This is a genomic window from Saccharothrix obliqua, assembly GCF_019375475.1.
GTDB classification, from domain to species: domain Bacteria; phylum Actinomycetota; class Actinomycetes; order Mycobacteriales; family Pseudonocardiaceae; genus Actinosynnema; species Actinosynnema obliqua.
On record NZ_JAHXGQ010000014.1, the window covers coordinates 1 to 57,671 of the forward strand.

Below are 57,671 nucleotides of genomic sequence, written 5' to 3' on the forward strand. Positions count from 1 at the left end.
CGGCCACCCGGACGCGACGTCCGGTGGTGTCCTCCTGTGCGACCACGGATCCTCCTCCTCGGGGCAGCACCCAGCCCTGCGCCAGGCACACCGTGTGCGGTCGGTTCGCTCGGATCTCCGAGTCCTGGCGAGCGGTTGTCCAGAACGGGCGCGCCGCCGCGTCGCCATCCCACGTGCGGGTTCCGAGCCGAAAACCCGGCCGATGACGGAAATTAGTTCGCCCCGGTGCGCCGCGGCAAACGTTCGACCGCGCGGCGGACCCTTGCGGCGCAAGGGGTTTCCGTGCCGGCGGCGAACGCGCCGCCGAACAGCGCCCGGGTGCGGCCCGGACGCTGGACGCGGGGAAATCCATGGCGGTACGGCTTAGTCGTCGCATCGAACCGCCGAGGAGGAGCTGATGGGCACGACCCTGGACCAAGTGCTGGCGGACGCGGGCCGCGACGCGGCCGTCATCGTCGCCGGCGACCGCCTGAGCGCCTCCGGGCTGCGGACCGCCGGAGCGCGGTTGGCGGAGGAACTCGCGAACCGCTTCGCACAGCCGCGCTTCCTGGTCAGCTCCACCGCCGACGCCGCGTTGATCACGACCATCGCGGTGGCCGCCGGCCACCTGGGCGCCGCCGTGCTGTACCTCGACCCGACCGCGGACCCGGGTGACGGGGGCGTGCTGCTCGGCGACCGTCCGATCGGGAACGGCGTCCGGCTGGGCGCGGGAGTTCGCGACTGCCACGCGCTGGACCGCGGCCCGGCCGCCGGCGTGGAGTCGCTGCCCGCGGATTCGGTGCTGTTCCGGACTTCCGGCTCCACCGGCGCACCGCGTGCCGTGGTGAAGCCGTTCTCCCGGGTGCTCAACGACAGCCGCCGCATCGCCGACGCCCTGCACGGCCGGGGACCGGAGCCCGTGGTCTCCTCCGTGCCGGTCTTCCACTCCTACGGCTTCACCCACGCCCTGCTCGCGGGTTTCCTGGCGGGGGTGGCGACCACCTACCGCGCGCCCACCACGCTGCCCGCCGCGTTGGCCGCGACCGTCGCCGACACCGGTGCGCGCACCCTCGTCGGACTCCCGGTGCAGTACCAGCTGATCGCGACCACGCCACCGCACCGGTTCGCCGGGCTCGCCCGCGCGGTGTCGGCGGGCGCCCCGCTGCCGGCGGACGCGGTGCGGCGCATCCACGCCGACCACGCGTTCACGCTGCTCAACGCGTTCGGCGCCTCGGAAGCCGGAACCATCACCATCACCGACACCGCGGACCTGGCCGCGGCCAACGGGATCGGCGAGCCGCTGCCCGGCGTGCGGGCGGAGATCGACACGTCGGGTGAGCTGCTGACCTGGACCGACGCCCTGGCCACCGGCTACCTCGACGGGGGAGTGCTCCGGCCGCTGCCGCTGCGCGACGGCTGGTACCGCACCGGCGACCTGGCCGAGCGCGGCCCGGACGGGCTGCGGATCACCGGCCGCGTCACGGACGTGATCAACATCGCCGGGCGGAAGACCACCAGGGGCCGGCTGGAGTCGGTGCTCGGCGGGCACCCCGACGTGCTGGAGGTCCAGGTCGTGATCGCCCTGGACGAGACGCGGGGTCAGGTCCCGGTGGCACGCGTGGTGTCCAGGCACGGCGGCCCGGTGCCCGACCTGCTGAGCTGGAGCCGCGAGCGGTTGGCCGATTTCGAGGTGCCGCGCCGGGTGGAGCTGTGCGCCGAGCTGCCGCGCTCCGCCACCGGGAAGCTGCTCTACCGCGACGAGCGGTGACCGTGTTCGACCGCGGAGGTCCACGGTCGAACGCGGCCCCGGCACGCCGGGAGCCGCCCTCAACCGAACGATGTGGAGGGGAACGAGTGCAGGCGTCAGACCACTCCGGACAGTTCTTCGACCTTCACGCCATGAAGGAGCGCTACTACGCCGATCCGCACGCCGTCCTGCGTGAACTGCGCGAAGCCGGCCCGGTGCACCGGGTCCGCACGCCGAGCGGCGACCCGGCGTGGCTGGTCGTCGGCCTGGACGAGATCCGCGCGGTGCTCACCGAACCGACCATGAGCAGCGACCTCGGCCACTGGGCGGGACTGCCCGAGGAGGAGCGGGGCGGCAGCTCGATCCTGGGGATGCTCACCTGCGACGAGCCGCGGCACCGCGAACTCCGGAACCTGGCCGCGGGCGCGTTCGCGCCGTCCCGGGTGGCCCGGTTCCTGCCCCGCGTCGAGGCCGTCGCGGCCGAGCTGCTGGACGCGGTCGGGCACGCGCCGGAGGCCGAGCTGGTCGAGCAGTTCGCCTACCCGCTGGCGATCACGGTGATCACCGAGCTGCTGGGCGTGCCGCACCTCGACCGGGCCGCGTTCCGGGCGTGGACGAACGCGACGGTGACCGATGGCGACGGCGAAGGTGTCATCGCGGCGTCCAGGGAGCACGTCCGCCAGGTGGTCCGGGAGAAGCTGGACCGCCCCGGCGACGACCTGCTCACCGAGATGATCAACGCCGAGGTCGACGGCGCACCGGCGATGAGCTTCGAGGAGCTGGTGTCGATGACCTACCTGCTGCTCATCGCCGGGCACGAGAGCACCACCAACCTGATCGCGAACACCACGCTCACCGTGCTCGAAGACCCGGGGCTGCGGGCCCGCGTCCTGGCGGGGGAGGTGCCGGTCGAGCAGCTGGTCGAGGAGTCGTTGCGCTTCGACCCGCCGTTGATGCTCTCCACCGGCCGCTTCACCACCGAGCCGCTGACCGTCGGCGGGGTCGGCATCCCCGGCGGCGGGGAACCGGTGCTGCTGGCCTACGCCGCCGCCGAGCGGGACCCGGCGGAGTTCGCCGAACCGGACCGCTTCTGCCCGGCCCGCCGCATCCGCCGCAGCCTCGCCTTCGGCGGCGGCAAGCACTACTGCATCGGGCCGGCGCTGGCGCGGGCGGAGGCGACCACGGCCCTGCGCGCGTTGTTCGACCGGTTCCCCGGGCTGACCCTGCTGGAACCCGCGTCCCGGTGGCGCAGCACCGTGACCCGCGGCGTCCGCCGGCTGCGGGTCGGCCTGGGCGCGGCGCCCGCCCGATCGTCCTGAAGCCGGGTCCCATCGGCGACCCGAGAGCCCACGCGTCCCTCCACCCGACCGAAGGAGCAGCACGTGATCACCATGGCCTACAGCCCGTTCGCACCGGTGGCACCACCGGAGCACGTGCTCGGTGTGGTCCGGCACGCGCCCGCCACCGGGGAACCGGCCTCGGTGGACCCGTGGCCCGCGGTGACGTTGCACACCGCGGCCAACCCCGACCAGTCCTTCCACGAGATCTGGACCAGCACCCGGCCCGTCCGCACCGGGCGGTACAAGAACCTCGTCTACGGCCACGACGGCGAGACGTTGTTCTGCGCCGCCGACCTCCCCGACGCCGACCGGTTCCGGGACGACGTCCGCGAGACCTACCTGGCCCTGGTGGAACTGGCGCGGGACCTCGGCTACCACCTGTTCCGCGTGTGGAACCACGTCGCGGGCATCAACGCGGACAACGCCGACGGCCTGGAGCGGTACCGGGACTTCTGCCAGGGCCGCGCCGAAGCGCTGGAGGACGCCACGAAGGACTGGATCACCGACCTGCCCGCGGCGAGCGGCGTCGGCGCGCTCGGCGGCGGGGTGGTGGTGTACTGCCTCGCCTCGCGGACCCGGCGACCGGTGCACTTCGAGAACCCCCGGCAGGTACCGGCCTACCGCTACCCCCGGCAGTACGGCCCGCGGTCGCCGAGCTTCGCCCGCGCCAGCCTGGTGCCCGGCACCACCGGTCCGGCGGACGGCCTGCTCTACGTCTCCGGCACCGCCAGCGTCGTCGGGCACGAGACGGCGTTCCCGGGCGACCTGAAGCGCCAGTGCCGCACCACGGTGGAGAACCTGGACCACCTCCTGAAGCACGTGGGGGAGCAGACGAACACCTCGATCGGGCTGGGTGACTTCCGCTTCGCGAAGGTCTACGTCCGGCACGACGCCGACGCGCCGTTCGTGGCCGAGGAGTTCCGCCGGACTTTCGGCGACAACACCGCGCTCCAGGTGCTCAGCGTCGACATCTGCCGCAGCGACCTCCTGGTGGAGGTGGAGGGGGTCGTGGAGATGGCGTGATGACCGGAAACCGCGACCGGTGCGCGGTGCGTGACGAAAATGGGCAGAAAGCCATCTGAGAAAACCGGAATGCGCACCCACTGAAACACTCGGCAACCTCGGCAGTCCCGCATTTCCCAGGAGTCGCACACGTGTCGCCCGGTGTCCCCCGTTTGGTGGATTGTGGCCGTGTTTATGCTGGTCGGACACGGTATCGGGGACTACTGGGAGGGGTTACCGTGAAGATCAAATCACGCTGGGTGAAAATCACCGGGGCAATGCTCGCGCTCGCGATGAGCACAATTCTCCTCACGCCCGCGTCAGCGAGCGCGCAGGTGCCGGAAGCGCAGATCTCGACGGGGGTGCAGGTGTCGGCCACCGCGCAGGCCGTGTGCAGCGGGGCGGGTTCCTGCTGGTTCACCTGGGGGCGCATCAAGGCCGGCGACTGCACCATGGACCGCGCGAAGTGGACCCTCAACCGCGACGGCAGCGCGTCGTTCGAAGCGGTGATCACCAGCAGCGACAGCAACGACGCCTGGCTGATGTGGGTCGACGCCCTGGACAGCTCCAGGTTCGTGCTGGGCGCCATTCACCACAACGGCGATCCCAAGTTCGTCAAGGGGACCGTCAAGAACCAATGGCACTGGTGGTTCGCGCGCGGGAGCTTCAACGCGGACTTCTTCGACCGGATCGACAGCATGCGGTTGAAGAGCCACTGCTAGCACCACCCGCGGCTGGTGGGTCGGCACCCCGACCCACCAGCCGGTGGTCAACCCCGGCTCTCGTGGGCCCGCAACCACTGCTTGACGGAGAGGCCCCAGCTGTAGCCGCCCAGGCCGCCGTCGACGCGGTGCACCCGGTGGCACGGCACGAAAAGCCCGACCCGGTTGACCGCCGCCGCCCGCCCGGCCGCACGTGGCGCGGTGGGCAGGAGGTCGCGGTACGTCGCCGTCTTCCCGGCCGGCAGCTCGCGCAGGCGTTGCCAGACCTGTTGCGTCAGCGGTGTTCCCGGCTGGCGCACGGCGACGGTGTCCAAAGCGGACAGTTCCCCGGCGAAGTACGCCCGTGCGGCGGTCAGCGCCGCGGTCGGCCCGTTCCTCGGCGCGGTGCGGAACCCGGGGACGCGCAACGAGGCGAACAGCTCCTCGGCGGTCCTGGCGAACCCGCACGCGGCCACCGCGCCGTCGGCGTGGGTGACGATCACCAGCGGACCGACCGGCGTGTCGAGCACTTCGCTGCCCAGCGGTGTCACCACACCGGGGCCAGCGGCGCGGGTGCGGCCAGGGCCGGGAAGTGCGGCACGACCTCCTCCGCGAGCTGGGCCACGGCTTCCGCCGCGGGGCGCAGGCCGTGCTGGACGCCGAGCGCCGCGTGGTTGATGCCCGCCTCCTGCCAGCGGTGCAGCATGTCGAGCAGGCCGTTCGTGCCGGTGCGCACCACGAACCCACCACGCAGCGGGGTGGGCGGGTGGTGCGGGTCCTCCACGAGTTCGATCCACTCGTTGGTGGCCACCGGCTTGAACCCGCCGCCGGGGATGAGCGCGCGCCAGGCCGCCGCCCGCTGCCCCAGGGCGTTGCTGCCCGTGGGGCCCGGGTAGACGAGCCAGCCGTCGGCGTGCTCGGCGATCCACTCCGGCGCCTGCTGGGAGCTGCCCGTGACCAGGAGCGGGATGCGTTGGGTGACCGGCTTGGGCAGCAGGTCCACGCCCTGCATGCGGCCCAGCGGGGACGTGATGGTCGGCTTCACCGATTCCAGCAGCTCCCGGAACACCCGCACGGTTTCGCGGTAGCGCTCGCCCCTGGACGCGAAGTCCACGCCGTAGGCGGGGAACTCGGCGGCGCGGTCGCCCGACGCGGCGCCCAGCACCAGCCGGCCGCCGGAGAGGTGGTCGAGGGAGGCGGCCTGCTTGGCCAGGTCGATCGGGTGGCGCAGCGGGAAGATCGCGCTGCCGGCGGCGAGCGCGGCGTGACGGGTGTGCGCGGCGAGCCAGGCCAGGTACGTCCACGGGTCGTAGACCTGCCCGATGTCGCCGAAGGACGGGTCGAACAGCGGGATGTCCCGCACCCAGATGGCCGCGAACCCGGACCGGTCGGCCAGCTGCACCACTTCGCCTTGGCCCGCCATGTCGGCCATGTCCCCGGTGTACTGCCACAACGGGAGGAACAGCCCGACCGTCAGGCGGCCGGGGGCGAACATAGCGCGGAACCCGGGGTGTTCGGTGAACGCGTGTGCTTCGGGCACGCCAACCTCCACTTGAGTAATCGTTCAAACACAGCCTAGCCCGCTCTGGAGTGAACGCTCAACCAGGCCCGTGGTCCAGTACGCTGTGGGGGTGCAGGCGCAGACGAGCGGAGCCCCGGTCGGGGAGGCGGGCGACAGCCGGACGCGGATCGTGCGTGCCACCGCGATGCTGTTGCAGCGCCAGGGCTACGAGGGCACGTCGATCAAGCGGATCAGCGCGGAGGCCAAGGTCACGCAGGGCTCCGTCTACCACTTCTTCCCCGGCGGCAAGGAACAGCTCGCCGTCGAGGCCCTGCGTTACGGGGCGGAGGAGTTCACCGAGCTGCTGCGTGCCGGGCTGGACAGCGCCGAGGACCCGGCCGAGGCGGTGGCCGCCTGCGCCCTGCGGCTCGCGGACACCCTGCGCGTGTCCGGCTGGACCGACGGCTGCCCGGTGGCGGCCACCGCGCTGGAGACCATCGGGGCGTCACCCGACCTCCAACGCGCTTCCGACGAGGCGTTGCGCCAGTGGCAGGACCTGCTGGCGGCCAAGCTCATCACGGGCGGCATCCCGGCCGACGCGGCCCGCGGGCTGGCGTCCACGATCCTCAGCACCCTGGAGGGTGCGGAACTCGTCTGCCGCGTCTCGGCCGGCGACCAGGCACTGCGCACGGCGGGTCGGCACCTGGCGATGCTGGTTCGCCTGCACCTCGGCTGATTCCGGGACCACTTGACCCGCCGGCCTGGTGGATCCGCTTTTCGACTACCTGTGATCGGGGGCATCGGCACTCCTCGGCCTCGGCATTCCGGCAGTTCGTGGAGGGGCGCTACGCGCGACCGCACCTACCGGGAGACAGCGCCGAGCGGCGGTCGGCATTCGTTGTCCGACAAGCGATCCGCAGGCGCTCTGCTCGCTGTGGCTCGGGCCGTGCGCCGATCATGTCATGAGCAAAGCCGTGTTTGACTGGTTACGTTCCGTTGTCCTAGGCTCGCCGTCATCGGGTCGGCAGCACGACGCACCTGACACCTGCTGAGCCCGGCACGTGGGCCTGATTCGGGGATGTCAATGGGAACTCCGCGGTCCGCGTCGAGGCAGGACCACGTCGCACGGCCGGCCGCCGGTGAACCCTCGCGGGTGTCGTTGGTCGTCGTCGGCGTGGCGATCGTGCTGATCGCCACCAACCTCCGGCCCGCCATCACGGCACTGTCGCCGTTGTTGCCGCAGGCGCAGGTCGAAACCGGGTTCTCGGCCGGGGTCATCGGGCTGCTCACCACGGTTCCCATGGTGGTCTTCGCGATCATGTCCGGGTGGGTGCCGGGCATCGGGCACCGGATCGGGCTGGAGGTGGCGATCGCCGCCTCGATGGTGTTGCTGGTGGTCGGTTTCCTGCTCCGCCTGGCACCGTCCGGGTTCGCCCTCTTCGGCGGCACGGTCGTGGTGAGCGTGGCGATCAGCGTCGGCAACGTCCTGCTGCCCACGCTGGTCAAGCGGGACCACCCGGGGCGGGTCGGGTTGATGACCGGGCTCTACACCATGGGCCTCAACATCGGGCCTGCGCTCGCGGCCGGGCTGACCATCCCGCTCCAGGGGCTGACCGGCGTCGGCTGGCGGGGTGCGCTCGCGTGGTGGGCGGTCCTGGCGGGGATCGGCCTGCTCTGCTGGGTTCCCGTGCTGCGCCACCGGACGCGTTCGGCCGGGACGGCGGCATGCCGCTCGATGCACGCCATGCTGCGCGAGCCGCTGGCCTGGGCCGTCACGGTCTACTTCGCCCTGCTCTTCCTGGTCTTCTACACGGTTTCCGCCTGGCTGCCGACAATCCTGGTCGACGCCGGGCTGGGCGTCGCCACCGCGGGGACCATGCTGTCGGCGATCAGCGTCGTCGCGATCCCGTTCGCCCTGCTGTCCCCGATCCTCGCCGGGCGGACCCGGAGCCAGGTCTGGTTGTCGACGCTGGGCACCGGCCTGCTGCTGGCAGGGTTCCTCGGGGTCCTGCTGGCGCCGCTGGATGGCACGTTGCTGTGGATGGTGTTGCTCGGCATCGGCCAGGGCGTCACCACGGGGGTCTGCTTCGTGCTCATCGTCCTGCGTTCGCCGGACGCGGAACGGGCCGCGCAGCTCGCAGCGATGACCCAGACCGTCGGGTACGTGCTCGCCGCGGGTGGGCCGTGGTCGGTGGGTGCGCTGCACGACCTGCTCGACTCCTGGACGGGGCCGTTGGTGTTGTTGATCGCGCTGGTGTTCGTGCAGTTGTCGACCGGCCTGATCGCGGGTCGGGACCGCCAGGTCGGTTCCACGACCGGCCGAGCGATTCGCTAGTCCCGCACCCGGCGACGGGGTGGGCGGCGACGTGCAGCCGGGTGCGGGACACGGCCGCGCACTCCCGCAACCGCTCCCGCCGGTCGGCGAGCAGGAAGTAGACCAGGGTCATCCCGCACTCCGCCCCGATGCGCTCGGCGAAGCTGCCGCCGGGGGTGAAGTGGTGCATGTGCCACCGGTAGCCGTCGTGCTCGACCAGTCGGGGCGTGGTGCCGACGTCCCTGCCCACGTCGTTGAGCAGGGTGACCGCAGCCCGGTCCGATTTCGCGCGCAGGACCGCGACCAGCCTGCCGCGCATCACCCGCACGGCGAGCAGGCCCTCCTCGCCCAACGGGCCGACCCGCTGTGGTTCCGTCGCACCCGGTCGTGCGGAGCCCGAAATGCCCAGCACCTCGACGTGGTGCGGAGCCCGAAGTGTTCACAAAGGACGGTGCCGAACGCGTTTTCGGCTCGGCAGGGGGAATTCCGGTGGATTCACCCGGCAGGCGTACTCCGCGTGGCGGGCGCGGCCAACCGGGTGTAGTGGGCTCCCGGAACAGACGTGACTAAGTAGTATCGGATTCCTGTGTTGACTGTCATATCTGCGAGGAGCCATTACATGCCCGCACGCAGACGACCCGCCACACTGATCGCGTTGAGCACCCTCGCGCTGCTCGTCGGCGCGGTGCCCGCGCACGCCGGACAAGTGCAGGCAGAGCAGGCGCTGCCCGCGCCCACCTGTAGCGAGAAGCCCCGGGAACTACCCGTCCACGAGTTCACCGACCACCGGGAACTGGGCGTCGAACTCGACCGCGTCGCACGGACCAGTGCCGGCCGGGTGCGGGTGGACCTGCTAGGTCGGAGCAACCGCGGCCGGGAGATCTGGGGTGCCCGGGTCGGCACCGGCCGCAAGGTGGTGCTGCTGACCAGCGAGATCCACGGCAACGAGAAGACCGGCACGGACGCGTTGCTGTCCCTGCTCGACTGGGTCGGGACCAGCGACAGCGCCAAGGCCAGGCGTTGGCGCAGCGAGCTGACCATCGTCGCCGTCCCGAAGATGAACCCCGACGCCGCCGAACTGGACCGGCGCGCCAACGACATGACCTGGGACGAGGTCACCGCGCGCTTCCCGCACCTGCGTGGCAGCGGGCCGTCGTGGAACTACTACACCGGTTCGGTGCAGGGTGACGACTACTCCGCCCGGCCGGGGTTCGACATCAACCGCGACTACCACCCGAACCTCGACTACGTGCCGCGCAAGGAGGACTTCCCCGGCACGTCCACGCGACCCGGCTGGTACATCTCGCCCGAGACGCGCATCATCCGCGACGTCTACCGCGGGCTCACCGCCGAGTTCGGCAAGGTGGACACCTACATCGACCTGCACCACCAGGGCGCCTGCTACGTGATGCCCGACGACCACGACCGGTTCGTCACGCTCTCCATCTCCGGCAAGTTCGTCGACAACCCGGCCACCACGCCGGGCCTGGAGGAGTACGCGGGCAAGTACGACCTGGACTACTCGAAGCGGCTGAACGTCGCCGTCCACAACGCCCTCCAGGCCGCCGCCGCGAACCGGCCGGTGTTCGGGAACGTCACCCTCTACCCGCAGGACACCAACCTGCCGGGCACCGGGCTCGGTTCCTTCGCGCTCAACGGCAGCGGCACCGTCCTGTTCGAGGTCCGCGGGCAGACGCAGACCCTCGGCCAGCAGCACCGCGCCACCCTGACCCGCGCCGTCTACATCGGACTGGACGGTGTGCTGTCCAGCATCGCCAGCGGTCAGGTGCACCAGCTCTCACCGGCCGACTACGACCGCATCCCGCCACGCGGGCCGAACATCGGCGAACCCGGCGAGGACGGTGGGCACACCGCCGACGACGTGCGGGAGTTCGGCTGACCGAGGACCGGGCCACCGCGGCTCGCGTCCGGACGCCGACCACGCCGAGGTCGCGCGATCGGCACGTGCGGGCGGGACGGTGTCGTCGCCGTCCCGCCTCAGCCGTGTTCCGCGCCGAGCAGCAGGTCGGGGAGCCGGGTGAGGGCCCGCGAGAACGGCCCGCCGTCGCCGAACAGCCTGCCGTACACCAGGCCGCCCTCGGCTTGGGCGAACGCGTCCTCCGCCAGGGCACGGGCCTCCGCCTCGGTGCGCCCGGCGCGGCGGGCGACCTCGGCCATGGCGGAGATCCACACGTCGGCCACCGCGGCGGCGCGGCGGCGGACGCGTTCCGGCGCCCCGCTCAACGGCAGGGTGTCCAGCACGCACGACAGCAGGCCGCCGCCGTAGAACGCGCTGATCAACTCCGCGGACCGGGTGACACCGGCACGCGCGTCGGTGTCGGTGCGCATCGGCGTCAGCAGCTCGTCGAACAGCCGGTGCACGCGTTCCAGGACCGCTTCGGCCATCTGCGCCTTGCCCTCGGGGAAGCGGTGGTAGAGGCTCGCGCGCTTCAAGCCCGCGGACTCCGCGAGGGCGTTCAGCGACGCGCCCTCGTAGCCGGCGGTGCGGAACACCTCGGCGAGACGGTCGTAAAGCTCGTCGTCGTGGACGGACGGTGGACGGGCCATTGATCACGTTTACCGAACGAACGGTCGGCGCGCAAGCCCCCGGGCCCCACCGCCGGTGTCGTCTTCGTCGCATTGCTTTACCGATCGTTCGGTAATAGCTTCGCCGGTGTTGCTCCACAGCGACGACCAAACGGACGACCTCCGGAAGGAACCGACATGCCGTACATCACGGTGGGACAAGAGAACAGCGCGGAGATCAAGCTCCACTACACCGACCGCGGCACCGGGCGACCCGTGGTGCTGATCCACGGCTACCCGCTGTCCGGCGCGTCCTGGGAGAAGCAGGAGCAGGCGCTGCTGACCGCCGGCCACCGCGTGATCACCTACGACCGGCGCGGCTTCGGCAAGTCCGACCAGCCCGACACCGGCTACGACTACGACACCTTCGCCGACGACCTGGACAAGGTGCTCACCACGCTCGACCTGACCGACGTGACGCTGGTCGGCTTCTCGATGGGCACCGGCGAGGTGGGCCGCTACCTGGCCCGGCACGGCGCCGCGCGCGTGGCCAAGGCGGCGTTCCTGGCTTCCCTGGAGCCCTTCCTGCTCAAGACGGACGACAACCCCACCGGTGTCGACGCCGCCGTGTTCGAGGGCATCCAGGCCGCGGCCAAGGCCGACCGCTACGCCTGGTTCGACCAGTTCTACCGCGACTTCTACAACCTGGACGAGAACCTCGGCACCCGGATCAGCGAGGCCGCCGTGCGGACCAGCTACGCGGTGGCCGCCGGCGCGGGCGCGAAGGCGTCCTGGGCCGTGGTGCCCACCTGGCTGACGGACTTCCGGGCGGACATCCCGAAGGTCGCCGAGACCGGCGTGCCGACGCTGATCGTGCACGGCACCGCCGACCGGATCCTGCCCGTCGACGCCAGCGGGCGGGAGTTCGCCAAGCGGTTGCCGAGCGCGGAGTACGTGGAGATCGAGGGCGCGCCGCACGGGCTCCTGTGGACCCACGCGGACGAGGTGTCCGAACTGCTGGTGCGCTTCCTGGCCAAGTAGCCCGGGTCGCGTGTGACGGCGATGGCTCCGCACGGAGGTGCGGAGCCATCGCCGGGCAGGGGTCCTAGCAGGACTTGCGCAGGACCGTCCCCGAGGTGCCCGGGAGGTCGACCGAGGTCACGTTCGCGCCCTTCTCGTCCATGTGCGGGCCACCGAGGTCCACCTTCACCGCGGCCGAGTTCGTCGGGTTCGCGTTCACCACGACCGTGCCGCAGGTGAAGTCGCGCCGGAACACGTTGTTCGCCACCGAGTAGTAGGGCTTGGCCGCCTGGCCGAGTCGCCACTCGTAGATCGGGCTCTCCGGGGTCGGGTCGCCGTAGGCGTCGGCACGTGGCATCGGCGTGATCGCGGCCTTGTCGCCGATCGCCATGTAGTAGCTCGCCATCGCGTACCGCTGCGGCTGCTCCTTGCCGGCGGTGAAGTGCGGCTGCACCATCACGATCTTCCCGCGCGCCTCGCTGGAGGTGATCTCCGCGACCTGCTTGCTCCAGCCCTGGGGGTACTCGGTCACCAGGTCGGTGTCGCTGAACACCAGCCACCACTCGTCGAAGCCACCGTCGACGTGGTCGATGTAGGTGTCCCACGCGTTGTTGTGCAGGCGGGCGTTGGACAGGTTGGCCACCGTCTTCAGCTTCGCCTCGGCGAACCGGCCCTTCAGGTTGGACAGCATCGAGACGTACGCGGCCTGGAACGCTTCATTGGTCGGGTACTTCTTCGGGCACACGCCGCTGTGGTAGGCGTCGCACGGGAACAGCGCGTTGTCCATGAGCACGCCGTCGAAGCCGGTGCCCTTGGCGTCCTTGATCACGTTGGCGGCCCAAGCGTCCTGGTAGGCGGTGTTGCCGACGTCCATCTGCCAGTGCCCCGAGTACCCGCTGTACTCGAACCTCTTGCCGTCCGGCCCGGTCAGGAACCAGTCGGGGTGCTCGCGCTCGGTCGCGCAGAACCCGACGCCGGTCGGCAGGTGCTGGTCGTCCGCACCGTTCTTGCAGGCGTAGGAGCGGGTGGAGGACAGGTCCTTGTACACGAAGACGGACAGCCGCGGGTTGCTCGCCTTCAGCTTCTTGAGGAGGTCGCCCTCCCAGGCGTTCAGCACGACGTACTGCCGCCGCTTGGCCTCCGCCGCGGCCACCTCGTCGGAGACCGGCGTGCTGTTGAGGTGCAGCCAGAACGACTGGGCCTCGCCGACCCCGATCTCGCCTGCCACGACGTCCGCCTCCGGCGGGTCCGCCACCGCGGAGGGACCGACCACGAGGGCGGTCGCCACCGCGGTCACGCCGACCGCTCCGCGAATACGTGCAAGCCTGTCGCGAGGGTGCGCGGCACCGTTCCTGAAATTAAACATGACTTACCTCGCCGTACTCTTGACGTCCGTTTACCGAGTACCGCCAACGAACGTGAAAAAGCTTCTGGCTAGCGGCGACGGAGCAGGTCGGACGCGGTACGTCGGCGAGCACATGCAGCGTGCGCGCCGTCCCGGCACCTGTCGACCCTGTCTCCGGATCGCTCTGCGGTAATCATCGGAATAGCCGGACGGGGCGCTTGGGAAACCCTTCGGGGGAAACATCGGGCGGCTTCGCCGCTTGTGGTGGAAATTGTTTATCGATCACCGCCCGGTTACCTCGGCCGGGTGACAAGTCCCCATCACCCGTCCGACCAGGCGTTACGCCCGGACCGGCATGATCGCGGTGACCCCGCCGCCCCGAGCGGGCGATCGCCGCGGGTACAGGCGGCGCGGCCGGGGCCCGTCACGCGATCCGCCCCGCCGCACAGGGCGACGGGGCGGATTCGCCGACACGGTCCGAGGTCAGTTCCCGCGACCGAACTGGCCGGGTGCGCGACCGGCCCCGGCCGGGCCGCGGTACGCCTGCGCGATCTCCAGCCAGTGCTCGGCGTGGTCGCCGGTGGCGGTCAGGGACAGGTCGGCGTGGTGGCGGCGGCGGGTGACCAGGAGGCAGAAGTCGTTGGCGGGTCCGGTGATCCGCTCCGGGCTGTCCTCCGGGCCGAACGCCCACACCGCGCCGGACGGTCCGGTCACCTCGAAGCGGAACTCCACGGCCGGCGGCGTGAGGCCGCGGGCCTGGTAGCCGAAGTCCCAGGTGCGCACCCCGAACTCGACCAGGCGGCGGAGGCGGTCGGTCGGCTCGCGCCGCACGCCGAGCGCGTCGGCGACGTCCTGCCCGTGCCCGAACATCTCCATGAGGCCCGCGGCGGCCAGCACGACCGGCGGGATCGGCCGCACCAGCCACGGCACCGGCTGGTCGGGCACCGCACCCGCGAGCGCCTTCCCGGCCGCCGCGCGCTCCTCCCGCCACCGGGCCAGCAGCACGTGCGGCGGCTCGGCCAGGTACTCCGCGAGCGCGGCGTCCACGTTGGCGGCGAAGTTGTCGCTCAACCGGCTCAGCAGCGCCCGGAAGCCGTCCGGGTCGGTGACCGCGGTGGTGGCCATCCGGAACGTGGCGGCGAGGTGGGCGATCTGGTGGGCGACGGTCCAGCCCGGTGCCGGCGTGGGCGTCCGCCACCCCGCCTCGTCCAGCCCGGCGACGAGGGCGTCGAGTTCGTCGCCCGCCTCGGCGAAGTCGGACACCGCGTTCCGCAGATCATCCATTGTCGTGCCCTTCTCCCGAGAACAGCGTTGGTGGGACGGAGATCCCGGTGGCGTCGACCGGGTGGTGGGAAGGATCCCACCGGGCCCCGCTCACGATCTTCCTGGTTCGTGCTCGGCGGTCGGCCCCGCGGCGAGCACCGCGCCCGCGCGGCGGGCGGCGGTGAAACCCGCCCACGCGACCAGCTCGACCAGGCTCCGGTCGGCGGGGTGGTGTCGGCGGAACGCGGTGACCACCGCGTCGTCGACCTGGTACGAGGCGAGCGCGGTCACCAGCGCCAGCCGTGCCGCCGGTCGGTCGGCGGGCGCGAGGTCGGCGACCTCGTCCTCCACCCAGGCGCGGCTCGGACCGGGTGGTGGCTCACCGGTCCAGGTGGACAGTCTGGCTGCGACGTGCTCGCGAACCCCTTGCGGCACCGAGCGTTCGCCGCCGCGCTCGACGGCGGCGGCGACACGTGCGAGCGCGTCGGCGACGTGCGGTGTGCTCGCGGCCCACGCCAGGTCGACCGGGAGGGGCGCGGCGGGCAGCAGCGCGCCAGCCGTGCCGACGTCCCGCGGTCGTCGCGCGGTCCGGCGCACGACCCGGCCCAGCACGCGCAGCCCCCAGCCGCGTGCCCGGTCGGACATCCACGGTGGCAGGGGGGAGTCGTCCAGGAACACGTTGGCCACGCGGTTGAGGTAGTGGAACGCCACGGCCACGCCGGTGAACTCCGCCGCCCACGCCGCCGGGAAGGGCGCGGGGCCACCCCGTGCCCAGACCGCCAACCGGTCGTCCGGCCCCTCGCCGAGGGCGTGCGCCGCCGCCTCGTGCACCTCGACGCAGTACGGGCAGGCGTTGACGGTCGACACCGCCGCCGCCGCGTTCTCCTTGGCGGCGCGGTCGGCCGACCCGACGACCAACGTCTCACGCAGCAACGCCCAGCACGCGGCCAGCGCTTCGGGCGCGGGGGAGTGCAACGCCACCGGCGGCGCGATCATGCCGAAATCGCGGCCGACCTGCCGGTAGACCTCGCGCACCACACCGCGTGCCGCACCGGGTCGCACCGGCGTGACGTGCCTGACCCCGCGCAGGGGAAGGCCGGCCAGCGGTCCGTTCATCACCGTCTCCTCGTGGCGTCTACGCGTCGAACGGCCGCATCACGGCCACCTGTGCCGTCGCCGCGATCACGGCGCAGGACAGCAGCGCGGCGACCGCGCCGACCACGACCCGCGCCGCGCGGGAACGGGGCCGCCAGGCCGCGGCCCACGACAGGCCGGGAAAAGCGAGCACCAGCGCGGTGTGCAGCAACGCACCGAGCGCCTGCTCCTCCCAGGACCCCAGCCAGGCGCGGGCGAACACCACCGCGGCGACGCCCGCGGACGCCGCGATCGCCCACGGCGCGACACCGCTGAGCCGGGTGTGCCGCGGGTTGCGCGACAGGATCGGCAGCAGCGGCGCGCTCGCCGCGGCCAGGGCGAGCACCGCGACCTGCGGCGGCATGTCCAGCACGTCGGTCAGCATGAGCTGGAGCACCACCAGCACCGCGGCGGCCCAGGCCACCGCCGCCGAGGTCGTCCGGCCCGGGGTGGGCACGAACGTCCGCAGCAACGCGAAGCCGGTGACTACGGGCATCGCGCTGAGCATCGCCAGTCGCGGCACCAACGGCCCGATGACGATCGGCGAGGTGATCACGTGGTCGTGCCCCTGGGCCACGGCCGGCGTCGCCGTGACGAGCACCAGTGCTCCGGCGATCAGGGCGCCGCCCGCGGCCCGAGTGCTCAGTGCCGTGCGCACGAGCACATGTCCGACGAATGCCGACGTCGGTGGAGGACCATCGCGACGACCATCGGGGCGAACACGATCGCGTTGTAGAACAGGTGCAACTCGACCCGGGGGAAGACGAGTTGCGCGATGCTCGTCGGCTGGACCGCGCCCAGCAGGTACGCGCCGGTCAGCGCCTGGAGCAGCAGCAGCAGGTGCTCGAAGTGGTGCCAGACCTGGATCCACAGGGCGGTGTCCCACCAGCGGCGGGCGCTACCCGAGAAACCGTGCCGCAGCACCACGAACCCGACCAGCATCACGACGGCGTAGCCGTAGTGCAGCCACTCCGAGGTGACCAGCCACGGGAACACCAGGCCCAGCACGCCACCGGCGGCGGGCCGCGGCCAGTCGAGCGCGTAGATCTGGATGGCCTGGGTGATGTGCTCGGCCCAGTGCCCGAGCACGATCACCAGGTAACCGAACAGGGCCAACCGGTGCCAGCGCAGGTTGAGCGCGGCGATCGGCGGGCTCAGGCGGAACGGTGGTTCCACGACGTGGCTCATGGCGCACTCCTGACCATCGGACCGGTGGTGCCGCTGCCCGGCAGCGGAGCGCCGTACGTGACCTGCACCCCCCTGGCGCGTGCCGCCTCGACGATGCCGGGCACGGCGCGCTCGGCCAGGGCCGCGATGGTCATGGCCGGGTTGACGGTGAGCGCGCCGGGCACCGCGGAGCCGTCGGTGACGAAGATGCCGGGGTGGCCGCGCAACTCGTGGCGGTCGTCCAGCGCCGAGGTCGCCGGGTCGTCGCCCATGCGGCAGGAGGACAGCGGGTGCACCGTGTACGCGCCCACCACGTCATTGGTCCACGGCGTCACCGTGGCCAGCCCGTCGCGTTCCAGGATGTCCTTGACCTCGGCGTCCGCGAGCGCCCAGGCGCGCTTGGTGTTCGCCGTCGGCTGGTAGCTCAGCGTGCCGCGCCCGAGCATCTGCTGCGAGATGCGGTAGGCGTTGCCGGTCGGCGGCGGCGGGCCGAACACGCCCTCGTTGTCGTCCTCGACCATCTCGAAGACGGTCAGCCACGACTGCCAGCGGCGGAGCATCTCCTTCTTCGCCACGCCGAACCACGACGGGCTGCCCGCGGGGCCGGCGGCCTGGGCGAGGATGGTGCCCAGACCGGGCGGGAAGTACAGCTGCTCCAGGGAGAAGCGCTCGTACTCGGGCAGCGCGGCGTCCAGGCGGTCCCAGCTGGCCACCACCGGACCCTTGCCGATCTGGTTCGCCAGGTAGGCGCGCCCGTCGCCGCGGTCGAGGCCGAGCACCTCGCGCACGCGGTCCTCGTTGACGACGGCGGTGTTGAGCCGTTCGCCGTTGCCGGAGAAGTACCGGCCGACCGCGTGCGGCAGCGCGCCCAGACCCTCCTCGGACCGCTGGAGGATCACCGGTGTCGCGCCCGCGCCCGCCGCCAGCACGACGATCTTGGCCGTGATGGTCCCGGAACCGGTGTGGACCCGGTAGTCGACGCCGTCGACGTGGTCGTAGTGCACGCGGTAGCCGCCGTCGTCGGTCCGCTCGATCCGCTGCACCTCGTGCAGGGGCCGGACCTCCGCGCCGTGCGCCACCGCGCCGGGCAGGTAGTTGAGCAGCAGCGACTGCTTGGCGTCGAACCGGCAGCCCGCCATCATCCAGTTGCAGTTCGTGCACAGCGAGTTGTCGACGCCGCTCGGCACGGGGTTCGCGGTCCGCCCCGCGTGGTGGCAGGCCGCCGCCCACAGGCCACCCGCGTAGGTCACGTCGGACCAGTCCTGCTTGCGCACCGGGATCGCCTCGGCCACGCGGTCGTACCAGGGGTCGAGCGAGTCGCGGGACAACGCGGCCGGCCACATGCGACGGCCGATCGAACCGTGGCGCTCGAAGACGAACCGGGGCGCTCGGGGGAGGGCCGCGAAGTAGACGACGCTGCCGCCGCCGACGCAGTTGCCGCTGAGCACGCTCATGCCGTCGCCGGCGACGAAGTCGAAGACCCGCGTGTAGGAGGAACCGAGCAGGAAGTCGTGCTCGAAGTCCTTGCCCTCCAGCCACGGCCCGCGCTCCAGGACCACGACGCGCGCGCCGCCCGCCGCCAGGTGGTAGGCGGTGATCGCGCCGCCGAACCCGCTGCCGACCACGAGGACGTCGGTGCTCTCCTCGGCGCTCATGCGGGGCTGCCCGAGGGCGTCGTGGCCGGGTGGAGGTCGGCCAGCTGTCGGCCGTAGGAGAACTCGCCGAACCGCCACAGGCCGTCGGCCTGCGGTGGCGCGAAGCCCATTGTCGCCAGCCCCGGGTGGCCCGCGGCGAGGGCGTCCGCGGTGCGCATGTGGGGCGCGGTGTCGAACGCCATGGTGCAGAACAGGGCCAGCAGCACCCAGCCGTCCTTCTCCGGGTGGCCGGGCGCGGTCAACCGCGCGACCAGCGCCGTCCGGTGTTCGAACGGCAGCGCCACGAACGCGGGCAACCCGGTTTCCAGGTCCACGCCGTGCTCGGCCGCGTAAGCCTCCGCGTGGGCGTTCAGCCCGGCCGCGTAGTGGTCGAGGCCGGCGGCGAGGCCGGGTGCGGGCTGCTCCAGCAGCTCCACCGCGCCCGCCGCGACGGCGCCGCCACCGGTGGCCGCGCCCGCGATCGCCCGGTCGTCGGGTGTGCGCTTCTCACCCGGGACGATCGTGTCGGCGAAGGACTCCAGGGTCGCGGTCCGGCTCCGCCGGTCGTCCGAGTCACCTGATCGCACGCGCCTTCCTTTCCACGCCGAGTGCCGACAGGTCCGCCCGGAAAACAGTCGGCGACCGGCCGATGAATGAGGGCCTGACGCCGGAGCGGCGATTCGGCCGAAGAGTCCCCGGGCAGGCTCCGATTCGATTGACCGCGCGACGCCCGTCGGTTGTTTTTTGATCACCTTCACCGTACGCTGCGGCCTCTTTTTCCACGTCTCCAAACTTGCTCTGGAGTCTGGAATTCGGCTGATCGAGTGTACCGGCGCGGCCGTCCGCACGCATTCTCACGGAGAGTGAGCATATTCCTGACAGGCTCGTTGCTTGTGCGTCAAAAATGCGACTGCTATGCTGGCAAATGCTGTTGTCCGTCGGGGGCCTGGGGTGGGTGAATATATTGACCGGTGCGTACAGATAATGTGGCCGGCAGGTGGGTGGACCAATTCTTCGATCAGTGCCCCCGAGGCGGGGGCGGGCATGAGCCGTCTGGTTCAGCGGGAGGGCTGATGGAGGGCGACGTCGAGCACGCGGTCCGGAAAGTCGTCGAGACGATGCGGGAGAGGCCCGGCGAGCAGTTCACGATCGACGACATGGCTCGCACGGCGATGTTCAGCAAGTTCCACTTCACCAGGATGTTCCAGCGCGTCACCGGGGTGTCCCCCAGCAGGTTCCTGGCGGCGGTGCGGTTGCAGGAGGCCAAGCGGCTGCTGGTCTCGACGTCGTTGAGCGTCACCGAGATCAGCCTCCGGGTGGGGTACAACAGCGTCGGCACCTTCAGCTACCGCTTCCGCACCAGCGTCGGCCTCTCGCCGTCGCTGTACCGGGAACTGGGTGAGTGCACGCAGCAGATGTGCCTGGACAGCAAGCCGCTGCTGACGCCGTCCGCCGCGCCCGCGACGACCCTGCGCGGCCGGATCGGCCGACCGCGGGAGGGTGACGTCGGCCTGGTCTTCGTGGGGCTGTTCCCCGGCAGGCTGCCGCACGGCCGGCCGGTCCGCTGCACCGTCCTGCCCGGCCCCGGCTCGTACGTGCTGAACGACGTGGTGCCCGGCACCTGGTACCTGCTCACGCACTCGGTCTCCGCCGACCGCAGCGAGATGCTGCGCCTGCACGACCACGACCCCGGCCTGTTCATCGGCTCGATCGGTCCCATCACCATCCGCCCCGGCACGAGCACGCGGCTGCCGGAGATCACGCTCCGGCCGGCCGACGCGCTCGACCCGCCGGTGCTGCTCTCGCTGGTGAGCTTGCGCACCAACGCGTTGGGCAGGCGCCGGGACTGACCGCGCCGCCCACCGGTCCGCACCCGGCCCCTTCACGCCGGGTGCACCGTGACGGGCAGCCCACCGCGCATCCGCAGGGACAGCATGGGTTCGGGCACCGCCCGGTGACCGGCCGCGGTGCGCAGCCGCAGGTCACGCGCCAGCAGCGCGGTCGCGAACGTCGCCTCCACCAGCCCGAGCTGCTGGCCCACGCAGAACCGGGGTCCCGCGCCGAACGGCAGGTAGGCGTAGCGCGGCCGACCGCCCGACCGGTCGGGCAGGAAGCGGTCCGGGTCGAAGCGGTCCGGCTCGTCCCACAGGCCCGGGTGCCGGTGCAGCGTGTACGGGCAGATCAGCACGTCCGAGCCGGCGGGCACCCGGTAGCCGGCGACGTCGTCGTCCTCCTTGGCCTGGCGGGTCAGGATCCAGACCGGCGGGTAGAGCCGCATCGACTCGTTGAGCACCGCGGCCGTGTAGGTCAGCCGGGGCAGGTCCGCGAACGTCGGCAACCGGTCGCCGAGCACGTCGACGGCCTCCTCGCGCACCCGGCGCAGCACGTCGGGGTGCCGGTCGAGCAGGTACCACGTCCAGCCCAGGGTGCTGGCGGTCGTCTCGTGGCCCGCCAGGAGCAGCGTGACCAGGTCGTCGCGCAGTCGCCTCGGGTCGTTGTTCCGGGTGGCCGCGATCAGGCGGGTCAGCACGTCGTCGCCCTCCGGCCGGGGGTGGCGCAACCGGTCCGCGGTGAGGCGTGCCACCACGTCGTCCAGGTAGCGGCGCGCGCGGCGGAACCGGAGCTGCCCCGCCAGCGGCACCCACGTGGGCACCAGGCCCATCGTCTCCATCTCGAACATCGCCTGGTCCTGCACCACGCCGAACGCCCGGCCCGCACCGGTGAAGGCGTCGAGGTCGGTGTCCAGCAGGGTGTGGCCCAGCACGGCCAGCGTGAACCCGGTCAGCTCGTCCACCAGGTTCACCGGCCCGGCGGCGCCCCGGAGGCGGGCGACCAACGCGCCCGCCTCCCGCGCCACGACGTCCGCCCGCGCCGCGATGCGCTTGTGCGCGAACGCCGGCTGCACCACCCGCCGCTGCTCACGCCACCGCTCGCCGTCACTGGTCAGGAGACCGTCGCCGAGCGCGCGCCTGGCCTGGATGTAGCCGATGCCCTTGCGGTAGTTGGCGGGGTTGTCGGCCAGCACGTGCTTGGCGTGGTCGGGGTGGTTGAAGAAGTACAGCGACTTGGGGCCGATGGTGATCTTCACCGCATCGCCGTACGCCTCCGCCGCCGACCGCATCATCCCGAGCCGGTCGAAGATCAGTTGGCGCAGCAAACCCGGTGCCGCGCGCAGCGGCGTGGTGGGGGGTGACACGGCACGTCGGGCGGTGGTCATCGCGCCACCTCCGGTGGTGGGACGAGGTGCGGCGCGGCGGACATCTCGACGGGCTGACCGGTGACCCGGCCGCTGGGTGCGGCCGGGGCGGTCGAGCGGCTGTCGGGTGCGGCAGGGTCGGCGGTGTGGCCGCCGGGTGCGGGCAGGTTGACGCTCCGGCTGTCGGGTGTGGCCGGGTTGGCGAGCCGGCCGCCGGGAGCGGGCAGGTTGACGCTCGAACCGCCGGGTGTGGCCGGGTCGGCGGTGTGGCCGCCGGGGGTGGGCAGGTCGGCGACCCGCCCACCGGGCCGGCAGCACGGGCGGCGCACCACGCGGGTGGGGCGGTCCGCGGGGAGCGGACCGCCGTGGGCGTTCATCGGGCCACCCGGTGGTCCGCGACCGGCTCCGCGACGACGGGGGACGCGGCGACCGGCTCGGTGGCCGGCGCGTGGCCGTTGCCCGTCGGCACGGCGATCGGGTCCGCCGTCACCTCGGCCTCCCGCGCGGCGGCTTCGAGGGCGGCGCGCTCGGCGCGTGCCTTGTCCACGAAGTGCACGCCCCACAGGAACATGCCGCGGATCAAGCACACGCCCGCTGTCGCCAGGAACAGGCCGTAGGCGATGTGCACGGCGGTCAGCAGGCCGTAGGCCAGCGCGACACCACCGCCGAACGCGATCTGCGCGGACGGCCTGGACGGTGTCGTGCCCGGGTCGCTCACCATGTAGTTGGTGAACAACACGAACGCGACGCCGGTCATCATGCCCAGCGCGGCCGGGATCGAGGTGCCGAAGACCAGACCGCGGACCACCGCCTGGAGCGCGAACACCACCAGCCACGCGCCGACCAACCACACACGACCGGTCAGCTTGGCGTTGAGCATCGTGCCCGACACCAGGATGACGACCACGATGATCCAGCCGACCCAGGTGTCCACGTGCTCGGTGAAGTGGTACGGCGGCGCGATGCTGGCCCACGGGAACAGCAGCAGGATGACCGCGATCCCGAGGTTCGACGGGTTCATGTAGTGCCGCAGCCGCCCGCGCACCGGTGCGCGCAGCACCCACTTCGCGCTCACCGCGACGACCACGCCGAACACCATCACCAGCACCTGGTCGTTGACGTAGGTCAACATGTTCAGCGCGAGGCCGGTGATGTGGGCCGGGTACAGGAACTCCAGCACGCCCTTCACGCCGCCCCCGGCGTACCGCGGGGCACGCCCCTCGGCCTTCGCCGCGACGAACTCCAGGACGAACTCCGTGGTGTACGCCGTGAACAGCGCGATGAACGGCCACAGCCAGGGCTGCTCGAACCCGAGCACCGTGTAGCCGAAGATGTTGAAGATCGAGATCGAGATCGCGAACCGGCGCAGCGCGATGACCACCTTGGCGTCGTGCCGCGGTGAGACCCGCGCGTTCTCCTTCGCCACGTCCTCAGCCCTCCTCTGCGGTCGTGCCGAGCCGCAGCGTGTGCTGCCCCGGGCTCAGTCGGAGTTCCTGTTCGTGCAACCGGGCCGAGCGATCGCGCCACTGCACCTGTACGGTCACCGGCTCGGTCACGTCGCCCAGTCCGATGTGGACCTCGTGGCTGCGCTTGCCGGAGTGGCCGCTGCCCCCGTCGACGCGGTCGATCAGCGTGCGCCCGTCCGGCGTGGTGACGGTGACCGCCGCGCCGATGGCCGGCGAACCCGGACCCTGCCCGCCCTCGTGCAGCAGCCGCAGGTTCAGGTACGACCCGGTGTCCGGGCTCTCGTTGCGGTAGAACACCGGCTCGCCGAACTGCCGGGAGACCGCGAAGTCGAGCCTGCCGTCACCGTCCGCGTCACCGGTCGCGATACCACGCGTGGGCACCGGGACGGCGAGGCCGAGCCTGCCCGCGACGTCGGTGTAGCGGTCACCCTCGCCCTTGGCGAAGAAGTGCAGCGTCTGGTTGCCCGCGATGTCGTCGCCCGCACCGACGTTCGGCCACCACAACGGGCTGTGCAGCAGGGAGTCGTGCGCGGTGGCCAGCTCCTGGAGCTGGGGCCAGCGGTCGGTCTGGCCGCGGACGAACCCGGTCGCCTGCACGATCGCGTGCTCGCCGGAGTTGTCGAAGTCGCCGATCTTGACGTCCCAGCCCCAACCCGACCAGGCGGTGCCCGCCTGCGCGCTCCGGTCCGCCCAGGGCGCCTCGCCGCTGCCCAGCCGGGCACGCAGCTCGGCGACGTCGGCGGCGGTGTTCATCCACTGGAAGTTGCTCTCCTGGATGCCCCACGAGGTCGTGATGTTGCTGACGAACATGTCGTACATGCCGTCGCGGTCCAGGTCGCCGAAGTCCACGCCCATGCCCTTGAACGAGTCGATGCCGACGATCTTCGACTTCGGCGTGACCGCGTCCCGCTCGCCGCGCACCTCGGCGAACTTCAGCTCACCGGGCGTCGACCTGTTGTGCAGCAGGCGGTCCGGGCCGAAGTCGTTCGCGATGTACAGCTCCGGCAACCCGTCGCGGTCCACGTCGGTCGCGCTGACCGCCAGCGACCAGCCCTGGCGGGCGGGTTCCGGCACGGCGTCGTCGACGCGGGTGAACTTCGCGGTCCGCGAGTCGGTGGCGGACGGGTCATAGCGGTAGATGTACTTGCCGCCGGCGTTGAAGGCGTGCGACATCGTGTCGTTCATCGTGACGCCACCGCTGACGCTCGCGTCGAGCACCGGTCCGTCCGGGAAGTAGTTGCCGATGAAGACGTCCAGGTGCCCGTCACCGTCGAAGTCGGCCACGGTGGCGGCGTTGCTGTTCCACTGTGGACCGGCGTACCGGCCGTCGTAGCCCGCCTTCGCGGCGGGGTCCAGCTCCACCGGCCGGTAGGAAGCGGCGGAAAGCCCCTTCTCGCCCGGCTGTGCGGTGAACACGACGGGCGTGCGACCCCAGTAGTAGACCAACAGGTCCATCCGCCCGTCCTCGTTCAGGTCGGCGGGGACGCAGCCCATCGGGGCGATGACGTCGTTCATCGGCAGGGGGTCCGGCTTGAGGGCGAACGGCGCGTACCGGTCGTCGCCGCGACCCGGCGCCGGGGTGACGACCACCTGGTCGGTCCGGGTGTCCACCAGGCACAGGTCGTTGGCCAGGCCGTCACCGTCCAGGTCGTTGATCGCGATCGCCGAGCCGACCGACGAGATCCACGCCCGGATGTGCTCGTAGTCCTTGTTCACCTCGCGAATGGACTGGTGCTTGTCCGAGGCGGGCAGCGCGATCGCCATCGGCGTGAAGCGGTACCTGCTCGCGATCCGGTCCTGTTCGGCGGCCGACGTCGTGGGCAGGCTGACCACGAAGTAGCCGATCACCACCACGACCACGGCGAGGATTCCCGGCAGTTTGCGGCGCAGGGGGCCGACTGTCGCGTTCATGTGTCTACACCTCCGAGAACAAGCAGTTCGGCCGCGATCCGCTGGCGCCACACCTCGTAGGCGGGCAGCTCACCGGTCACCGGTCCGGTCGGGATCGCCTCCTGGGTGACGGTCGCGGCGCGCTCCGGCGTCGTCCCGCACAGGGCGGCGGTGGCCTGCTCGACGTGCGGCACGACCAGGCCGGCCCGGACGCGTGCCTCGGCGGCGAACGCCGAACCCTGCGCGAGCTGGCCGCGCCACCGGCCCGCCCGCTCACGCAGCCCGCGCAGCTCGGCGGTGTCCGCACCGCCCGCGTACGTCGCCGCGAGACCGGTACCGGCGTACAGGTCCGCCCGGCGGGACTCGGGGAACGAGTCGATCGTGTCGGCCACCCGAACGGCGTCGGTGCCGCAGACGAACCACAGGGCGCGGCCGATGCCCTGGTCGATCACGCGGTTGGCGTAGTCGGACAACGCCGCGGACGGCCACGGGAACCGCGGGTCCCGGTACTGGTCGTGCACGTAGCGCCGGGTGTGGAAGTACGCCTGGTGGAAGCCGTACCCGTCGAGCACCAGCCACCGCACCAGCGGGTCGAACGCCTCGGCGTTCGGCCACCGGAACCGCGGCAGCCGGGCCATCGCCCAGCCGATGCCGCAGTAGGCGATGTAGAGCTGGTGCGAGGCGTGCTCGCCGGCGAGGAACCGGGTGGTGTGGTCCCGGCGGCCGAACGGCAGCCCGTCACGCACCGCGAAACCCATCGCGGCGCCCTCGTAGGCGAATCCGCGGAACCTCGGCTCGATCCGCTGGAGCGGGATTTCGGCGGCAGCCGGCGTCCGGGCTTCGGCGGCGTGGCCGAAACCGTCGAGGAAGATCCGGCCGACTTTCTCCAACAATTGCGTGCTCGGTTCGTCCTTGCGGTGGAAACCGCGGACGTCGAGCCGGGTCGCGGAGACGTCCGGCGTGAGAATTCGGCGGCGCAGGGCGCGCCAGGTCGTGAGCAATTCACTCTCCCGTTCCATGGGTGCCGGGGCTCGGAAAAAATCCTCCGCGCATATCGCGCGGGCGGTCTACTCCGGTTCTGCTCGGTGCCCGCCGGTGCCGGGCGAATCAGTGCGGGAAGACGCCCGTTCGGCGAATTCAGCACGAATCCGGGCGCGCCACAGCTCGTACGGCGGAACGTCCGCCGCACCGCGTTCGTGCACGGCCGTGCGGTCGACCAGCGCGGCGGCCTCGGCGGCCGGCACGCCGGTGAGCACGTCGGTGGCCGCCGCGGTGTGCGGCGGGGTGGAGCCGGCGGCGGCGCGGGCCTTCGCCGCGAGCGCCGCGCCCAGGGCGAGTTCCGCCCGGTGCCCGCCCGCGGCGTGCCGCAACGCCACGAGGTCCGCGTCGTCGCAGCCGCCCGCGAACGCCGCCGCGAGACCCACGCCGCTCCACAGGTCGGCGTGCCGCGCGGCGGGGAACTTCGCCACCGCGGCGGCGACATCCGCCGTCCGCGCGCCGTGGATGAACCACAACGCGCGCCCGACGCCCTGGTCGAACGCCCGCGTGAAGTAGGCGCTGTCGCCGAGCCACGGGTACGGCTTGGGCAGCTCTTGCCGGTGCACCCAGCGCTCGGTGTGGAAGTAGGCGAGGTCGAAGCCGTAGCCGTCCACCACGAGCCACGCCGCGGTCGGGTGCCACGGCAGTTCGTCCAGGTCCGGCAGCACCTTCGCCCACAGGGGGCGGGGCAGGCGCGCCATGGCGAAACCGATGCCGATGTAGGACAGCAGCAGGTGCGGTCGGCCGCCGCCCAGGAGCAGGTCGCGCGTCCGGGTGCCGCGCCCCATCGCGTCCCGCACGGTGGTCGCCATGGCCGCGCCCTCGTAGGCGAACCCGCGCAGGTCGACCTCGACCAGCTCCAGCTTGCGCTCCAGCTCCCACCGGTCGCGCGCGTCGATGCCCCACTCGAACCCGCAGACGACGGTCTGCGGTATCGCCTCCAGGCGGGCCGCCGCCGGTGACGTGGCGCCGGGGAACCCGCGTGCGGCGAAACCCGTGCTGCGCAGTGACGGGGTGAGGGCGAGACGGCGCAGGGACCCGATCAGACCGGGCACGACGACCTCCTGGTGGGCGGGAACGGGACGGGGTGCGTGGCCGTCACGCCCACGGCGCGGTCGGGTACCACGGGATGATGTCCCGGCGGGCGAGCAGCCGGACGTCCCAGTAGAGGAGCGTGAACACCCCGGCGACGAGCAACGCGGCGGCCGTGATGACCGCGACCCGGTTTGGCGAGGCGGCCAGCCACCGGCCCGCGCGACCACCGGCCGCGTACGCCATCACCAGGAAGATCACCGCCATGAGGGCGATGTTCCCGAGGGACTGCAAGCAGAACGCCGCCGCGCCGTAGAGCGGGTTGCCGCTCTCCGCGGCGTCCCGGAACAGCGCGCGGAACAACGGGAACGGCCTGCCGATCAGGAACCCGCCGATCAACGCGCCGAAGAACACCAGGCGGGCGTTGGGGAGGCGGGCGAACGGGTCGCGCACCAGGCCCAGCGCCGCCAGGCCGAGGTACGTCATGGCCAGGCCGATGATCCCGAACACCACCATCGACTGCACGAGCCGCGCGGGCATCCCGCTGCCCGTCGCGGTGGAGAACTGCGGCATCGACGTCCCGACCAGCCCGACGACCACGCCGTAGGCCGCGGACACCGCGAACATGCCGATCGCCACCCACCCCAGCGGTCGCATCGCGCCCAGCGCGCGGCGCACCCGGTTGCCGGAGCCGTCGAGCATCGGCGCCAGCACGCCGAACGCGGCGATGTTGCACGCGGTGAACGTGCCCGCGAGCCCGGAGACGAGGGCGAACAGGACGCCCGAGCCGACACCGCTGACCGCGGAGTCCCGGGTGCCCTCGCCGAGCAGCGCGTCCACGACGGTGCCGCCGATGACGTCGTCGACGAACTGGGCGGACCACACGACGCTGAGCAGGAAACCGCCCAGCGAGCTGAGCAGCACCACCAGACCGCGGCGGTGGATCCGTTGGCGCAACGGGGTGGCGGCGACCGGGAGGTCGGCGACGTGCGCCGTGCGGTGCCGCGGGCTCGATCGGTCGGCCATGGGTGCTCCCCGGTTGTCGGGCTGCCCGAGCGGGCGGCTCGGTGGTGGTGATCCGGCTCGGCGGTTCGTCCGAGAACGGGTTCGCGCAAAGGGATCGACCGGCCGGTCGTGGTGCGGGCCGGTCGTCCACCGCGCGGTGGCGAAGCCACTTCGGCGATGCGGCGGAACCCGGTTTTCCGGTGTGGGCCAGCGTAAGCGCTGCACCGACGGCCGCCGGCGGGGTGCCGGAAGAAAGCAGGACAAGAGAAGCCGTCGCGGGAATGCGGCCGAACGGGCAGGTCGGAAAGCACGAACCGAGATGCCCGCGCGTTCCCGGTCCGGCACGCTGGGCTCGCCGGGCACGGCGTTGCGTTTTCCAGTCGGCGTTGTCGAGAACTGCGCGTCGGACGGGAAGTCCGCGCGCCTCGAAAGGGGATCATGCTCATCGCGACTCGTTCAGCGCGTTCAAATGTGCCCGCGGCGCACGTCGCGAGCGCGGTGTGCCCCGCATTCCGTGCAGCACGTCCACAGGCGGTGAAAGTATGAACACCGAGCGGATCGCCGTAGTAGGCATCGGCTTGCGGTACCCGGACGCCGACTCACCCGACCAGCTCTGGGACAACGTCCTGGCCCGGCGGCGGGCGTTCCGGCGGCTGCCGGACGAGCGGCTCAACCACGCCGACTACTGGTCGGCCGACCCGTCGGCGCCGGACCGGCTGTACTCCGCCACCGCGGCCGTGCTGCGGGACTTCGAGTTCGACCGGGCCAGGTTCAAGGTCGCGGGCAGCACCTTCCGCGTGACCGACATGACGCACTGGCTCGCGCTCGACGTGGCGTCCCGCGCACTGGCGGACGCGGGTTTCCCGGACGGTGAAGGGCTGCCGAACGAGTCCACGGGCGTCTTCGTGGGCAACAGCCTGACCGGGGAGTTCGTCCGGGCCAACATGATGCGCCTGCGGTGGCCCTACGTCCGCCGCACGGTCGCCGCCGCCCTCGCGGGGAGGGGTTGGGGCGACGGGGAAGCGGCCGAGTTCCTGCGCGAGCTGGAGACGGCGTACAAGGCGCCGTTCCCGCCGACCGACGAGGACTCGTTGGCGGGCGGGCTTTCCAACACCATCGCGGGCCGCGTGTGCAACCACTTCGACCTCCGTGGCGGCGGCTACACGGTGGACGGCGCGTGCTCGTCGTCGCTGCTGTCCGTCGTCACCGCCGCGAACGCCCTGACCAAGGGGACGCTGGACGTCGCCGTCGCGGGTGGCGTGGACCTGTCGCTGGACCCGTTCGAACTGGTCGGCTTCGCCAAGACCGGTGCGCTGGCGACCGGTGAGATGAAGGTGTACGACCGCGACTCCAACGGTTTCTGGCCCGGCGAGGGCTGCGGCATGGTGGTCCTGATGCGCGAGTCCGAGGCGGTGCGGCGCGGGCTGCGCGTGTACGCCGTCATACCCGGGTGGGGTGTGTCGTCGGACGGCAAGGGCGGCATCACCCGCCCGGAGGCGGGCGGTCACCGCCTCGCCATGGCGCGGGCGTACGCGCTCGCGGGCTACGGCGTGGAGTCCGTCAGCTACTTCGAGGGGCACGGCACCGGCACGGCGGTGGGCGACGCGACCGAGATCGAGGCGTTGTCCTCGGCCCGGCGCGCCGCCGACCCCGACGCGCCGCCCGCCGCGTTGAGCAGCATCAAGGGCAACATCGGGCACACCAAGGCCGCGGCCGGGGTCGCCGGGCTCATCAAGGCGGTCCTGGCGGTGCACCACCAGGTGATCCCGCCGGGCACCGGCCACGACAACCCGCACCCCCGGCTGCTCGACGGCGACGCCGCGCTCTACGTGCCGCGCACGGCCGAGCTGTGGCCCGCCGACCGACCGGTCCGCGCGGGTGTGTCGGCACTGGGCTTCGGCGGCATCAACACCCACATCACCGTCGAGCAGGCGGCGGCGGTGCGGCGGCGGACGGCGCTGGACGACCGGACGCGGGAAGTCGTGGCGGGCGGCCAGAACGCCGAGGTGCTGCTGCTGGACGCGGCGGACGCGGCGGAGTTGGGCCACGAGGCCGAGCGGCTGGCGGCGGTGGCGACCAAGCTCGCCCAGGCCGAGCTGGGCGACCTCGCGGGCGCGCTGGCGTCCCGGCTGTCCGGTGCCGCGCTGCGCGCGGCGGTCGTGGTGACGAGCGCCCGGGACGCCGAGCGCGGGCTCACCCGCCTGGCCGAGCTGTGCGCGGAGGGGCGGACGCGTGCGATCCTGCCCGAGGAGGGCGTCTTCCTGGGGCAGCCGACCGACGACCCGAAGCTGGTGTTCGCGTTCCCCGGCCAGGGCTCCCACCGCCCCGAGCCGGGCGCGTTCCGCCGTCGCTTCCCCGCCGCGTTCGCCGGTCGGGAAGCGCCGGTGCACGGCGACCACGTGGCGACCGAGGTGGCGCAGCCCCGCATCGTGGCGGGGTCGCTCGCGGCCCTGGAGGTGTTGCGGGAGCTGGGTGTCGACGCCACCGCGGCGGTCGGGCACAGCCTCGGCGAGCTGACCGCGCTGCACTGGGGCGGCGCGCTGGGCGCGGACCGGGTGCTGGCGCTGGCCGCGGTGCGCGGCCGGGTGATGGCCGAGGCGAGCCGGGGTGGCGGCGCGATGGCGAGCCTGACCACCGGGCCCGAGCGGGCGCGTCGGCTCATCGGCGACGAGGAAGTGGTGATCGCGGGCTACAACGGCCCGAGCCAGACGGTGGTCTCCGGTCCGGCGGACGCGGTGCGCCGGGTGTGCGCCGCGGCCGAGGCGGACGGGGTGACCGCGGTCCGGATCGCGGTGTCCCACGCGTTCCACTCCGACCTCGTCGCGCCCGCCGCGGCGGCGATGGTGGACCACCTGGCGGAGTTCGACTTCGACCGTCCACAGCGGACGGTGGTGTCCACGGTGACCGGCGACGTGCTCGACCCGGACGCCGACCTGCGTGACCTGCTGCGCGAGCAGATCGTGGGCGCGGTGCGCTTCCACGAGGCCGCCGCGCGCGCGGCGGACGGCGCGGACCTGGTGGTGGAGGTGGGGCCGGGCCGGGTGCTGAGCGGTCTGCTGGCCGAGGTGGCGCCGGACGTGCCCGCGCTCTCCACGGACGTGGACAGCCGGTCGCTGACCCCGTTCCTCCAGGTGGTCGGCGCGGCGTTCGCGCTGGGCGCGCCGCTGCGGACCGACGTGCTGTTCGCCGGTCGCGCGCTGCGCCCGTTCCCGCTCGACGGCGGGATGACGTTCCTGGCGAGCCCGTGCGAGGCCGCACCGGTCCTGGACACCGGCCGGGCGGAGGACTTCGCCCCCGCGCCGGTCGCGGAGGTCGTCGTCGCCGAGGGGTCGACGCTCGACCTGCTCCGCGACCGGGTGGCCGAGCGGGTGGAGCTGCCCGTGACGTCCATCGGCGCGGACACCCACCCGATGGACGACCTGCACCTCAGCTCGATCACGATCGGCCAGATCGTCAACGAGGTCGCCCGCAGCCGCGGCCAGGCCGCGTTGGCGACCACGCCGAACTTCGCCACCGTGCGGCTGGGCGAACTCGCCGGGATGCTCGACGCCCTGGCCGAGACCGGGCGCGAGGAGGAGTCGCGTGGCGCGGTGCCCGGGGTCGCGGCGTGGGTCCGGGCGTTCTCGGTGGACCACGTCGACGCCGGGCCGCTGCCACCCGCGCCCGCCGCCGGCGAGTCGGGCGCCTGGGCGGTGTACGCGCCGCCGGGCCACCCGCTGGCGCAGCCGCTGCACGCCGCGCTGGCCGGTGCGGGCATCGGGGGCGGCGTGCTGCTGTGCCTGCCCGAGCGCGGTGCCGGCCACGACGACCTGATCCTCGCCGCGGGCAAGGCCGCCGCGGCGGCCGGTGGCCGGTTCGTCGTGGTGGAGCAGCACCTCGGCGCGGCGGGCCTGGCCAAGACGCTGCACCTGGAGCACCCGGAGGTCACGACCACCGTGGTCCGGCTCGCGGACGTGACGCCCGCGGACCCGGCCGCCGTGGGCGCGGCGGTGCGCCGCGTGGTCGCCGAAGCGGCGGCCACGACGGGCTTCGCCGAGGTGCGCTACGACTCGTCCGGCGCACGCACGACACCCCGGTTGCGGGCGCTGCCCGTGCACCCGGAGGGCGACGTGGCGGAGGCCGCGCTCGGCCCGGACGACGTGCTGCTGGTGGCGGGCGGCGGCAAGGGCATCACGGCGGAGTGCGCGCTGGCGCTGGCGAAGGACTCCGGCGCGGCGCTCGCGCTGCTCGGCCGCGACGACCCGGCCGAGCACCCGGAACTGGCGGCCAACCTGGCGCGGATGGACCTGGCCGGCGTCCGGTACCGCTACCTGCGGGTCGACGTGACGCGACCGGAGGCCGTGCGGGACGTGGTCGCGCGGGTCGGGGCGGAGCTGGGCCCGGTCACCGCCGTGCTGTACGGCGCGGGCCGCAACGAGCCCACCGGGCTGGCCGCGCTCACCCCGGACGAGTTCCGCCGCACGCTGGCGCCGAAGGTGACCGGGTTGCGGGCCGTGCTGGACGCGGTCGACGCGGACCGGCTGCGGCTGCTGATCACGTTCGGCAGCGTCATCGGCCGGGCCGGGCTGCGCGGGGAGGCGCACTACGCCACGGCGAACGACTGGGCGACCGAGCTGACGCTCGACCACGGCCGGGCGCACCCGCACACCCGCGTGCTGGCCCTGGAGTGGTCGGTGTGGTCCGGCGCGGGCATGGGCGAGCGGCTGGGCGTCGTGGAGGCGTTGATCCGCGAGGGCATCACGCCGATCTCGGTGGAGGAGGGCCTGTCCGTGCTGCGGCGCGTGCTCGCCGACCCCGCCGCCGGACCGGTGCTGGTGATCAGCGGTCGCGCGGGTGACCTGCCCACGCTGGCGCTGGAGCGGCGGGAGCTGCCGCTCCAGCGGTTCCTGGACCGGGTGCTGGTGCACTACCCGGGCGTCGAGCTGGTCACCGAGGCCGACCTGTCCGCGTCCGGCGACCTCTACCTGGCCGACCACGAGCTGGACGGCGACCTGCTGTTCCCCGCCGTGTTCGGGATGGAGGCGATGGCGCAGGTGGGTTCCGCGCTGGTCGCCGCCGACGGGCCGCCGGTGCTGGAGGACGTCGAGTTCCCCCGGCCGATCGTGGTGCGGCCGGGCGGGCGGACCACCGTGCGGGTCGCGGCGCTGGTGCGGGAAGCGGGCGTCGTGGACGTGGTGCTGCGCAGCGAGGAGACCGGTTTCGCGGCCGACCACTTCCGCGCCCGGCTGCGGTTCCCCCGCGCCGAGCTGACCGGCGGCGAGCCCGTGCCCGACCTGCCCGCCGTGCCGGTCGACCCGCACACCGCGCTCTACGGCGGGATGCTGTTCCAGGGCAAGCGCTTCCAGCGGCTCCAGGCGTACCGGAAGGTGAGCGCCCGGCACGCGGTGGCCGAGCTGTCCACGACCGCGCCCGGACCGTGGTTCGCCGCATTCCTGCCGCAGGCGCTGGAACTGGCCGACCCCGGCGTGCGGGACGCGGTGATGCACTCGCTCCAGTGCTGCGTCCCGGACGCCACGCTGCTGCCGCGCGGTATCGAGGCGCTGCACCTGGCCGCCCCGGCCGACCTGGACGCCGGGCACGTCGTGGTCGACGCGCGGGAGCGGTCGCAGGACGGGGACAGCTACACCTACGACATCGACGTCCGCACGCCCTCGGGTGAGCTGGTGGAGCGCTGGCAGGGGTTGACCCTGCGCGCGGTCCGCCGCGGCTCGGGCAGCGGACCGTGGGTGCCCGCGATGCTCGGGCCCCACCTGGAGCGGGCGCTGGAGGACGTGCTCGGCCGCCGGCTGGCGGTCGTGGTGGAACCCGGCACCAGCGGCCGGGGCGGCGGTGGCACCGAGGTGGCGTTGAGCCGGGCCCTCGGCCGACCCGCCGGGGTGCGTTACCGCCCGGACGGCAAGCCGGAGGTGGCGGGCGCGCAGGTGTCCGCCGCGCACACCGGCGGGCTGACCTTCGCCGTCGTGGGCGGCGGTCGCCTCGGGTGCGACGCGGAGTCCGCGGTCGAGCGCTCCGCGGAGGACTGGGCCGCGTTGCTGGGCCGCGACCAGGAGGCGGTCCGCGACCTGGTGGCGGCCGAGACCGGCGAGCCGGGCACCGTGGCGGCCACCCGGGTGTGGTCCGCGCTGGAGTGCCTGCGCAAGACCGGCGCCACCACGCAGGCGCTGACCGTGACGGACGTGCGGCCCGGCGGTTGGGTCGTGCTGTCGGCGGGCAACGCCCTGGTCGCCACCTGGGCGACCACCGTGGCGGGGCAGGCCGGGCCGACCGTGTTCGCCGTCCTCGTCGGGGAGGGGAACTGAGATGCCGAGCTACTACGAGATCCGGCACACCGTCGGGTTCGAGGAGACCAACCTCGTCGGCAACGTCTACTACGTGAACTACCTGCGCTGGCAGGGGCGGTGCCGGGAGATGTTCCTGCGCGACCACGCGCCGGGCGTGCTGGCCAGGGTGATGGACGACCTGAAGCTGTTCACGCTGAAGGTGGAGTGCGAGTTCTCCGCCGAGCTGGCCGCGTTCGACGAGCTGTCGGTGCGGATGAGCCTGGAGGACCTGACCCGGACGCAGATCCAGGTCGCCTTCGACTACGTCCGGCTCGGCGCGGGCGGTGAGGAGCCGGTCGGCCGGGGCAGGCAGCGGATCGCGTGCATGACGGGTGACGGCGCGGCGGTCGCGCCCGTGCCGGTGCCCGACGAGCTGCGCGCCGCGCTGGCGGCGTACCGGCCCGCACCGGGGAGGGCGGGGTGACGGCGACCGCGGAACCGGTGTCGCTGCGCGAAGCGATGTCCCGGTTCGCCACCGGGATCGTCGTGCTGACCGCGGGCGGCGAGCACAGCCACGGGATGACGGCCAACGCGTTCAGCTCGGTCTCGCTCGACCCGCCGCAGGTGCTGTGCTGCGTCACCCGCACGGCCCGGATGCACCGGGCGATCACGTCGGCCGGGTGCTTCGCGGTCTCGGTCCTGAGCGCGGAGCAGGAGGCCACCGCCCGCTACTTCGCGGGCGGGCGGCGGCCCGACGGGGCGACCCAGTTCGACGCGGTGGACTGGGCGCCGGGCCCGTGCACCGGCGCGCCGCTGCTGGGCGGCGCGCTGGCGTGGCTGGAGTGCGAGCTGGCCGAGGCGCACGAGGGCGGCGACCACACCATCTTCGTCGGCCGGGTGCTCGGCTCGAACCGCGGCCCGGACCGCTCGGCGCTGCTGTACTTCGGCGGCGCGTACCACCGGTTGACCTAGCCGGGCGGCGCACCGGCACCCGCGGGCGGGAGCGTTGTCGCGCGGGTGCCGGCGGTGCGTCCGGTCGGCCACCGGCACCCGCGGGCGGGGGCGTTGTCGCGCGGGTGCCGGTGTCGGTGGGCCATCGGCACCGCTGCCCGCACCGCTGGCTGCCGGTGTCGGTGGGCCATGGGCACCACTGCCCGCACCGCTGGCTGCCGGTGTCGGTGGGCCATCGGCACCACTGCCCGCACCGCTGGGCGCCGGTGTCGTTCGGCCATCCGGCACCACCGCCCGCACCGCTGCGAACCGGCGAACCGGCACAAGCGAGAAGACGCGCCGGGAGCGGTGTCGGTGGGACCGTCCGACGTGTCCCGGCGCGCACCCACCCGATACCCAGGAGGCACCCGGTGTCGACCACCGACATCCCGTCCCGAGAAGAACTCGTCCGCCGCGCGGCGGACCTGGCGCCGCTGCTGCGGAAGCACTCCGCGTGGTCCGAGGAGAACCGGCGGCTGCACGACGAGACGGTCGAGGCGCTCGCCGCCGCCGGCTTCTTCAAGCTCCGGACGCCCGTCCGCCACGGCGGCTACGAGGTGGACACCCGGACGCTGGTCGACGTCACCGCCGAGCTGGCCCGCGGTGACGGCTCGGTCGGCTGGACCGCCGCCGTGCACACCATCCCGACCTGGATGGCCTGCCAGTTCCCCTCCCACGTGCAGGACGAGGTCTTCGCCGAGGAGGACGTGCGGCTCTGCGGCACGTTGAGCCCGAGCGCGATGGCCACGCCCGCCGACGGCGGCGCGATCGTCAACGGCAAGTGGGGCTTCATCAGCGGCGCCCACCACAGCCAGTGGCAGGAGATCATCGCGATCATGGTCGGCCACGAGGGCGAGCCGTACCCGATCGTGGCCCTGGTGCCCATGTCCGACCTGCTCGTCGTGGACGACTGGCGCACCTCCGGCCTGTGCGGCACGGGCAGCGTCAGCACGGTGGCCAAGGACCTCTTCGTCCCGGCGGAGCGCATCCTGCCGCTGCCCGCCGTGCTGTCCGGCGGCGGGGCCGACGCCGACGCCGCCATCTACCGCCCGCCGCTGCTGCCGGTGGCCTCCGCGTCGTCGGTCGGCGTCGCGCTGGGCATGGCGGTCGCGGCACGTGAGGCGTTCTTCAAGCGCCTGCCCGACCGCAAGATCACCTACACCTCCTACGAGCGGCAGGCCGACGCGCCGCTGACCCACTTCCAGGTCGCCGAGGCCGCGGTGAAGACCGACCAGGCCCGGTTCCACGCCCACCGGCTGGCCGACCTGGTCGACACCAAGGCGGCGGCCGGCGAGCCGTGGGCGCTGGAGGAGCGGGCGGTGGCGCGGGCCGACCTGGGTGTGGTGTGCCGGCTCGCGAAGGAGGCGGTCGACGTCCTGGCCACCGCCAGCGGCGGCTCCTCGATCTACCGCGACATCCCGATCCAGCGGATCACCCGCGACGTGCACGCGATCAACCAGCACGCGCTCATGCACCCGGACACCAACGCCGAGCTGTACGGCCGAGTCCTCTGCGGACTGGAGCCCAACACCCTCTACATCTGATCCGTATCCCCAGGAGGACAAGCATGACGACGTCCACACCCGAGAACACCGGGACCCAGGCCGACGGCGCCGCCGTCGCGGCGCTCACCCGGCGAGTGGTGGCCGCGTGGGCCTACCACGACGCCGAGGCGTTCGCCGGCGTGTTCACCGAGGACGGGACCATGATCCTGCCCGGTGTCTACTGCAAGGGCCGCGAGCAGATCGCGGCGCACATGGCCGACGCGTTCCGCAACCAGTACAAGGGCACGCAGGTCACCGGCACCCCGATCGACATCAGGTTCTTCGGTCCCGACAGCGGCGTGCTGCTCACCCAGGGCGGCGTGCTGAAGCCGGGCACCACCGAGGTGACCGAGGACAGCGCGATCCGCGCGTCGTGGGTCGTGGTGCGGCAGGACGGCGAGTGGCGGCTCGCGGCGTACCAGAACAGCCCCCGCGATGACCGCTGAGCGCGTGGTGGGCGACCGGGCGGTGGTGCTCGGCGGGAGCATGGCCGGGTTGTTGGCGGCCCGCGTGCTCGCCGACTCGTACGGCGAGGTGGTCGTGGTCGACCGGGACGGGCTGACGGGCACCACCTCGGCCCGGCGCGGCGTGCCGCAGGGGCGGCACGTGCACGGCCTGCTCGCCCGCGGTCAGCAGGTGCTGGACGAGCTGTTCCCCGGTTTCACCGAGGAGGCCGTCGCCGACGGCATCCCGACCGGTGACCTCGGCGAGCTGCGCTGGTTCTTCCACGGTCGGCGGCTGCGGCCCGCGCCCACCGGCCTGGTGTGCGTCTCCGCGACCCGGCCCCGGCTGGAGGCCCTGGTCCGCAACCGGGTCGCCGCGCTGCCGAACGTGCGGTTCCTGGAGCGCCGCTCCGTGGACGGGTTGATCGCCACGCCGGACCGCCGGGCGGTCACCGGGGTCCGCGTGCGGGGCGAGGGCCCGGACGCCGCGGTGGAGGAGCTGACCGCCGACCTGGTGGTCGACGCGACCGGGCGCGGTTCCCGCACCCCGGTGTGGTTGTCCGAGCTGGGTTACGCCCGGCCGGAGGAGGACCGGATCCGCATCGACCTGAGCTACACCACGCGGATCTACCGCCCGCGGGAGGGCCGGGCGCTGGTCGACGACCTGTCGATCAACCCGGTCTCGTCGCCGTCGCACCCGCGTGGCGCGTTCCTGTCCAGGATCGAGGACGGCTGCTACGTCCTCTCGCTCACCGGCGTGTTCGGCGACGCCGCGCCGACCGACCCGGACGGTTTCCTGGACTGGGTGCGCTCCCTGCCGGTGCCCGACATCCACGAGGTGATCCGGGACGCGGAACCGCTGGGCGACCCCGTGCAGTTCCGCTACCCGCACAGCGTGCGGCGGCGGTACGAGCGGCTGACCGCGTTCCCGGACCGCCTGCTGGTCATGGGCGACGCGTTGTGCAGCTTCAACCCCGTCTACGGGCAGGGCATGACCGCCGCGGCGCTGGAGGCGGTCGAGCTGCGCGAGCACCTGCGAGCGGGCGCGCCCCGGCCGCTGGAGTTCCTGCGCGCGGTCGCCCGCGTCATCGACGTGCCGTGGGACATGTCGGCGGGCGGCGACCTCGCCTACCCGCAGGTGACCGGGCGTCGTTCGCTCAAGGTGCGGGTCGGCAACGCCTACATGGCGAAGGTCCAGGCGGCGGCGACCGGGGACGGCGCGATCACCAGGGCCTTCATGCGGGTGGCCGGCCTGGTCGACCCGCCGGGGTCGATGATGCGGCCGGGGATGGTGCTGCGCGTGCTGCGCGCCGCGCGGAAGGTCGGCCGGTCCCGCCCGGTGGACGGTCCGGTGGTCGCGGCCGGTGGGGCGCGCGCCGAGTGAACGCGGCACGGCTGGGGTCGCCGCCGGCGACCCCAGCCGCACCGCCGCTCATTCGGCGGTCAGCCGGACCGGCAGCGCCCGGTGGCCGTTCATGATGAACGTCGGCAGCGGCTGGAGTTCGTCGGCGGGCACGGCCAGCCGCATGTCCGGGAACCGCTCGAACAACGTGGACAGGCCGATGGTGCCGACCATGCGCGCGATCCCGACACCCAGGCAGTAGTGCGGCCCGTGGCCGAAGGACAGGTGTTCCTTGTCGGCCCGGGTGATGTCGAAGTCGTCCGCGGTGTCGCCGTGCAGCGCGGGGTCGCGGCCCACGGCGGCGTAGTTGACCAGGATCGGGTCGCCCTTCGGGATGGTGACCCCGGCCAACGGGATGTCCTCCACCGCGTACCGCAGCGGCAGGCTCGCGAGCGGCGACTGCACCCGCAGCGTCTCGTCGATGACGTCGTCCCACGACGACCGGCCGGACAGCACCAGGTCGCGCTGCTCGGGGTGGGTCAGCAGCGCGGTGATGGCGTTGTCGAAGAAGTTGATCGTGGTCTCCGAACCGGCGCCGAGGATGGCGAAGATCGAGTCCGCCATCTCCTGCTCGCTCAACCGCGACCCGTCCTCGTCCCGCGCGGCGATCAGGTCGCTGGTGATGTCGTCGCCGGGGGTGCGGCGCTTCTCGGCGATCAGGTCGGACATCGCGCCCCGCCAGCCCTGGAGGACGGCCTGCGCCTGCTCCGGCGTGACGGTGGTGTCCACCATCATGTCGATGACCTTCGCCGTGGCGGCGCGGGCCTGCTCGGACATGCCGATCAGGTCGGCGACGAGCATGGCGGGCAGCGGGTAGGCGAACCGCTCGCGCAGGTCCACCACCTCGCCCGGCGGGGTCGCGGCCAGGGCTCCCAGCAGCCCCTCGGTCAGCTCCACCACGCGTGGCTGGATCGACTCGGTGCGGCGGCGGGTGAACGCCTTGCCCACCAGCCTGCGCAACCGCACGTGGTCCTTGCCGTACGCGGTGACCATGTTGTCCATGGCGACCCAGCTGATCAGCTCCCAGTCGCCGGGCACGCGGCCCTCGATGAAGTCGGGCCAGTGGTTGCGCGCGCTCTTGGTCACCCTGGGGTCGGTCAGGATCGACTTGATCGCGGCGTGGCTCGTGACCGACCACGCGGTGACCCCGCCGGGCAGGGTGACCCGCACCGCCGGCGCCTGCGCGCGCAGGGCGGCGGCCTCGGCGTGGATGTCGCTCCCGTTGACGTCCAGCGCCACGGGGGTGTTCGGTGCCATTCTGTCTCCCAACGTGTTTCGGGTGAGCCGGCCTCAGGCCAGGGAGCGGGCGAACGCCCGGATGTCGCCGACGAGCCGTTCGGGCTGCTCCAGGGCGGCGAAGTGGCCGCCCCGGTCGAACTCGGTCCAGCGGGTGATGGTGTGGATGTCCCGCTCGGCGAAGCGGCGGACCGGCAGGAAGATGTCCTTGGGGAACACCGCCACGCCCACCGGGACGGGCACCGGCGGACCGGGCTCGCCCGCCGCGGCGCGGCGCACCGCTTCGGCGCCCTCGTAGTAGAACTGCGCCGAGGAACCCGCCGTACCGGTCAGCCAGTAGATCGACACGGTGTCCAGGATGCGGTCGCGGGACACCGCGTCCTCGGGGGTGTCGGTCGAGTCGGTCCAGTCCCGGAACCGCTCGACGATCCAGGCGAGCTGCCCGACCGGCGAGTCGGTGAGGGCGTAGGCCAGCGTCTGCGGCCGGGTGGCCTGGACCTTCATGTAGCCGGACAGCTCCTGGTCGAACCGCCCGAGCGCACCCAGCCGCTCCAGCTCGACGGCGTCCAGCGCGGCCATCTCCGCCGGGTCGCCGGAGGGGAACGTCATGAGCATGTTCACGTGCACCCCGAGCACGTGGTCGGGGTGCATCGCGCCCAGGGCCAGGGAGATCACCGACCCGGCGTCACCGCCCTGCGCCACGTAGCGGTCGTACCCGAGGCGGCGCATCAGCTCCGCCCAGGCGTTGGCGATGCGCGGCACGTCCCAGCCGGTCTGGGTGAGCGGCCGGGAAAACCCGTAGCCCGGGATGGACGGGATCACCAGGTGGAAGGCGTCCGCCGGGTCGCCGCCGTGCGCGCGGGGGTCGGTGAGCGGGCCGATCACGTCCAGGAACTCGGCGACCGAACCCGGCCAGCCGTGGGTGAGCAGCAGGGGCGTGGCGTCGGGCTCGGGGGAGCGGACGTGCATCAGGTGCACCGTCGCGCCGTCGATCTCGGTGAGGAACTGCGGGTGGCGGTTCAGCTCCGCCTCGGTGGCGCGCCAGTCGTAGCGGGTGCGCCAGTGCTCGGCCAGGTCCCGCACGTAGTCCGCGGGAGCGCCGCGGGACCAGCCCACGCCGGGCAGCTCGTCCGGCCAGCGGGTGTCGGCGAGGCGTCGGCGGAGATCCGCCAGGTCGGCTTCGGGGACGGCTATGCGGAAGCGGCGCATGGGTGGTCCGATCGTCGTGGGCGGACCGGGAACCGCCTGTCGGTCACGCGGTGTCGCGGCGGAGTCCACGGCTCTGGTTGGCACACATCGTGATCGCGCGTCGGAACCCGGTCATCTCCTGCGTTGCTTCCGGGTGGGGGACGGGTGGCGCGCCGGGGAATGCGGCAAAGCACGAGAGGGGGAGCGGTGTGGACGGGGGTGGATGCGGTGGTGTGCGGGCGAACCACGTGCGGGGCGCGGCAGGGGGACCGGTGGGGCGAGGGCGGCTCCGGGTCGGCGGCGGGGCGCGGGAGGTGCGAGTTGGCGTGCGGCGGGCGGGGTGCGTGGCGGGATGCGAGGGGTGTGGCCGGGGCGGGCCTCGCGGCGGGGCGCGGCAGATGTGGCGCCTCGCAGGCGTGGCGGGGTGCGGGCGGCGGTTCGGGGAAGCGGGTGGGGCCTGGCCCGCGCGTGGCTCCGCGCGGGATGCGGTGGTGCCCGGGACGTGTGGTCCGGCCCGGGTCGCATCGGCCGATGCGGCAAGGCATGAGAGGCGCGGGGTGGTGCGTCCGCAGCAGGATGGGGCGCGGTGGCGCGAGCGCGTCGTGCCCGAGCCGAAGGAGAACCCGGTGACCCTGCCGCGGACCGCGTCCCGCGCCGACTGGCTGGAGGCGCGCAAGTCGTTGCTGGTCAAGGAGAAGGAGCTGACCCGCGCCCGGGACGCGCTGAGCGCCGAACGCCGCCGGCTGCCCGTGGTGGAGGTCTCGCCGGACTACGCGTTCCAGGGACCCGCCGGTTCGGTGCGGCTGGTCGACCTGTTCGACGGCCGCCGCCAGCTCATCCTCTACCACTTCATGGGCGCGATCCCGGGCTACGGCTGGTGCCCGGTGTGCTCGTTCTGGATCGACAACGTCGGCCACCCGGCCCACTTCCACGCGCGTGACACGACGTTCGTCGTGGACTGCCCCGAGCCGTGGTCCGACGTGGAGGCGTTCGTCGCGCGGATGGGCTGGACGGTTCCTTTCGTGTCGTCCCACGGCACCTCCTTCTACGAGGACTTCCACGTGGAGCTGGGCGGCGCGCCGGGCGAGGTGGACGCGCCCGGCGTCAGCGTCTTCCTGCGCGAGGGCGACGCCGTCTTCCACTCGTACTCGACCTACCGGCGCGGCAGCGACCACCTCAACGGGACGTACGCCTATTTGGACCTCACCCCGTTGGGCCGTCAGGAGGACCACCTGGAGGACAAGATGGACTGGATGCGCCTCCACGACGAGTATTGAGCGGCCGAACGGGTGATCGCTCCGCTCCGCCGGCCGGAGGTGCTATACATGGCAACGATCCGGGACAGGCGTCCGAACCCGCGCGCCGGCGACGTGGTCGCGGCAGGTCTTCACGAGGAGCGGTGAGTGTACGGCAACATCGAGGTCCGGTCCGCCCGCGAGAACAACCTCCAGGAGGTCTCGCTGGACCTGCCCAAGCGCAAGATCACGGTGTTCACCGGCGTTTCCGGTTCCGGCAAGTCCTCACTGGCCTTCGGCACCATCGCGGCGGAGTCGCAGCGGCTGATCAACGAGACCTACCCGGGCTACGTGCAGGCGGTCATGCCGCGTTACGGCCGGCCCGACGTCGACTCGCTGGCGAACCTGTCGACCGCGGTCATCGTCGACCAGCAGCGGATGGGCGGCAACTCGCGCTCGACGGTGGGCACCGCGACCGACACGTACGCGTTGCTGCGCCTGCTGTTCTTCCGCGCCGGCTCGCCGCCGGTGGACAACCCGAAGGCGTTCTCCTTCAACGACCCGCAGGGCATGTGCCCCGAGTGCGAGGGCATCGGGCGGCGGTCGGCGCTGGACGTGGACGCGTTGGTGGACCGGTCGAAGTCCCTCCAGGAGGGCGCGATCCTCTGGCCCGCGTTCGCGGTCGGCACGACCTACTGGCGCTTCTTCATCATGTCCGGCCTGTTCGACAACGACAAGAAGCTGGCCGACTACACCGAGGACGAGTGGGACGCCCTGCTCAACCTGCCGGAGAAGAAGATCACGGTCGAGGGGCCGGCGCGCACCAGCGGCAGCTTCACCTACGAGGGCCTGCTGCCGAAGTTCAAGCGGCTCTACGTGAGCAAGGGCGCGGACCACGTCCAGCCCAAGCTCCGCGACGCCTACGAGCGCGTGGTCACCACCGCGCCCTGCGACGCCTGCGACGGCAGCCGCCTCGGCCCGGCGGCGCTGGCGTGCCGCCTCAACGGGCGGAGCATCGCCGAGTGCGTCGCGATGGAGGTCGAGGAGCTGGTCGAGTTCGTGCGCGCCGTCGACAACCCGACCGTCGCGCCCGCCGTGGCGTCACTGGTGGCCCGGCTGACCGAGCTGGAGCGGCTCGGCCTGGGCTACCTCAGCCTGAACCGGGAGACCTCCACGCTGTCCGGCGGCGAGTCGCAGCGCGTGAAGATGGTGCGGCACCTGGGTTCCAGCCTGGTCGACATCACCTACATCTTCGACGAACCCACCGTCGGCCTGCACCCGCACGACATCAGCCGCCTCAACGAGCTGCTGTGCCACCTGCGGGACAAGGGCAACACCGTCCTGGTGGTGGAGCACAAGCCCGAGGTCATGGCGATCGCCGACCACGTCGTGGACATGGGCCCCGGCGCCGGGCGCAAGGGCGGGCAGGTCGTCTTCGAGGGCACGTTCGCCGAGCTGGCGAAGTCCGGCACGCTCACCGGGCGGCACCTCAGCAGCCGCCAGGAGGTCAAGCGCACGCCGCGCGAGCCCACCGGGGCGCTCACCATCCGCAACGCCTCGCTGCACAACCTGCACGACATCGACGTGGACATCCCCACCGGCGTCCTGACGGTGGTGACCGGTGTCGCCGGCGCGGGCAAGAGCACGCTCATCCGCGGCTGCCTGCTGCGCAAGTACCCGGAAGCGGTGTTCATCGACGACAGCGTGTCGCGTGGTTCGCGGCGCTCCAACCCGGCGACGTTCACCGGCATCCTCGAACCGATCCGCAAGGCGTTCGCCACCGCGAACAAGGTCAGCCCCGCGTTGTTCAGCGCCAACTCCGAGGGCGCGTGCCCGGAGTGCAAGGGCCTGGGCCTGATCTACACCGACCTCGCGCACCTGGAGCAGGTCGCGACCGTGTGCGACACCTGCGAGGGCAGGCGGTTCAGCGCCGACGTGCTGCGGCACACGCTGCGCGGGCGCGACATCAGCGAGGTGCTGGAGCTGTCCGTCGTGGACGCGCTGGAGTTCTTCACGGAGAAGCCCGTCGTGAAGGCGTTGAAGGCGCTCGACGACGTCGGCCTGGGCTACATCACGCTGTGGCAGCCGGTCAGCACGATGTCCGGCGGCGAGCGGCAGCGGCTCAAGCTGGCCAACGAACTCGGCCGCAAGTCGGGTGTCTACGTGCTGGACGAGCCGACCAGCGGCCTGCACATGCACGACGTGGACAACCTGATCGGCCTGTTCGACCGCTTGGTGGACAACGGCAACACGGTGGTCGTGATCGAGCACAACCTCGACGTGATCGCCCGCGCCGACTGGGTCATCGACGTCGGCCCCGGCGCGGGTCACCGCGGCGGCCGGATCGTGTTCGAGGGCACGGTCGCGCAGATGGCCGACAGCCCGGACTCGGTGACCGGCGAGTTCCTGCGCCGCCGGGCGGAACTGGTCGGCTGAGCCCCACCGCGGCCGGTCACGCCCGAGCGGCGCGACCGGCCGCGGTCTCACACGGGCACGACGCCGGTGTTGAGCACGGCGAGCAGGGTTCGCGCCTGGACGTTGACGTAGCGGCCGTGCCGCAGCAGGTGGCTGATCTGCCCGAGGCTGCACCAGCGGTAGCCGTCCGGCGGTGTGGTGGGCGCCTCCGACTCGTCCGCCTCGACGATCAGCGAGCGGTTCTGCGCGTGGAAGAAGCGCCCGCCCTCCTCGGAGTGCACGGCCTCGTAGCGGATGCGGTCGCGGGGCGCGTTCAGCACCAGGTCCAGGAACGCGGGCCGGTAGCCGTGGGTGTAGTAGTCGGGTGTGCACTGCACCGTCGGGCCAAGCTCGATGGTGTCGAGGAAGCCGGGCTCGACGCGGGCGTGCATCAGGATGTGCGGCACGCCGCCGAACCGGCGGATCACGAAGGCGGTGAGCCCGATCTTCAGCGGCTCGATCAGCGGCTGGGTCCAGGCGCTCACCTCGCGGTTGCCGCTCGCCGCGACCGCCATCACCCGGAAGTAGCGCGGCGGCACGTGCTCGATGCCGGTGTCGCCGCGCTCCCAGTCGGACACCTCGGCCAGCGGGAGCCGCCGGATCCGCACCTCGTGCCGGGACCGCTCGGTCGAGAACCACGACAGCAGCTCGACGTCGGAGTGCAGCGCGTTCGGCTCCGCGTACGGCATGGGCGCGCACGACAGCACCGTCCGCGCGTCCATGTTGACCACGTTGTCGCGGCGCAGCAGCTCCCCGATCTGGCCCAGCGTGAGCCAGCAGAAATCCTCGTCCACCGGCACGTCCTCGCGGGTTTCCACGATCGTGTTGCGGTTGGACTTGTGGTAGAACCACGTGCCGTGCTCGGACTGGAGGGTGTCCACCAGCGTGCGGCACCGCCCCGGCTCGGTGAAGTAGTCGATGTACTTGACCTTCGCGCCCCGGTGCGCGCCGGTGTAGTTGCTGCGCGTGGCCTGGACGGTGGGTGAGAGCTGGAGCAGGTTCGGGTTGCCCGGCTCCATCTTGGCCTGCATCAGGAAGTGCAGGACGCCGTCGAACTCCCGCGCCACGATGCCGAGGATGCCGACCTCGGGCTGGTCGATGATCGGTTGCTGCCAGTCGGGGAACGGGCCGCCGCGGTTGACAATGTGCAGGCCCTCGATGGTGAAGAACCGGCCGGTCCGGTGCACCAGGTTGCCGGTGCCGGGCTGGAAGCCCCAGCCGTCCAGGTCCGCGAACGGGATGCGGGTGACCTCGAAGCGGTGCGCCCGCCGCCGGTCGTCCAACCAGGACGTGAAGTCCGCGGTCCGCATCCACGCACCGGACTCGGTGGCGGCCGCGGACCTGGCCAGTCGGGCGGGCAGGCCGGCGTCGGCACGCGCGGTCAGCTCCGCGCCGGTGCTCATCCCGACACCCCCGGCCGCGGGTCCGGGCCGACCATGCCGGGCGCCGTCCACCCGTTCAGGTCGTACTCGGACAGGCACCGGTCCACCAGCTCCAGCATCCCGTCCGTGACGCCGGACCGCTGGGCCACCCGCAGCGCCTGCGCCCGGTTGTCGTCCGGGTTGCCCGCGTAGTTGCGCTCGTACAGCTCCTGCCGACCGCCGAACTCGCTGCCCACCGCGTCCCACAGCAGCTTCATCACCTTCACCCGCTGCTCGGCGGTGTGGCCGTGCGAGCCGCGCAGGTACCGGTCCAGGTAGGGCCGCACCTCCGGGTTGTGGAAGTCGGCGACGCCGGAGTTCAGGTAGATCAGCCCGCTGCCCACGGTGTTCTGGACGATCTCCCGCATCCGGCCGTACACGCCGGGCGCGAGCGTCCGGTACGCCAGGGCGTACTCCTGGTTGGGCTGCACGTAGTCCTCGGCCCACGGCGTCGCGCCCGCGATCATCGCGTCGGACAACGCCCAGATCATGTGCCGCAGGGCCATCAGCTCGCCGATGTTGCCCTGCACGCCGCGGAAGTCCTCGGTGCCGTTGATCTGCACGGCCTTGAGCATCAGGCCGCAGATGAAATCGAGCTTCACCCCGAGCCGGGTCGCGCCGTGCAGCGCGAACCGCGGCATGAAGCCGGAATTGTGGAAGAACGTGTTCGCCTTGTCCAGGTCGCCGTAGACGAACACGTTCTCCCACGGGATCAACGCTTCGTCGAACACGATGATCGCGTCGTTCTCGTCCATCCGGCTGGCCAACGGGTAGTCGAACGGGCTGCCGGTGGTCGCCGCGGCCAACTCGTACGAGGCGCGGCAGAACAGCTTCACACCGGGGATGTCCATCGGGGCCATGAAGACCACCGCGAAGTTCTTTTCCCGCACCCGGAGGCCGTGGTGCGCGATGAAGTTGTAGTTGGTCAGCGCGGAACCGGTGGCGACCACCTTGGCGCCGCTGACCACGAGACCCGCGTCGGTCTCCCGGTCGACGTGCACGTACACGTCGGAGACCTCTTCCGGCCGCTTGTGCCGGTCCACCGGCGGGTGCACCAGCGCGTGGTTGACGTGCAGCACCCGTTCCTGGCAACGGCGGTACCACGTGCGGGCGTTGTCCGCGAACGGCTCGTAGAAGTCCGCATTCGCACCCAGCGTGGCCAGGAAGGACGCCTTGTAGTCGGGGGACCGGCCCAGCCAGCCGTAGCAGCGGCGCTGCCACGCGGCGATCGCGTCGCGCCCGGCACGCAGTTCGCCGGTGTCCGCGGGCGGGCGGAAGAACGGGTGGGTGAACCCGCCGTTGCCGGTGTCGGTGGTCGTGGTGAGCACGTCCCGCTCGGGCGAGTCCCACAGGGCGTCGTACAGCCCGGCGACGGTCCGCGCGTTGTTCCGGAATGCCGGGTGCTCGGTCACGTCCGCCACCCGTTCCCCGTGTATCCAGACTTCTCGGCCGTCGCGCAGGGATTCGAGGTATTCGGCCCCGGTGAGCGGCAGGCGCGCGGAGACGTCCGCATTCGGCATGTAAGTCAGCTCCTCGGCGGGTGACGTGGCGCGTCGCGGTGCGCGGGCGGCGGAAAAATGTGCTTTCCGCGTGACTTCCAGCAGCTTGCCAGGGTGCCCGGCGGGCAACAAGATCGCCCGGCTACTCGGGCAATCCAGAAGATGCCGCTGCGAACGCGGGAATGTGAGGGTGGGTGCTGCGCTCCGGTCCGCCCGAGCGCCAGTTTCCGGTCACCGGTGGCAGGAGAGGGCACTGTGGAGAACGACCAGATGAGTTCGAAGCTGTGGGCGATGGCGCGCCTCGCGACGCCCATGGCCGTCCGGGTGGCGGCGACGCTGCGGCTGGCCGACCACGTGGCCGCCGGGCGCGACCGCGCGGCGGACCTCGCCGCGGCGGCGGGCGCGGACGCCGACGCGGTGGAGCGCTTGATGCGCTACCTCTCGGTGCGCGGGCTGTTCGACCGCGACGACACCGGTCGGTACACCCTGACGCCGCTCGGCGCGGCGCTGCGCGACGACCACCCGTCGCGGCTGCGGCCCCGGCTGGACGTCGAGGGCTCGCTCGGCCGGGCCGAGCTGTCCTTCGCGCAGCTGCTGCACTCCATCCGCACCGGGGAGGCTTCCTTCCACCTCCAGTTCGGACGGACGTTCTTCGAGGACTGGGCGGCCGACCCGGACCGGGCCGAGGACTTCAACAAGCTGACGTCCGACATGGAGTCGCGCTCGCCGGACATCGTCGCGGGCTACGACTGGGAGTCCCTGGGCTCGGTGGTCGACGTCGGCGGCGGCAACGGCGCGCTGATGCTGGCCCTGCTGCGCAAGTTCCCGTCGTTGCGCGCCACGGTGCTGGAGATGCCGGACAACTCCGAGCCCGCGCGCAAGGCCATCGCCGAAGCCGGCCTCGGCGACCGGTGCGACGTGGTGTCCCGCAGCTTCTTCGAGCCGCTGCCCGCCGGCGCGGGCGGCTACGTGATGTCGTTCGTGCTGCACAACTGGGGCGACGAGCCGGCGCGCGCGTTGCTGCGGCGCTGCGCGGAGGCGGCCGGTGAGGACGGCGTGGTCCTGGTGGTCGAGCAGACCGGTCCGCACGGCGCGGCCACGCACACCGGGATGGACCTGCGGATGCTCGTCGTGACCGGCGGGAAGGAGCGGACCGCCGAGGAGATGGGCGAACTGGCGGCCGACGTCGGCCTGCGGATCGCCGCGGTGCACCCGGCGGGCGCGTTCTCCATCGTCGAGATGCGCGCGGCGCGGTGACCGGGTCGGAGCCGGCCCGCGGCCAGTGGGGAGGTTCGACGTGATCAACGTCTTCCAGCCGTCGCTGGGTGAGCGCGAACTGGCCGCGGTGGCCGAGGTGTTCGCGGGCAACTGGCTCGGCAAGGGTCCGCGCACCGCCGGGTTCGAGCGGGACTTCGCGGAGCACATCGGGGTCGAAGCGGAACGGGTCGTCACGACGAACTCGTGCACCGAGGCCACCTTCATCGCGATGGACCTCGCCGGGGTCGGCGAGGGCGACGAGGTCGTGCTGCCGACGGTCAGCTTCGTCGGCGCGGGCAACGCCGTGGCCGCGCACGGCGCGCGCCCGGTCTTCTGCGACGTCGACCCCACCACCCTCAACGCGACCGTCGACGACATCGAGGCCGCCCTGACGCCACGCACGAAAGCCGTGCTGCTGCTGCACTACGGCGGCTACCCCGGCGACGTGGTGGACATCGCGGCGCTGTGCCGCGACCGGGGCGTGCTCCTCATCGAGGACGCCGCCGCCGCCGTCGCGTCCAGTGTGGACGGCCAGGCGTGCGGCACGTTCGGCGACATCGGCGTGTGGAGCTTCGACTCGCAGAAGATCGTCGTCGCGGGCGACGGCGGCGCGCTGTCCGCCCGGGACCCGGAACTGGTCGCCCGCGCGGGCAAGCTCGCGTACTTCGGCCTGGAGCAGTTCAGCGGTTACAGCCAGGCCAAGACGACGTCGACGCGGTGGTGGGACTTCGACATCTCGTCGTTCTCCCGCCGGTCCATCATGAACGACGTCCAGTCCGCGATCGGCGCGGTGCAGCTGCGGCGGCTGCCGGAGTTCCTGGCCCGCCGCGCGGAGGTCGTCGCGCACTACGACCGCGAACTGGCCGACGTGCCGGGCGTGCTGCCGCCGCCCGCGTTGCCGCGGGGCCACCGCGGCTCGCAGTACCTGTACTGGCTGCGGCTCGACGCCCGCATCCGCGACCAGGTGGCGCGCGACCTCTACGACCGGGGCGTCTACACCACGTTCCGGTACCCGGCGCTGCACCGGGTCGCCGCGTACGGCTGGACCACGCCGCTGCCCAGGGCCGAGGAGGCGGCGGAGCGCACGTTGTGCCTGCCGCTGCACCAGGCGTTGTCCGACGACGACGTCCAGACCGTGGTGGACGCGTTGCGCGACTCGGTGTCCCGCCGGTCGGGCGGGGGCGCGTGATGGCCGCGGTGCGGGACAGCCACGCGGTGTACGGCGACGCGCTGGGCGAGGTCTACGACCTGTTCTACCGGGGGCGCGGCAAGGACTTCGCGGCCGAGGCGGAGTGGGTGCGGCGGGTCGTCCGCGAGCGGCGACCGGGCGCGCGGTCGCTGCTGGACGTCGCCTGCGGCACCGGTGAGCACCTGGCGCACCTGGTCGAGCACTTCCCGGACGCGGCGGGTGTCGAGCTGTCACCGGCGATGCGCGTGGCGGCGGAGCGCAAGCTGGCCGCCACACCGGTGCACGAGGCCGACATGTTCGACTTCGACCTGGGCCGGGTGTTCGACGCGGTGTGCTGCCTCACCGGTTCGATCGCGTACGCGGCCGACACGGCGGAGCTGGCACGCGTGGTCGGCGCGATGGCGCGGCACCTGCCGGTCGGCGGCGTGCTCGTGATCGACCCGTGGTGGTCGCCCGACACGTTCCTCGACGGGCACATCGCCCACGACGTGGTCGAGGGGGAGGGCCGGACGGTGGTGCGGTTGTCCCGCTCGCACCGGATCGGCGACCTGTCCCGGCACGAGGCGCACTACCTCGCCGCGGACGCGACCGGTGTGCGGCACTTCAGCCAGGTGCAGGACCTCACGCTGTTCCCGGCGGAGGACTACCTCGCCGCGCTGGCCGGCGCGGGCTGCGAGCCCGAGCACCTCACCGACGTCGGCCAGCCCCGGCGCGGCCTGTTCGTCGGGGTGCGCCGGGAGGCCGGGCGATGACCTACACCGAGCAGTTCGCCGAGATCTACGAGTTCATCTACCAGGGGCGCGGCAAGAGCTGGCCCGCGGAAGCCCACGAGGTGGACCGCATCATCCGCTCCCGTCGGTCGGACGTGGCGTCCTTGCTGGACGTCGCGTGCGGCACGGGCGCGCACCTGGAGACGTTCGCGTCGCTCTACCGCGAGGTGGCGGGACTGGAGATCGCCGAGCCCATGCGGGAGCGGGCGAGTCGCCGGTTGCCGGGCGTGCCCGTGCACGCGGGCGACATGCGCGACTTCCGGCTGGGGCGCACCTTCGACGCGGTCACGTGCATGTTCAACGCGATCGGCTACGTGGGTTCGGTCGAGGAGCTGAGGGACGCCGTGCGGTGCATGGCCGAGCACACCGCGCCCGGTGGTGTGGTGGTCGTGGAACCGTGGTGGTTCCCGGAGAACTTCCTGGACGGGCACGTCGCGGTGGACAGCCGGCGCGTGGACGGGCTCGCGGTGGCGCGCGTGTCGCACACGACTCGGGAGGACCGGCGGACGCGGCTGGAGGTGCGGTTCCTGGTCGGCGAGGCCGGGCACGGCATCCGGGAGTTCAGCCAGACGTCCGACCTCATGCTGTTCACGCGCGACGAGTACCTGGCCGCGTTCGCCGACGCCGGGTGCCCCGCCGAGTACCTGCCCGACGGGCTGACCGGTCGCGGCCTCTTCGTCGGCGTCCGCGAGCGGTCCGGCGGGTCGTAGCACGACCCCGACTGCCGGGAAGCCTCACCCGCCGGGCGTTCGGTCCCAGCCCGACCCCGGCGACCGGTGGCGAACCGACGTCCGGTCGCCGCCCGCACCCGGCGCCGGGCCGCGATCCGCGCGAAGCGCCGGACCGCGATCCGCACCTGGCGGTGGGCCGCGACCTGCACGAAGCGCCGGACCGCGATCCGCACCTGGCGGCGGGCCGCGACCCGCGCGAAGCGCCGGACCGCGATCCGCACCCGGCGGCCGGCCGTGACCTGCACCAAGCGCCGGACGACGATCCGCGCCCGGCGTCCGACCGTAGCCCGCACCCGGCGACCGGCAGCAGCCCGACCCCGGCACCCCCTCACGTGACAGGAGAGACCCCATGCGCGTGCTGTTCCTGACCCCTCCCGGGCTGAAATCGCACCTGTACCTCCAGACGACCGTGGCGTGGGCGCTGCGCACCGCCGGGCACGACGTGCGGGTCGCCGGGCAGCCGGAGCTGGTCGAGGACCTGGCCGCCACCGGCCTGACCGGTGTGGTGGTGGGCGAGCGGCAGGCCGAGGTGCTGGCCGAGGTGGACGAGACCTCCGAGCCCGCCCCGCAGCCGATCCCCGCGACCGACGACGGGCGGCTGCCCGTGCAGACCGACTACGCCCGCGACGACCCGCGCGGCGAGCTGTCGTACCTGACCACCAACTTCCTCCCCTTCCTCTACACCGACGACATGCTCGGCGAGCTGGTCGAGTTCGCCCGCGACTGGCGACCCGACCTGGTGATCTGGGACCAGATGACCTACGCCGGGATGATCGCGGCCCGCGCGTGCGGCGCCGCGCACGCACGCATCCTGTTCGGCGCGGACGGTTACGTGCAGCTGTGGCGGGCGCTGCCGGAGCAGGGCGGCGCGGACGACCCCATGCGCGAGTGGCTGGAGCCGGTCCTGGAGCGGTTCGGGTGCGGGCCGTTCGCGGACGACGCGGTGACGGGCCAGTGGACCGTCGACCCCATGCCGCCTTGGATCTGGCGGCCGTCCGGTGTGCGTTACGTGCCGGTGCGCACGCCCGCGTTCAACGGGACCACCGTGATCCCGGACTGGTTGCTGCGCAAGCCGGAACGGCGGCGGGTGTGCCTCACGCTCGGCATGACGCACCGCGAGGCGAACGTCGCGGAGGCGTCGGCGGCCGACCTGCTGGAGGCGGTGAGCGACCTCGACGTCGAGGTGGTCGCCACTTTCACCGGCAAGCAGCTGGAGGGCGTGGGAACCCTGCCGGACAACGTCCGCGCGGAGGACTACGTCCCGATGAACGCGTTGCTGCCGACGTGTTCCGCCGTCGTGCACCACGGCGGGACCTCCACGATGACGGCCGCCTACGAGCACGCCGTGCCCCAGCTCCTGGTGCCCAGCGCGTACTGGAGCGAGAAGTGGTACGGGCCCATCGCCCAGGGCAACGCCCTGGCCGAGCAGGGCGCGGGCCTGCTGCTGTCCGGGGACTCCGACCACCTGTCCGCGGCGGCGCTGCGTGCCGGCCTGGTCCGGGTGCTGGACGACCCGTCGTTCCGGCACAACGCCGAGCGGCTGCGGGCCGAGTGGGCGGCGGTGCCCACCCCGAACGACCTCGTGCCCGCGTTGGAAAGGCTGACCGGTCAATACCGGGGCGCCCGGCCGTGAGCAAGTCCGGCAATTCCGGCGAGCCGCGCCGGGAATTCGGCCGGGCCCGGCGCGCGGCACGCACTCGAAACCCCGACCGAACAACGCGTGCCGAGCCGGTGAATAGTCCGTTCCGGGCGGGGGTGGCGATTTTTTCCGGACCGCCGGAAGCGCTCCCGACGTGGCTCGGCGGAGCGGTGCGACCTGTTTTCGCGTGGTCGTGCTGCCAGTTGTCCGCTGCGCTACAGTAAGCCGTATGCGCTTCGGTATTCTGGGCCCGTTGGAGGTGTGGACCTCGACGGGTCAGTCCGTGCGCGTTCCGGAGGTGAAGGTCCGCGCATTGCTGGCGCACCTGCTGGTCAACCGGGGCCGCCGGGTGTCGGCGGGTCGGCTTATCGAGGACCTGTGGGGGGAAAACCTGCCGGCGAACCCCGCCGGTGTGTTGCGCAGCAAGGTTTCCCAGCTCCGCCGGGTGCTGGACGACGCCGAGCGCGGCGGGCGTGACCTGATCGAGTTCCGCTCGGCGGGCTACCTGCTGCGCACCGACGCGCAGGCCGTCGACGCCGACGAGTTCACCGCCGCCGTCGAGCGTGCGCGCGGCACGGCCGAGACGAGGGCCAAGGCGGCGCTGCTGGCCGACTCGCTGGCGTTGTGGCGTGGTCCCGCGCTGGCCGACTTCGCCGACGAGGGCTTCGCCCGCGCCGCCATCGCGCGGCTGGACGAGCAGCGGTTGAACGCGCTCCAGGAGCAGGCCGAGGCGTGGCTCGCGCTGGGCGAACCCGACCGGTTGGCGGGCGAGCTGGCCGAGGTCGTGGCGCAGCACCCGTTGCACGAGCGGTTGCGCGCGTTGCTCATGCGCGCGCTGTACGTGTCGGGGCGGCAGGGCGACGCGCTGGACTGCTACCAGGACCTGCGGGTGCGCCTGCGGGAGGAGCTGGGCGTCGAGCCGGGTCCCGAGCTGGTCGCGCTGCACCAGTCGATCCTGCGGCGCGAGCCGGTGCCGGGCAGCCGCCCGCCGGCACCCGAGGTGTCGCGGCCGAGGACGAACCTGCCGACGCCGCTGACCGAGCTGGTGGGCCGGGTCGAGGCCGTCGCGCTGACCCGCAAGCTGCTGGAGCGCGGCCGGCTGGTCACGATCACCGGCATGGGCGGCGCGGGCAAGACGCGGCTCGCCCTGGCCACGGCCGCCGAGCTGGTCGACCACTTCCCGTCCGGCGTGTGGCTGGTCGAGCTGACCGCGCTGGGCCAGCCCGCCGCCGGCCCGGACGAGGCGCGCGGCGCCGACCCGGCCGCGGTGCGCGCGGCCGTGGTCGAGATGATCAGCACGGTGCTGGGCCTGCACGACCAGCCCGGCGGCGCGCGGTTGGCGGCCGGTGCGGACGAGGACGTGCGGCGGCTGGTCGCGGCGTTGCGCGACCGGCGGGTGCTGCTGGTGCTGGACAACTGCGAGCACGTGGTGGAGCCGGTCGCCCAGCTCTGCTCGCTGCTGCTCGCCGCGGCGCCGTCGTTGCGGGTGCTGGCGACCAGCCGCGAACCCCTGCGCGTGACCGGTGAACTGCTGCACCCGCTGCCGCCGCTGGAGCTGCCGGGCCCGGACGAGGGCACCGACCCGGAGCGGTTGCTGCGTTACAGCGCCATCCACCTGTTCGTGTCCCGGGTCGCCGCCTCCAGTCCCGGTTTCGCGCTCACCACCGACAACGCCGCCGCCGTGGTCGAGATCTGCCGCCGGCTCGACGGGTTGCCGCTGGCGCTGGAGCTGGTGGCGACGAGGGTCCGCGCGCTGGGCGTGCAACCGCTGGTGCGGCTGCTGGACGACCGGCTGCTCCAGCTCTCGTCCGGCAAGCGCGACGTGCCCGCGCGTCACCAGACGTTGCGCGGCATGATCGACTGGAGCTGGAGCCTGCTCGCGCCTGCCGAGCAGGCGGTGCTGCGGCGGCTCGCGCTGCACTCCGGCGGCTGCACGCTCAGCGCCGCCGCGGAGGTCTGCTCCGGCGGCGGCGTGGTCGCCGAGGAGGTGCCGGACCTGCTGGCGCGGCTGGTGGACTGCTCGCTGGTGGTGGCCGCGGAAGGGGTGGACGGGCCGCACTACCGGATGCTGGAGTCCGTCGCCGCCTACAGCGTGGAGCGCCTGCGTGAAGCGGGGGAGACCGCCGAGTGGCAGCGGCGGCACGACGAGCACTACCTGTCCCTGGCCGAGCGCGCCGACCAGCGGCTGCGCGGGCGCGAGCAGCGGCGGTGGCTGCTGCTGCTGGACGCGGAGACGGTGAACCTGCGTGCCGCGCTGCACAGCGCGATCCGGCGTGGTGACGCGGCGATGGCCGTCCGGTTGTGCTGCGCGCTGGCCTGGTACTGGGTGTTGCGCGGCCGGCTGGGCGAAGGCCGCCGGTCGTTCGCCGCGGCGCTGGCCGTGGCCGGTCCGGTGCCCGAGGGCACCCGCACGACGGCGTTGCTGTGGTGGGCGGGCATGACGGCGATGGCGGGCGAGGACCCGGCACCCGTGCTGGCTCGCGTCAGCGGGCGGGACGCGCCGCGGTCCCCGGCCGACCGGCGGGGCGCGGCGCGGGCCGAGTGGCTGCTCGCCTCGGTCACGCCGAGCGACGTGGACCGCCCGGCGGGCGAGGACAAGCTCAGCCGCGCCCTCGCCACCTTCCGGGAGCTGGGCGACGACTGGGGCGTGGCGGTCGCGTTGAGCAGCCTGGCGTGGATCTCCTTGCTGCGTGGCGATTTCGCGGCGCTGCGGCGGGACGCGGAGCGCAGCCTGGCCCTCTTCCGCGAGCTGGGCGACGACTGGGGCATCCTCCAGGCCACCGACCCGCTCGCCGCGCTGGCCTACACCACCGGCGACCACGACCGCGCCGTCCAGCTCTGCTCGGACGGCCTGCGGACCGCCCGCGACCTCGGCCTGTGGCCGCAGTTCGCCTACTACCTCAACGAACTGGGCCGCCTCGCCCTGCTCGCCGGCGACTGCGCCCGTGCCCGGGATCTGCACGAGCGCGCCCGCACCCTGGCCGTCGAGCTGTCCAACCTGGCCGTGGCGCAGTACGCGGAGCAGGGGTTGGCCGTGGTGGCGCGCAGGCAGGGCGACTACGAGCTGGCGGAGCGACACCTCCGGCCGCTGCTCGACGCGGCGCGGCAGGCGGAGTGGGGCGAGGAGGTCACGTCCCTGTTGGCGGAGCTGGGTTTCGTGGCCGAGCAGCGTGGTGACGCGGAGGCGGCCTTCGCCCTGCACCGCGAGGGCTACGAGGCGGCCCGCACGACCGGCGACCAGCGCGCGGTGGCGCGGGCGCTGGAGGGCCTGGCCGGCGCGCACAACCTCATCGGGCGGCACGACGTGGCCGCGCGGCTGCTCGGTTGCGCGGCGGCGGCGCAGAACTCGATGGGCATCCAGGTGCCCGCGGCGGAGCGGTACGACGTGGACCGGGTGACCGACGCCGCGCGGGCGGCGCTCGGTGCGGCGTGCTTCGAGGCGGAGTTCGCGGTGGGCGGCGCTTCGCGGCCCGACGAGTGCGTTCCGGCCTGACCCGGTTCCCCGGGTGACGGCGCGACCGGTGGTCGCGCACGCCGGGTCCGGCGGGCGGCGCGGCCCAGTGGACGGTCCGATGTGGTGGGCGGTGCGGCCCCGCGGGTGGCCCGGCCCGGTGGGCAGTCCGGTCGGGCGGGTGGTGCGGTCCGCGCGCTCGCGGGGATCTGTCAGGCGGGCTCCCCGGTAGTTCCAGCTGCGGGGAGGGGCTTCCTGCCGCCCGGGTTCTTGTGGGACGGGGTCGGGGGCTCGTTCGCCCGAACGGCGGTGTGGTGGCGGGCATCGGGCGGTCAACCGGTGCCGCCGGGGTGTCCGAGCGGGTGGACCTGGCTCGTGTCGCGGCACTGGCGCAAACGAAGAGACGTGCCGCGCGCCGGCGGGTGTGATGCTTCATTCGCATATCGGGCGCCAGGTCGGTGCAGTGGTGAATGGGCCAGGGCAGTGCCGGAGCGGTTGGACACCGCGGGGCGCGCCCCGAGGGGGCAATTCAATGCCAAAAGGTGTTTGGCTGGTCCAGCAAGGTGTCTGGGCCATGACGCTGGAATCAATGCCGCTGGCGGCGGGCTATCTCAAGGCGACCGCGCTCCAAGAGCCGCGGATCGCCCGGGAGACCGATATCC

45 protein-coding genes (1 of these 45 running past the window's edge) are annotated in these 57,671 nt (G+C 72.7%); 24 read left to right on the top strand and 21 right to left on the bottom strand.

All coding sequences use genetic code 11. The features are described from left to right. Positions 1-397: 397 nt before the first annotated feature. The 4 genes from KZQ38_RS31875 (at position 398) to KZQ38_RS37345 (ending at position 4,790) form a co-directional block, all read left to right on the top strand. Positions 398-1,747, top strand: a complete 1,350-nt coding sequence (locus KZQ38_RS31875; protein WP_219447524.1) for a class I adenylate-forming enzyme family protein — start codon at positions 398-400, stop codon at positions 1,745-1,747. A gap of 131 nt (positions 1,748-1,878) precedes the next feature. Beyond that, positions 1,879-3,045: a cytochrome P450 gene (locus tag KZQ38_RS31880; protein WP_219447526.1), complete on the top strand. Its 1,167-nt coding sequence runs from the start codon at positions 1,879-1,881 to the stop codon at positions 3,043-3,045. A gap of 72 nt (positions 3,046-3,117) precedes the next feature. After that, positions 3,118-4,089 carry an FkbO/Hyg5 family chorismatase gene (locus KZQ38_RS31885; RefSeq protein WP_257902765.1) on the top strand — a complete coding sequence of 324 codons (972 nt, stop codon included), beginning with the start codon at positions 3,118-3,120 and terminating at the stop codon, positions 4,087-4,089. A gap of 218 nt (positions 4,090-4,307) precedes the next feature. Next, on the top strand, positions 4,308-4,790 hold the full coding sequence (locus KZQ38_RS37345) for a DUF6294 family protein (protein WP_219447530.1): 483 nt from the start codon (positions 4,308-4,310) through the stop codon (positions 4,788-4,790). A 47-nt stretch (positions 4,791-4,837) separates the two neighbouring features. On the opposite strand, the gene KZQ38_RS37350 is transcribed toward KZQ38_RS37345, so the two are convergent. Together KZQ38_RS37350 and KZQ38_RS31900 are read right to left on the bottom strand one after the other, a co-directional pair. Next, positions 4,838-5,323, bottom strand: a complete 486-nt coding sequence (locus KZQ38_RS37350) for a methylated-DNA--[protein]-cysteine S-methyltransferase (RefSeq protein ID WP_219447532.1) — start codon at positions 5,321-5,323, stop codon at positions 4,838-4,840. After that, a complete protein-coding gene (locus KZQ38_RS31900; RefSeq protein WP_219447534.1) occupies positions 5,317-6,309 on the bottom strand; it encodes an LLM class oxidoreductase in 993 nt (330 codons plus the stop codon). The genes KZQ38_RS37350 and KZQ38_RS31900 overlap by 7 nt, the downstream gene beginning before the upstream one ends. A 91-nt stretch (positions 6,310-6,400) precedes the next feature. Between KZQ38_RS31900 and KZQ38_RS31905 the strand changes: the two genes are divergently transcribed. The 3 genes from KZQ38_RS31905 to KZQ38_RS31915 all read left to right on the top strand — a co-directional run bounded on the left by KZQ38_RS31905 (position 6,401) and on the right by KZQ38_RS31915 (position 10,484). Then, entirely contained in the window at positions 6,401-7,006 is a 606-nt protein-coding gene (locus KZQ38_RS31905; RefSeq protein ID WP_219447537.1) for a TetR/AcrR family transcriptional regulator, read from the top strand. 417 nt (positions 7,007-7,423) lie between these two features. Beyond that, entirely contained in the window at positions 7,424-8,605 is a 1,182-nt protein-coding gene (locus tag KZQ38_RS31910) for a CynX/NimT family MFS transporter (protein WP_308258692.1), read from the top strand. Between the two features lie 598 nt (positions 8,606-9,203). Next, entirely contained in the window at positions 9,204-10,484 is a 1,281-nt protein-coding gene (locus KZQ38_RS31915; RefSeq protein WP_219447541.1) for a M14 family zinc carboxypeptidase, read from the top strand. Positions 10,485-10,582: 98 nt separating this feature from the next. Here the strand turns inward: KZQ38_RS31915 and KZQ38_RS31920 are convergent, their stop codons facing one another. Next, positions 10,583-11,152 carry a TetR/AcrR family transcriptional regulator gene (locus KZQ38_RS31920; protein ID WP_219447543.1) on the bottom strand — a complete coding sequence of 190 codons (570 nt, stop codon included), beginning with the start codon at positions 11,150-11,152 and terminating at the stop codon, positions 10,583-10,585. 156 nt (positions 11,153-11,308) lie between these two features. Between KZQ38_RS31920 and KZQ38_RS31925 the strand changes: the two genes are divergently transcribed. Continuing rightward, the gene (locus tag KZQ38_RS31925; RefSeq protein WP_219447545.1) at positions 11,309-12,151 is read left to right on the top strand and encodes an alpha/beta fold hydrolase; all 843 of its coding nucleotides are present in this window, start codon (positions 11,309-11,311) and stop codon (positions 12,149-12,151) included. A gap of 64 nt (positions 12,152-12,215) precedes the next feature. On the opposite strand, the gene KZQ38_RS31930 is transcribed toward KZQ38_RS31925, so the two are convergent. The 7 genes from KZQ38_RS31930 to KZQ38_RS31960 all read right to left on the bottom strand — a co-directional run bounded on the left by KZQ38_RS31930 (position 12,216) and on the right by KZQ38_RS31960 (position 19,260). Then, positions 12,216-13,427, bottom strand: coding sequence for a putative glycoside hydrolase (locus KZQ38_RS31930; RefSeq protein ID WP_219447554.1), 1,212 nt, complete (start codon positions 13,425-13,427; stop codon positions 12,216-12,218). Between the two features lie 531 nt (positions 13,428-13,958). Continuing rightward, positions 13,959-14,759: a TIGR03084 family metal-binding protein gene (locus KZQ38_RS31935; protein WP_219447556.1), complete on the bottom strand. Its 801-nt coding sequence runs from the start codon at positions 14,757-14,759 to the stop codon at positions 13,959-13,961. Positions 14,760-14,849: 90 nt separating this feature from the next. Continuing rightward, the gene (locus tag KZQ38_RS31940; RefSeq protein ID WP_219447558.1) at positions 14,850-15,854 is read right to left on the bottom strand and encodes a carboxymuconolactone decarboxylase family protein; all 1,005 of its coding nucleotides are present in this window, start codon (positions 15,852-15,854) and stop codon (positions 14,850-14,852) included. A 19-nt stretch (positions 15,855-15,873) separates the two neighbouring features. Further along, positions 15,874-16,530 (bottom strand): DUF6239 family natural product biosynthesis protein, encoded by a 657-nt coding sequence (locus KZQ38_RS31945; RefSeq protein WP_219447560.1) that lies wholly within the window; start codon positions 16,528-16,530, stop codon positions 15,874-15,876. Beyond that, positions 16,515-17,060, bottom strand: a complete 546-nt coding sequence (locus tag KZQ38_RS31950) for a hypothetical protein (RefSeq protein WP_219447562.1) — start codon at positions 17,058-17,060, stop codon at positions 16,515-16,517. The genes KZQ38_RS31945 and KZQ38_RS31950 overlap by 16 nt, the downstream gene beginning before the upstream one ends. Continuing rightward, positions 17,057-18,694, bottom strand: coding sequence for an FAD-dependent oxidoreductase (locus KZQ38_RS31955; protein ID WP_219447564.1), 1,638 nt, complete (start codon positions 18,692-18,694; stop codon positions 17,057-17,059). Before KZQ38_RS31955 ends, KZQ38_RS31950 begins: the two co-directional genes overlap by 4 nt. Next, complete coding sequence (locus KZQ38_RS31960; RefSeq protein ID WP_219447566.1) at positions 18,691-19,260, bottom strand: DUF5987 family protein; 570 nt, start codon at positions 19,258-19,260, stop codon at positions 18,691-18,693. Before KZQ38_RS31960 ends, KZQ38_RS31955 begins: the two co-directional genes overlap by 4 nt. Positions 19,261-19,746: 486 nt before the next feature. Here KZQ38_RS31960 and KZQ38_RS31965 point away from each other — a divergent pair, with 486 nt between their 5' ends. Next, positions 19,747-20,523: a helix-turn-helix domain-containing protein gene (locus KZQ38_RS31965; protein WP_219447568.1), complete on the top strand. Its 777-nt coding sequence runs from the start codon at positions 19,747-19,749 to the stop codon at positions 20,521-20,523. 32 nt (positions 20,524-20,555) lie between these two features. Here KZQ38_RS31965 and KZQ38_RS31970 read toward each other — a convergent pair whose 3' ends face one another. The 7 genes from KZQ38_RS31970 to KZQ38_RS32000 are packed head-to-tail and all read right to left on the bottom strand — an operon-like array spanning position 20,556 to position 28,321. After that, positions 20,556-21,890 carry a cytochrome P450 gene (locus KZQ38_RS31970; protein ID WP_219447570.1) on the bottom strand — a complete coding sequence of 445 codons (1,335 nt, stop codon included), beginning with the start codon at positions 21,888-21,890 and terminating at the stop codon, positions 20,556-20,558. After that, on the bottom strand, positions 21,887-22,246 hold the full coding sequence (locus KZQ38_RS31975) for a hypothetical protein (RefSeq protein ID WP_219447572.1): 360 nt from the start codon (positions 22,244-22,246) through the stop codon (positions 21,887-21,889). The genes KZQ38_RS31970 and KZQ38_RS31975 overlap by 4 nt, the downstream gene beginning before the upstream one ends. Beyond that, positions 22,243-23,295, bottom strand: coding sequence for an enediyne biosynthesis protein (locus KZQ38_RS31980; RefSeq protein WP_308258693.1), 1,053 nt, complete (start codon positions 23,293-23,295; stop codon positions 22,243-22,245). The genes KZQ38_RS31975 and KZQ38_RS31980 overlap by 4 nt, the downstream gene beginning before the upstream one ends. 4 nt (positions 23,296-23,299) lie before the next feature. Then, positions 23,300-25,246, bottom strand: coding sequence for a CRTAC1 family protein (locus KZQ38_RS31985; RefSeq protein WP_219447574.1), 1,947 nt, complete (start codon positions 25,244-25,246; stop codon positions 23,300-23,302). After that, entirely contained in the window at positions 25,243-26,244 is a 1,002-nt protein-coding gene (locus KZQ38_RS31990) for a DUF1702 family protein (RefSeq protein ID WP_219447583.1), read from the bottom strand. The genes KZQ38_RS31985 and KZQ38_RS31990 overlap by 4 nt, the downstream gene beginning before the upstream one ends. A gap of 48 nt (positions 26,245-26,292) precedes the next feature. Continuing rightward, complete coding sequence (locus tag KZQ38_RS31995) at positions 26,293-27,318, bottom strand: DUF1702 family protein (RefSeq protein ID WP_219447585.1); 1,026 nt, start codon at positions 27,316-27,318, stop codon at positions 26,293-26,295. Positions 27,319-27,361: 43 nt separating this feature from the next. Beyond that, a complete protein-coding gene (locus KZQ38_RS32000) occupies positions 27,362-28,321 on the bottom strand; it encodes a hypothetical protein (protein WP_257902745.1) in 960 nt (319 codons plus the stop codon). Positions 28,322-28,842: 521 nt separating this feature from the next. On the opposite strand from KZQ38_RS32000, the gene KZQ38_RS32005 reads away from it, so the two are divergent. The 6 genes from KZQ38_RS32005 to KZQ38_RS32030 all read left to right on the top strand — a co-directional run bounded on the left by KZQ38_RS32005 (position 28,843) and on the right by KZQ38_RS32030 (position 38,921). Next, a complete protein-coding gene (locus KZQ38_RS32005) occupies positions 28,843-34,599 on the top strand; it encodes a type I polyketide synthase (protein ID WP_219447588.1) in 5,757 nt (1,918 codons plus the stop codon). Between the two features lies 1 nt (position 34,600). After that, on the top strand, positions 34,601-35,044 hold the full coding sequence (locus tag KZQ38_RS32010) for an acyl-CoA thioesterase (RefSeq protein ID WP_219447590.1): 444 nt from the start codon (positions 34,601-34,603) through the stop codon (positions 35,042-35,044). A gap of 35 nt (positions 35,045-35,079) precedes the next feature. Then, on the top strand, positions 35,080-35,532 hold the full coding sequence (locus tag KZQ38_RS32015; protein WP_219447772.1) for a flavin reductase family protein: 453 nt from the start codon (positions 35,080-35,082) through the stop codon (positions 35,530-35,532). A 389-nt stretch (positions 35,533-35,921) separates the two neighbouring features. Further along, the gene (locus KZQ38_RS32020; RefSeq protein WP_219447592.1) at positions 35,922-37,094 is read left to right on the top strand and encodes an acyl-CoA dehydrogenase family protein; all 1,173 of its coding nucleotides are present in this window, start codon (positions 35,922-35,924) and stop codon (positions 37,092-37,094) included. 23 nt (positions 37,095-37,117) lie between these two features. Beyond that, entirely contained in the window at positions 37,118-37,540 is a 423-nt protein-coding gene (locus tag KZQ38_RS32025) for an SgcJ/EcaC family oxidoreductase (protein WP_219447595.1), read from the top strand. Next, positions 37,530-38,921, top strand: a complete 1,392-nt coding sequence (locus KZQ38_RS32030) for an FAD-dependent oxidoreductase (protein WP_219447597.1) — start codon at positions 37,530-37,532, stop codon at positions 38,919-38,921. Before KZQ38_RS32025 ends, KZQ38_RS32030 begins: the two co-directional genes overlap by 11 nt. Positions 38,922-38,969: 48 nt before the next feature. Here KZQ38_RS32030 and KZQ38_RS32035 read toward each other — a convergent pair whose 3' ends face one another. Both KZQ38_RS32035 and KZQ38_RS32040 read right to left on the bottom strand, forming a co-directional pair. After that, complete coding sequence (locus KZQ38_RS32035; RefSeq protein ID WP_219447599.1) at positions 38,970-40,196, bottom strand: cytochrome P450 family protein; 1,227 nt, start codon at positions 40,194-40,196, stop codon at positions 38,970-38,972. A gap of 33 nt (positions 40,197-40,229) precedes the next feature. Then, positions 40,230-41,384: an epoxide hydrolase family protein gene (locus KZQ38_RS32040; RefSeq protein WP_219447601.1), complete on the bottom strand. Its 1,155-nt coding sequence runs from the start codon at positions 41,382-41,384 to the stop codon at positions 40,230-40,232. 605 nt (positions 41,385-41,989) lie between these two features. On the opposite strand from KZQ38_RS32040, the gene KZQ38_RS32045 reads away from it, so the two are divergent. Both KZQ38_RS32045 and KZQ38_RS32050 read left to right on the top strand, forming a co-directional pair. Continuing rightward, entirely contained in the window at positions 41,990-42,640 is a 651-nt protein-coding gene (locus KZQ38_RS32045) for a DUF899 domain-containing protein (protein ID WP_219447603.1), read from the top strand. A gap of 126 nt (positions 42,641-42,766) precedes the next feature. After that, positions 42,767-45,034, top strand: coding sequence for an ATP-binding cassette domain-containing protein (locus KZQ38_RS32050; protein ID WP_219447605.1), 2,268 nt, complete (start codon positions 42,767-42,769; stop codon positions 45,032-45,034). 47 nt (positions 45,035-45,081) lie between these two features. Here the strand turns inward: KZQ38_RS32050 and KZQ38_RS32055 are convergent, their stop codons facing one another. Both KZQ38_RS32055 and KZQ38_RS32060 read right to left on the bottom strand, forming a co-directional pair. Further along, the gene (locus KZQ38_RS32055; RefSeq protein ID WP_257902749.1) at positions 45,082-46,455 is read right to left on the bottom strand and encodes an NDP-hexose 2,3-dehydratase family protein; all 1,374 of its coding nucleotides are present in this window, start codon (positions 46,453-46,455) and stop codon (positions 45,082-45,084) included. Continuing rightward, the gene (locus KZQ38_RS32060) at positions 46,452-47,993 is read right to left on the bottom strand and encodes a 4-hydroxyphenylacetate 3-hydroxylase family protein (protein ID WP_219447607.1); all 1,542 of its coding nucleotides are present in this window, start codon (positions 47,991-47,993) and stop codon (positions 46,452-46,454) included. Before KZQ38_RS32060 ends, KZQ38_RS32055 begins: the two co-directional genes overlap by 4 nt. Positions 47,994-48,242: 249 nt before the next feature. Here KZQ38_RS32060 and KZQ38_RS32065 point away from each other — a divergent pair, with 249 nt between their 5' ends. The 7 genes from KZQ38_RS32065 to KZQ38_RS32095 all read left to right on the top strand — a co-directional run. After that, positions 48,243-49,229, top strand: coding sequence for a methyltransferase (locus tag KZQ38_RS32065; protein ID WP_219447608.1), 987 nt, complete (start codon positions 48,243-48,245; stop codon positions 49,227-49,229). A gap of 40 nt (positions 49,230-49,269) precedes the next feature. After that, positions 49,270-50,418 (top strand): DegT/DnrJ/EryC1/StrS aminotransferase family protein, encoded by a 1,149-nt coding sequence (locus tag KZQ38_RS32070; RefSeq protein ID WP_219447610.1) that lies wholly within the window; start codon positions 49,270-49,272, stop codon positions 50,416-50,418. After that, positions 50,418-51,170, top strand: coding sequence for a class I SAM-dependent methyltransferase (locus KZQ38_RS32075; RefSeq protein WP_219447612.1), 753 nt, complete (start codon positions 50,418-50,420; stop codon positions 51,168-51,170). The genes KZQ38_RS32070 and KZQ38_RS32075 overlap by 1 nt, the downstream gene beginning before the upstream one ends. Beyond that, entirely contained in the window at positions 51,167-51,898 is a 732-nt protein-coding gene (locus KZQ38_RS32080; RefSeq protein ID WP_219447614.1) for a class I SAM-dependent methyltransferase, read from the top strand. Before KZQ38_RS32075 ends, KZQ38_RS32080 begins: the two co-directional genes overlap by 4 nt. Before the next feature lie 370 nt (positions 51,899-52,268). After that, complete coding sequence (locus KZQ38_RS32085) at positions 52,269-53,552, top strand: activator-dependent family glycosyltransferase (RefSeq protein ID WP_219447616.1); 1,284 nt, start codon at positions 52,269-52,271, stop codon at positions 53,550-53,552. 235 nt (positions 53,553-53,787) lie between these two features. Further along, a complete protein-coding gene (locus KZQ38_RS32090) occupies positions 53,788-57,051 on the top strand; it encodes an AfsR/SARP family transcriptional regulator (protein ID WP_219447625.1) in 3,264 nt (1,087 codons plus the stop codon). Between the two features lie 490 nt (positions 57,052-57,541). Beyond that, positions 57,542-57,671, top strand: the 5' end (the start) of a protein-coding gene (locus KZQ38_RS32095; RefSeq protein ID WP_219447627.1) for a KedN5 family methylcobalamin-dependent radical SAM C-methyltransferase. The gene runs 1,808 nt beyond the window's last position; 130 of the gene's 1,938 nt are visible here — the first part of the coding sequence; the start codon lies at positions 57,542-57,544; its stop codon lies off the right edge, out of view.

Bases quoted from the DNA above. Each gene is read 5' to 3' on its own strand.
- KZQ38_RS31875 (WP_219447524.1), top strand. From the start codon at position 398: ATGGGCACGACCCTGGACCAAGTGCTGGCGGACGCGGGCCGCGACGCG.
- KZQ38_RS31880 (WP_219447526.1), top strand. From the start codon at position 1,879: ATGAAGGAGCGCTACTACGCCGATCCGCACGCCGTCCTGCGTGAACTG.
- KZQ38_RS31885 (WP_257902765.1), top strand. From the start codon at position 3,118: ATGGCCTACAGCCCGTTCGCACCGGTGGCACCACCGGAGCACGTGCTC.
- KZQ38_RS31915 (WP_219447541.1), top strand. From the start codon at position 9,204: ATGCCCGCACGCAGACGACCCGCCACACTGATCGCGTTGAGCACCCTC.
- KZQ38_RS31920 (WP_219447543.1), bottom strand. From the start codon at position 11,152: ATGGCCCGTCCACCGTCCGTCCACGACGACGAGCTTTACGACCGTCTC.
- KZQ38_RS31925 (WP_219447545.1), top strand. From the start codon at position 11,309: ATGCCGTACATCACGGTGGGACAAGAGAACAGCGCGGAGATCAAGCTC.
- KZQ38_RS31935 (WP_219447556.1), bottom strand. From the start codon at position 14,759: ATGGATGATCTGCGGAACGCGGTGTCCGACTTCGCCGAGGCGGGCGAC.
- KZQ38_RS31940 (WP_219447558.1), bottom strand. From the start codon at position 15,854: ATGAACGGACCGCTGGCCGGCCTTCCCCTGCGCGGGGTCAGGCACGTC.
- KZQ38_RS31950 (WP_219447562.1), bottom strand. From the start codon at position 17,060: ATGAGCCACGTCGTGGAACCACCGTTCCGCCTGAGCCCGCCGATCGCC.
- KZQ38_RS31955 (WP_219447564.1), bottom strand. From the start codon at position 18,694: ATGAGCGCCGAGGAGAGCACCGACGTCCTCGTGGTCGGCAGCGGGTTC.
- KZQ38_RS31965 (WP_219447568.1), top strand. From the start codon at position 19,747: ATGGAGGGCGACGTCGAGCACGCGGTCCGGAAAGTCGTCGAGACGATG.
- KZQ38_RS31970 (WP_219447570.1), bottom strand. From the start codon at position 21,890: ATGACCACCGCCCGACGTGCCGTGTCACCCCCCACCACGCCGCTGCGC.
- KZQ38_RS31975 (WP_219447572.1), bottom strand. From the start codon at position 22,246: ATGAACGCCCACGGCGGTCCGCTCCCCGCGGACCGCCCCACCCGCGTG.
- KZQ38_RS31985 (WP_219447574.1), bottom strand. From the start codon at position 25,246: ATGAACGCGACAGTCGGCCCCCTGCGCCGCAAACTGCCGGGAATCCTC.
- KZQ38_RS31990 (WP_219447583.1), bottom strand. From the start codon at position 26,244: ATGGAACGGGAGAGTGAATTGCTCACGACCTGGCGCGCCCTGCGCCGC.
- KZQ38_RS32000 (WP_257902745.1), bottom strand. From the start codon at position 28,321: ATGGCCGACCGATCGAGCCCGCGGCACCGCACGGCGCACGTCGCCGAC.
- KZQ38_RS32005 (WP_219447588.1), top strand. From the start codon at position 28,843: ATGAACACCGAGCGGATCGCCGTAGTAGGCATCGGCTTGCGGTACCCG.
- KZQ38_RS32010 (WP_219447590.1), top strand. From the start codon at position 34,601: ATGCCGAGCTACTACGAGATCCGGCACACCGTCGGGTTCGAGGAGACC.
- KZQ38_RS32015 (WP_219447772.1), top strand. From the start codon at position 35,080: ATGTCCCGGTTCGCCACCGGGATCGTCGTGCTGACCGCGGGCGGCGAG.
- KZQ38_RS32025 (WP_219447595.1), top strand. From the start codon at position 37,118: ATGACGACGTCCACACCCGAGAACACCGGGACCCAGGCCGACGGCGCC.
- KZQ38_RS32030 (WP_219447597.1), top strand. From the start codon at position 37,530: ATGACCGCTGAGCGCGTGGTGGGCGACCGGGCGGTGGTGCTCGGCGGG.
- KZQ38_RS32035 (WP_219447599.1), bottom strand. From the start codon at position 40,196: ATGGCACCGAACACCCCCGTGGCGCTGGACGTCAACGGGAGCGACATC.
- KZQ38_RS32040 (WP_219447601.1), bottom strand. From the start codon at position 41,384: ATGCGCCGCTTCCGCATAGCCGTCCCCGAAGCCGACCTGGCGGATCTC.
- KZQ38_RS32055 (WP_257902749.1), bottom strand. From the start codon at position 46,455: ATGAGCACCGGCGCGGAGCTGACCGCGCGTGCCGACGCCGGCCTGCCC.
- KZQ38_RS32060 (WP_219447607.1), bottom strand. From the start codon at position 47,993: ATGCCGAATGCGGACGTCTCCGCGCGCCTGCCGCTCACCGGGGCCGAA.
- KZQ38_RS32065 (WP_219447608.1), top strand. From the start codon at position 48,243: ATGAGTTCGAAGCTGTGGGCGATGGCGCGCCTCGCGACGCCCATGGCC.
- KZQ38_RS32075 (WP_219447612.1), top strand. From the start codon at position 50,418: ATGGCCGCGGTGCGGGACAGCCACGCGGTGTACGGCGACGCGCTGGGC.
- KZQ38_RS32080 (WP_219447614.1), top strand. From the start codon at position 51,167: ATGACCTACACCGAGCAGTTCGCCGAGATCTACGAGTTCATCTACCAG.
- KZQ38_RS32085 (WP_219447616.1), top strand. From the start codon at position 52,269: ATGCGCGTGCTGTTCCTGACCCCTCCCGGGCTGAAATCGCACCTGTAC.
- KZQ38_RS32090 (WP_219447625.1), top strand. From the start codon at position 53,788: ATGCGCTTCGGTATTCTGGGCCCGTTGGAGGTGTGGACCTCGACGGGT.